The organism is Nonomuraea sp. NPDC048901, assembly GCF_040649695.1.
Taxonomy (GTDB): Bacteria; Actinomycetota; Actinomycetes; order Streptosporangiales; family Streptosporangiaceae; genus Nonomuraea.
The window spans coordinates 1-55,083 of record NZ_JBEZFW010000024.1 but is presented as its reverse complement, the minus strand read 5'-3'; the positions used below and the strand labels follow the sequence as shown (position 1 = coordinate 55,083).

Sequence of the window (55,083 nt, the reverse complement as noted above, 5' to 3'; positions counted from 1 at the left end):
CCGTTGGCCGCCTCGCCGACCACCTCGATGCCGTCCTCGTCGCTCAGGATGGACCGGAACCCGGCCCGTACGAGATTCTGGTCATCGGCGAGTACGGTGCGGATCATCGAACTCCGTTCAGCGGTAAGTGGGCGACGACCTGGAAGCCGCCATCAGGCCGGGGGCCCGCCTCCAGTGTGCCGCCCAGCGCGGTGGCGCGCTCCCGCATGCCTTGCAGCCCGAACCCGGTCCCGCCGGTGAACGTCGCGCCCGGTCCATCATCCTCCACGCGGATCACGATATTTCCGGACTCGTTGGTGACGGTCAGCCGGGCCGTATCGGCTCCCGAGTGCCGGGAGACGTTCGTCAGGGCCTCCCTGATGATGCGTGCCGCGGCCAGGTCCACCTCGGCCGGTACCTCGTCCAGCGGCCCCGACAGCTCGGTCCGCACGTCCAGCCCCGACGCCGCGACCAGCGCCTCCATCCGGGCCAGGCTGTCGGCGGGCGCGGTCGGCGCGCCCTCGTCCACCTGCCGCAACACGCCGAGCGTGGTACGCAGCTCGCGCAGCGTCTCCTTGCTGGCCTCCTTGATCGCCCGGAGCGCGGCCTCCGCGTCCTCCGGCCGCTTCTTCAGCCCGTGCAGCGCCGCCGCGGCCTGCACGTTGATCATCGAGATGTTGTGCCCCAGGAGGTCGTGCAGCTCCCTGGCGATGCGCAGCCGCTCCTCGCTCGCCCGCCGCCTGGCCTCCTCCTCCTTGCCGTGCAGGGCGTCGAGCACGCGCTGCTCGGCCTCCCGGAGATAGGCGCGCCGGTTGCGGGTGACGCCCCCACCGGCGACCGCGGCCACTACCCATCCGGTGATCAGGATGAACATACTGTCGTCCACATGCCTGGTCCCGCCGGTCTCGCCCAGGCCCATGGCCAGCATCGTGGTCGCGCCCGCGGCGATGGCGGCGATCAGGTGGCCCAGGTCGGCGGCGGTGTAGAGGACGACGAACGCCATGATCAGGATCGGCCCGTCGAGCCGGGCCAGGGGATAGTAGAGCGCGACGGCCGCCAGCACGACGATCAGCGCCACCACCGGGTAGCGGCGCCGCGCCAGCACCCCGGCACTGGCCACGAGCGGCAGCACGATGTCGAGCGCGTTCGGTGCCAGGGCGGGCTGAAAGAAGGAGGTGGCGACCGTACCTGCCAGTACGACGATGACCACCGCGACCGACACGATGGTGCTGGCCGACAACCTTCGCATGGGCCCATTCTGTACGGAGGACCGCTCGGGTGGCCAACCGCCCCGCAATGGGTAGAGCCGGAGCATGAGCGAACAAGACGACTTGCGGCACGTCGAAGAGGACCTGGCCAGGCTGCGCGCCGAGACCAAGGACCTGCGTGACCAGATCCGCGACATGGGCGCCACCGACCAGGTGGAGATCAGCGCGATGATCAGCATGGCGGACGAGCAGGAAGAGCTGATCGCGGAGCTGGAAGGCCGCCGAGACGACCTCCTCCGACGTCTCAAGGGCGCCAGTGGCTAGCGCAGGGGCGCGCCCACTTCGTGCAGATGCCGCAGGGCCTGCCCGTACGAGGTGATCAGTCCCGTCTCCAGGTAGCTGACCCCCAGGTCGGCGCAGTACTGCCGGACGATCGGCTGGGCCTTGCGCAGGTTCGGCGACGGCATGTTGGGGAACAGGTGGTGCTCGATCTGGTAGTTGAGCTGCCCGAGCGCCACGTCCACGAACACGCCGCCCTTGACGTTGCGCGAGGTCAGCACCTGCTTGCGGAGGTAGTCGAGCTTGTCCTCCTTGGTGAGGATCGGCATGCCCTTGTGGTTCGGCGCGAACGTGCTGCCCAGATAGACCCCGAACAGCCCCTGGTGCACCACCAGGAAGAGCAGCGCCATGCCGAACGGCAGCACGGCGAAGATCAGGCCGAAGTAGCAGGCGAAGTGCGCCAGCAGCAGCGCTCCCTCCATCCTGCGGTGCTTCGTCGTCGGCTGGAACACCGCCTTGACACTGGCGATGTGCAGATGCCACGCCTCCAGCGTGAGCAGCGGGAAGAACCAGTACGCCTGCCACTTGGCGATGAACCTCGGCAACCCCCGGCTCCGCTCCACCTGGTCGGTCGACCAGACGATCACGGCGGGCGAGACGTCGGGGTCCTCGTCCTCGTGGTTGGGGTTGGCGTGGTGGCGGTTGTGCTTGGTGTTCCACCAGCCCCAGCCCAGGCCGATGCCGAAGTCACCGATGATCAAGCCGAGGATGTCGCTCGCCCGGCGGGTCCTGAAGACCTGCCGGTGACCCAGGTCGTGGGCGACGAACCCGATCTGCGCGGAGGCCACGGCGAGCGCGACAGCCACCAGCAGCTGCCACCACGAGTCGCCGACCCACACGAACAGCGCCCATAGACCGACATAAGCGGCCAATACCAGGGTCAGTCGCACGGCGTAGTAGACCGGACGCCGGTCCAGCAGGCCGGCATCCTGGATTTGTCGGGCCAGTTTGGCGAAGTCACTACCACGGGTTTCGAGCGTGCCTGTATCGGCCACAGGTCTCCTTACTTAGAGGTGGAAGTTACCCCCACCCGGCGCATTCTCCGCGATAAGGAGAGATCACGGCTAGTGCTCCGCCATCGCGTCTGCTCACTAGGCTGCCCAGTATGGTCCATGCCGAGCCATGCTCGGCGCCATGAAAGCGGCTGACGGAGACTGTCACGGGGACGAGAGCGCGTACCTCTCCGGATCCGGGATCGCCGCACCCCTGACCAGGGCCTCCGCATAGCGCTCGGCGCCCAGCGCCGCCCGGCACCGCCCGGCCAGCGCGACCACGTACGGATCGGCCGACTCGGTGATCCCGCGCAGCACCCGGGCCGCCCCCAGCAGCTCGGCGGCCATCAGCGGGTCGCGGTGCTCGGCCACGCCTTCGAGCACGGTCGCGCGGGCCGTCCTGTCCTCGCAGGTGGCCATGAGCTCCAGCGCCCTGCGCGACGGCTCGGCCGGCTCGGCCACGCGGGCCAGCTCGACGTTCATGAACGCCCTGAACTGGGGAGGAGCGTCGACGTCCATGGCCAGGGCGCCGCGCACCAGCCGGGCGGCCGCGCCCGGATCGCCGGAGCGCCGGGCCAGCTCGGCTCTGGCGTGCGTCACCCGGGCGATGGTCAGCGCGTCCTCGGAGCGCAGCGCCGCCTGCCAGGCCCGCTCCAGGGTGGTGGCGGCGCCCGCGTGGTCGCCGGTGCGCATCATGAGCTGGCTGAGCCGCAGCAGGAACATCATCGGCCCGAGCGGCGCCCCCAGCCCGGCCAGCTCCGCCGCGATCGGCTCCGGCTCCTTGGCCAGGGTCAGCGCGCGGGCGAAGTCGCCTCGGTTCTCGGCGGCCAGCGACAGCCAGAAGTAGGCGGTCCACTGCCCCCAGCGGTCGCCGGTCCTGCGCAGTCCGTCGAGCGCCGGCTCCAGCAGGGACTCGGCGCCGTCGACCGCCCCGTACTCGAACCGGACGATGCCCGCCACCAGCAGCGCCGTCGACCTGGTCCACGTGTCGGGATGATCAAGAAGCCGCTGGGCGCTCGCCTCCGTGACGGCCACCACATCGGGCGGCGGACCCATGGCGACGCCCATCGCCCAGGAGTGCAGCGCCGCCGGATGCTCGGACTCCCGGACCGCCCGGCTCGGCTCGGCGCCCATGGCGGCCATCATGCACAGCCCATGGGCCAGCTCCCGCCCCTCGGGCGGGACGTCACCGACCCTGCGCAGCGCGGCGGTCGCGTTCGCGATGACCTCGTGGCGCCGCCCGCGCATGATCCACGGCCACAGCCTGGGCAGGATGACCCGGAGCGGGTCGTCGGAGTGCCGGAACGCCGCGTCCAGATTGCCCTGCTCGGCGTCGAGCACGGCCAGCCACTTGACCTGCTCACCCGTCCGCAGATGCGGCTCGGCGGCCTCGGCCAGCTCGGCGTAGTAGCGGGCATGCGCCTGCCTGAGCTCCAAGAGATCAGCAGTGGTGGTCTCCGTGACGTACTGCCTGATCGTCTCCAGCATCGTGTAGCGGTCACCGGAGAGCGCGATCAGCGACTTGTCGACCAGCGCGGACAGCAGATCGAGATCGCCGCCGCAGACCCGCCCGATCGCCTCGGCCGTCGCCCCGCCGGAGAACACCGACAGCCCCCGCAGCAGCTCCCGCTCCTCCCGCGACAGCAGGTTCCAGCTCCAGTCGATGACCGCGCGCAGCGTGCGGTGCCTGGGTTCGGAGGTACGGCTGCCGCGAAAGCCCAGCCGGTCGCCGAGCTGCTCGACCAGCATGGACACCGGCATCGTCCGCAGCCGGGCGGCGGCCAGCTCGATGGCCAGCGGGATGCCGTCGAGCTCGCGGCAGATCCGCGCGGCCTCGGCCGGGTCCGGGCTCAGGTCGGGCCGGGCGGCGGCGGCGCGGTCGCGGAGCAGCTCCACGGCGGGCTCCTCCGCCAGCGGGAGTACGGGATGCAGGGTCTCGCCGGGGATGTTCAGCGGCTCACGGCTGGTGGCGATGACCCGCAGCCCGGCCACCTCGCCCAGCAGCCACTGCGCCACGCGCGCGGCCTCGTCGATCAGGTGCTCGCAGTTGTCCAGCACGATCACCGGTGACGTGCCGCGCAGCGCCCTGACCAGGTCGGACGTCTTGAACACGGCCTCCAGCGCGGCCCGCACCCCGGCCGCCGGGGCCAGCTCGACCAGCCACACCCCGTCGGGCACGCGCAGCGTCGCGGCGGCCTCGACGGCCAGGCGCGTCTTCCCCGCCCCGCCGGGCCCCACGAGGGTGATCAGCCGGGCGCCCGTCAGTGCCCGGATGCGGGCGACGTCATCGCTGCGGCCGACGAGGAGTGCCCGGATACGGGCGACGTCGTCGCCGCGGCCGACGAAGCTGGTCAACCGGGCGGGCAGGTTGCTCCTGGGCTCCGGCTCCTCGTCACGCAGCGCCGCGAGGTGCGCCTCCCGCAGCTCGGCCCCCGGATCGACGCCCAGCTCGTCCGCCAGCCGCGCCCTGATCCGCTCGAAGACCTCCAGCGCCTGGCCCCGCCGTCCGTCCGCCACCATGGCCCGCATCAGCAGCGCGTGGAACGGCTCGCGCAGCCGATGCTCGGCGACCAGCTCCTCCAGCTCCGCCACGACATCGCCGCCCGCGGCCAGGTCCGCCGCGATCCGGCTCGCCAGCGCCGCCAGCCGCAGCTCCTCCAGCCGGGCGGCCGGGGCCAGCGCGAAGGGCAGGTCGATGCCGGCCAGCGCCGGACCGCGCCAGAGCGCCAGCGCCGCGTGCGCGTCGCCCGCGCGGGCCAGCCGCTCGAACGCCTGCGCGTCCACCTCATCGGCCGGTACGTCGAGCAGGTAGCCACTCGGATGGGAGGAGATCAGCCCGGGAGCCTCCCTGCGCGCCCTGGACACCAGCGACTGCAGCGCGGCCATGGGATGCTCGGGCGGCTCACCCGGCCACAGGTCGTCGATCAGCCGGTCGTTGGTCACCACCCGGCCGGGATCGAGCGCCAGGCGGATCAGCAGCGCCCGCACCCGCGCGCCGCCGATCGCGGCCCCCGCGATCTGGAGCGGCCCCAGGATCCCGATCCGCATCCACCCTCCAACAAAGGGCCGCTCAGCTCTTGGGGCTGGCGCTCTGGACGACCTCGAACGACCAGAGCTGCGATCCGGACGCGGCGGGCCCCTGGCCGTGGCCATGCCCCTGGGCGGCCCCGGCTTGCGCGTGCCCGCGCTGGAAGGCCTGACCCTGCTGCCACGTCTGGAAGTCGTCCTCGCTGCGCCAGCGGGTGTAGACCAGGTACTGGTCGGTGCCTTCGACCGGCCTGAGCAGCTCGAACCACTCGAACCCGTCGGCCGACTCCACCATGCCCGCCCGGTTGGAGAAGCGTCGCTCCAGCTCCTCCCGCATCTCCGCAGGCACGGTCAGGACGTTGATCTTCACGACTGACAACGGAACCCCTCTCCTCTCCTCCAACGCTAGCGTCAGCGCGCGACGCCTCGCGATCTGGGTGCGCGAAGCCGGCCGCGCACCGCGTGGAGGGCGCGCCGCACCTCACCCCGCTCCAGCAGCTTCGACAGCGCCGGCTCCTCCAAGGTACGGCGTTGGACTACGAGAACACCCTCGCCTTGAGCGACGGGAAGCGCTGGACCGTACGCAGGAACGCCTTGAAGCCCATCCTGGCGGCCCGGCTCTCGCCGATGAACTGCTCGGCCGCGCGGAGCGAGTCTCGCACGGCCGCGAAGCCGTACTCGCGCATCCGCTCCTCGTAGTCCGCGATGGCCTCGACCGTGTCGCGCCCGCCGGTCAGCGCCAGGCAGAGCAGGCGGGCGTCGCGCAGGGCGGTGTTGGCGCCGATGCCGCGCATCGGCGTCATGCTGTGGATGGCGTCGCCGAGCAGCGTGATGGTGGTGGCCGGCCACGGCTCGATCGGGATCGAGGTACGGATCGGCAGCAACGAGACCGTGTCGGGGTCGGCCAGGTCGATCAGCTTGTGCAGATCGGGATGCCAGGACTCGACCATCTCCGCCACCGTCCGCTTGAGCCGCGCGCCCGGCAGGTCGGCGACGTCGGCGGGGAAGCGGTCCTTAGCGGCGCCCACGGCCCAGAGGATGTAGCTGCCGGCGTTGTCCATCAGCGCGCCCTGCTGCTCGGTCGCCCCGATGGCGCCGACCGGCGCGGTGTCGCTCAGGTCGTGCGGCGCGCAGAACATGCCGAGGCCCTTGGGCGGGATGATGGTGTTCGGGCCCTCGACGAGCCGCCGCGAGATGAGCGCCCTGGTCTCGTCGGTGAGCGGGAACTTGCCCGCCACCGTGGTGATGCCGGTCTCGACGCGCTCGGCGTGCGGCAGATACTGCTTGCGCACCCGCGAGTTGCCGCCGTCGGCGGCGACCACGACGTCGGCCATGTCGCTGGAGCCGTCGGCGAAGAACAGCTCGACCCGCCCGTCGGGCAGCCGTTCGTAGCGCTCGTACGTCTTGCCGAACCGCACCACCTCCTCCAGCCCGGTCAGCAGCACCTGCCTGAGCGTGATGCGGCTCACGGAGTGGTGGTCGTCGGCCGGGTCGGCCGCGGGCGGGGTCTCGATCAGCGCGAGCGTGCCGAGCCGCTCGGTGAGGAAGCCGAAGTCCTGACCGCCCTGCCCGGTCGTGGCGAGGAACGCCTGCCAGAGCGCCGCCGGCAGGCAGTGGTGGAGGGCGCGGGCGCCGTTGGGGTCGATGTGAACCCGGTAGCCCTGCAGCCGGTCGGCCGGGGTGCGGTCCCGCTCGTAGACGGTGACGTGCTTTCCGGCCTTGAGGAGTCCCTGAGCGAGGCAGAGGCCGCCGACCCCGCCGCCGATGATCGCGATGTGCTCTGTCATGTCCATGACTATCAACCGCATGGATGATTCTGTCAACCATCCGGATGGATGATAGTGTTCCGGGCATGAGACGAGCGCCGGAGGAGAAGCAGCGCGACCCGGAGCGCACCAAGGCCCGCATCCTTCAGGCGGCGCTGGAGGAGTTCGCGGCCAAGGGGTTCGCCGGGGCGCGGGTCGGCGAGATCGCGGCCAGGGCCGGGGTCAACAAGCAGCTGATCTCTTACTACTTCGGCGGTAAGGAGGGGCTCTTCCGCGCGCTGAACACCCGCTGGCAGAGCGAGGAGAGCGTGTTCGCCGATCGCGGGTCGTCGCTGGGCCGGCTCATCGCGGGCTACGCGCGCGCCAATTCCAGCCGCCGCGACTTCGGCAAGTTGCTGGTCTGGCAGGGGCTCACCGACGACGCCCCGCCCGATCCCGCCTTCGCCGACGAGGTGCGCCGCGACCTGGAGCACCTGCGCGCCCGTCAGGAGGCGGGGGAGTTCCCCGCCGACCTGGACCCGGCCGCGGTGCTGGTGGCGCTGTTCGGGATGGCCGCGGCGGGCATCGTCTTCCCGCACCTCGTCCGGGCCGCCTGCGGGCTCGACCCGGGCTCACCCGAGTTCGGCGACTACTACGCCGAGCAGCTGGAGCGGCTCGCCGACTACCTGCGCGACGGTTAGGGGCAGCGGACGATCATCCCCGCGTACGAGAGGTTCCCGCCGAACCCGAACAGCAGCATCGGCGCCCCCTGCCGCACCTCACCCCGCTCCAGCAGCTTCGACAGCGCCAGCGGGACGCTCGCGGCCGAGGTGTTGCCCGATTCGACCACGTCACGGGCCACGATCGCGTTGACCGCCCCGAGCTTCTGCGCGATCGGCTCGATGATTCGTAGGTTCGCCTGGTGCAGCACCACGGCCGCCAGCTCCTCCGGCTTGACGCCGCCACGTTCACACGCGCGCCGGGCGATCTCCGGCAGCCGCGTGGTGGCCCAGCGGTAGACGGTCTGGCCGTCCTGGGCGAAGCGGGTCGGCGTGCCGCCGATGCGCACCGCGTTGCCCAGCTCGGGGGCCGAGCCCCAGACGACGGGCCCGATCTCCGGCTCCGCCGCCGCGCTGAGCACCGCCGCCCCGGCGCCGTCGCCGGTCAGTACGCATGTCGTACGGTCGGTCCAGTCCGTCACGGCCGTCATCTTGTCCACCCCCACGACCAGGGCGTGCGTGGCGGCCCCCGCCTTGATCGTGTGGTCGGCCATGGCCAGCGCGTGGGTGAAGCCGGAGCACGAGACGCCCAGGTCCATGACGGCCGCGTCCGGTACGCCGAGTTTGGCCGCGACGCGGGAGGCGATGTTCGGCGCCCGCTCGGTCTGGGTGCAGGTGGCCACGAGGACGAGGTCGATGTCGGCGGCGTCCAGCCCACTGCCGGCCAGCGCCTTGGCCGCCGCGTGCCCGGCCAGCTCGGTCACGCCTTCCTCCGGCCCGGCCATGTGCCTGGTACGGATCCCGACCCGCTTGGTGATCCACTCGTCGGAGGTGTCGACCATGGCGGCGAGGTCGTCGTTGGTCAGCACTTTGGCGGGCTGATAGTGGCCGGTGGCGACGAGTCTTGATCCAGTCATGGGCGGGACTATAGCAACCGACCGTTCGGACGCTAAACGGCGCCGAACGCTAAACTGCCTGGATGAGTCCACGGAGATCCGTGGCGGAGGCCCTCGGCACGCGCTCCGCCATCCTCGACCGCTCGGTCGCCATCGCCTCCCTCGAAGGGCTGGAAGGGCTGACCATCGGCCGCCTCGCGACCGAGCTCGGCATGAGCAAGTCCGGCGTTCTTGGTCATTTCGGCTCGAAAGAGGCGCTGCAGCTGGCGGTGCTGGAACGGGCCGGCGAGGTCTTCCGCGCGGAGGTCTGGGAGCCGGTCATCCGGGTCGAGCCGGGACTGCGCCGGCTGCGGGCGCTCTGCGAGGAGTGGATCTCCTACCTGGAGCGCGGCGTCTTCCCCGGAGGCTGCTTCTTCGTGGCTGCGGCCCACGAGTTCGACGGGCGCGTGGGGGCGGTGCGCGACGCGGTGGCGGCCCGGTTCGACGCCTGGCGGGGGCGGCTGCTCAAGGAGACGCGGCGGGCCGTGGCCGCCGGGGACCTGCCGGGCGGCACCGAGGTCGATCAGCTGGTGTTCGAGCTGCACGGCCTGGTCATGGCCCTGAATCACACCTTGCAGCTGCACGGCGACCGGCAGGCCGTCGTATGGGCGCGCCGGGCCGTACGGGCTCGCCTGGGCATGCCGTAAGGCGGCGCGCTTAGAACCGGCGCGCTTAGAACCGGCGCGCTTAGGGGGAATCCCGGAGCATCGCGACCCGGATCGTCCCGGCGGCGTGCAGGCTGGTCAGGAGCGTCCAGTCGTCCGCCGGGTCCAGCCATACCTGAAGCTCCTCGGGACCGCGCGGCCGGGGCAGTGACCCGGCCGGCTCGTAGAACGACGTGATCAGCACCAGCGGCACGGGGGCGGCCCACTCCTCCGGAGCCGGCGGCACGTGCCTGCCGCCGAGCAGCACGGCCCGCTCCTCAGGCGTGCACTCCTCCAGCGGCCCGGCCGCGGCCAGCTCCGCCTGCGCCCTGACCTGGGCGTCCAGCGCGATCCGCTCGCGCGCCTCGCGTCGCTCCTCCGGAGTGCCGAGCGCGTCGTAGCCGGGCCTGAGCGCGCCGACCAGCTCGTCCGGCTCGTCCGCGTACGCCCGCGAGCCGCCGCCAGAGAAGATCATCTCGTACCGGTACAACGAGCCGTCGACCTTGACCGGCATGGCGGGCGGCCGGTCCGCCGCCGAGGTGTTGCGGATGACGACCGCCGCGCGGTTCGCTTCACTCATCGCCACCAGGGCTCTTCCCTCTTCTCGTTCCATCGGGTGATCGCGAACAGGGCCGTGAGCTGCGCCTTGTCGGCCGCCCGGTGGTAGAGGTGGTCGGCCAGCTCCAGATAGGACGAGTAGTCCAGGCGCCTGCGGTGCTCAGTATGGTTGCCGGCGACGTCCTTGACGTCGTGGTTGAGCGGGAACTGGTCGTCGCCGAGCCGCAGCGCCAGGTCCACCGTTCCCAGCGCCACTTTGATCTGCGTCTGGATGACGCCGGGGTCCAACGAGCCGTCGGGGAGGCGGATCTCCGTGTGGTCTGTCCGGCCGCCCTCGACCGATTGCACGTTGACCGCGGAGCCGCGCTCGAGTTGCGAGCTCACCAGCTCGTCCAGTGTGACGTACCCAGCGGAGTCCCACATGTTGGGCCTACAGTAGACGAGCCCCCGGTGGCGGTCCTGCTCCGGGTTCGTCATCAGCCGCAGGAACGTGTCGAAGTAGTTTCTGTTCACCAGCCTCAGCAGCCGCTGGTAGAAGGCGGGGATGTGGTCGAACGCGGAAGTGTCCACGTGGATGTGGCCTCCCGTGCTCGGCGTCGCCACGCCGCCGTGCGACTTGATGATCTCGCACACGAGCTGGATGCTTGCCCACGTGCGCGGCGTGTCGTACAGCGGTGGTGAGACGAGCTCTCCGGCGACCGTTACGTCCTGTTCCAGCCGCCAGCCGTTGTCGCCCTCGTAGTAGCCGCCGTCGTGGCCGGTGTGGTAGGGGTGCGTCCACGGATCCGGAGTAAGCCCCGCGTCGTACAGGTCGCGGGCGATGGCCTGGTTGATCGCGTCCTGGTGCGGCTTGAGCGACTCGGGCAGGTCGTACTCTATCTCCCGGCCGAACTTGAACCCGGTCCCGGGCGCGGCCAGTCCGCCGGTGGCGTCCTCGGTCAGGTAGGGCACGACCGGCTCGCCGCGCTCCGCCCGCGCGAACGCCTCCGCGAGGTCGCGTTCGAACGCCTCGGGGTTCCACCGATAGGAGACCTCCGGCTCGCGGGGCCGGCTGTCCCAGGCGCGGGCGCGGGCCTCCAGCGCACGAGCGTGCTCCGCCTCCAGGTCGGAGACGCGGTCGCGAGCCCTCACCGTCGACGCGCCGGCGGCGGCGTCACGGGCGGCCGCCTGGCGGAGCTGGTCTGTGAGCGCCTCTTCAGCCAGGCGCGTCAAGGTCGGCCTGAAGCGGTACGGCACCTCCGCCGGCGCCCGGTAATAGGAGTTCAGCCGGTGGACGAGGTCGGCCCGGTCGGCGGCGCCGGCCGGATCCAGCCCGCGCTCCTCGGCCCCCCTGAACACGTGGGCCAGCTGGTGGACCGAGTGCCCCAGGCCGAGATCGCCCGCCAGCTTCCGCAGGGGATCGAGGACCCACGCCGGGGCGTCGCCCGGCGAGCCCACGATCCGGTCCATGCGCGCAAGTGCACGCGTTGCGGGCTCGCCGAGCCCGGTCGCGTACCGGTCGGACACCCGCAGCCTTGCCCAAGTGTCCGGGGTGGTGTCCATGTATCCCCGCAGCGCCGCCACCAGCGCCGCCCGGTCAGGAGCGCCTACCGGGTCGAAGCCGAGCCGCTGCGCGCGCTCGGCCACGTGGGCGAGGCGGCCTATCCGGTCGCCGAGGCCCAGTTCGCGCGACAGTCCGGGCAGCGGGTCCAGCGGGGGACGCGGCGCGCCGTCGCCGACGATGACGCGGTCCATCCGGCCCAGGAGCGCGGCCTTCGCCGGGTCCAGGCCCGCGGCGGGGAATCGCTCGTCCATGACACGCACGTCCCAGCCGTCCATGTCGCGTTCGCGGTACCGCGTGAGGCTCTTCACGAGCTCCGCGTGGGTCGCCGGCCGTTCCGGGAGGGCACCGTGCGTGTCCACCTCCACGAGCATCTCGGAGAACGTCCGGAGCGCGTGCGAGAATCCCGCCTCGGCCGCCAGGTTACGCAGCCGACCATCGGGCGCGACCGAGCGGAGCGCCCGGTCGGTACGGCTGATCGCCCGCGCGGCCGGGTCGCCGAGCCCGGCGATGGCGTGCTCGTCCGCGATCCGCAGCCCGTCCCACAGCTCGGAGTCGCTCTCCCGGGTCCGCTCCAACTCGCGCACTAGGTCGTGCCGCCCTGCCACACCCTGGACGTCCATGCCTCTCGCCTCGGCGTCCAGGAACAGGCGCCCTAAGTGATCAAGCGAGTAGAGCCCGAGGTCCAGGTCGAACGTGAGGCGGCGAAGCTGGTTGACCCTGATCTCGCGCGTGGTGCCGTTGGCGGAGCCGATCGCCAGGTCAATCCGGCCGAGCGTCCGCGCGAGCCCGAAGGAGGGGCGCACGGGCTCCCCTTCGGCGAGCCACAGGCCGGGAAAAAGCAGTGGGTCCGTCTTCCGGTACAGCTCCAGCCGATCGACCAGATCCAACCTGTTCGTCGCCCCGGCGGGATCGAATCCTTGCCGCTGCGCCTCGTCGAAGACGCGTACCAGCCCGTCGAAGGCGACAGGCATGCCCACGGTACGCGACAGCTTGTGGACCTGGCTGATCATTTCTCTCACGGTGGGGTTTTGCATGGTGGAGGTCACGGTGCGGGCCATCGTCCCCAAGGTATGCGCCCACGCCTCGTCCGGCACCGCGGTCTGCAGCCTGCCCGCGGTCTGCAGCCTGCCCGCGATGCGGCGGCCCAAGGAGGTCACGTCGGGATCCAGGGGCGGCGGGGGAGTGCCGTCCCGGTTGATGAGCTGGTCGATGCGGCCCCTGCCGGTGCCGTCGCCGTCCGCGAGGTGAGCTCCGGCGGGCGCGCCCTCGCGCGGTACGGGGGCTCCGTCCTGGGTGTGCGTCGTCGGGTTTGGAACCGTGTTCACCGGATCCCGGGCCTGGTCGAGGGCGGCCGGGCGGTCCGAGCCGGGCACGACGGCCCCGCCGTCGCCCTGCTGCGAGCCGACGGCGCGGTCGGCGACCTGCTGCGAGCCGGCGGCGCGGTCGGCGACCTGCTGTGAGTCCGCCTGGCGGGGGAGGCCGTCCTGCGCGTCTGGGCCCGGCAGTGGCGGGGTGGGCGGCACGTACGGCGTGCGGAGCGGGAGGTCGTGGAGGGGCTGCGGGTGCCCTGGCGTGGCGTTCGACGCGCCGGATACGTGGCCCAGCACGCCCGCCTGGCCGTGCGCCACCGCCGCGGGCGCCGCACGGCCGCCGAGCGCCGGGCGAGCGACCTGGCCGGTCAGCTGGGCGTCACCGGCCGGACGCGCGTCCGTCGGGCGGATCCGCTGCTCCGGCCCGCCCGGAGCCTGGGGCCTCTCACCGCTCAGCACCACCTGGGTCGGCTTGATGACCCGCCGCGGCTCGGACCCGTCCGAGGTTCTGACCCCTGCGGCCTCTCCGCCCAGGCCGCGCCCCTGACCGTGCGTCAGACTGTGCTCCGGACCGGTGGGGTGCCGGGCGGAGGACAGCTCCGTGCCGGAGGACAGGTCCGCGCCGGTGGACCGCCCGCCCGCGACCGGCTCGGCGCCGTGCATCAGTTCCGGCGCGTCGCCGGCCCTCGGCATGTAGTGGGTCCGGGCGCTCTGCGGGATGCCGATGCCTCCGGCCGTGCCCGCCACGAAGGAGTAGAACAGGTGCGCCGGGTCGAGCTGGTCGCTGAGGGCCAGCCCGGGTATCGATCCCACGGTGCCCGACACGCCGCCGGCCAGCGCCCGCCCGTAGACGCTCTGCCCGATGGCCGCGATCTGGTCGCGCACCCCCAGCTCGGCCCGCGACACGATGAACACCAGCTCCCGGGTGGCCAGGCGCGACAGCCCGAAGTCGACCCCGGTGAACACCAGGCCGGTCAGCGCCCCGTTGCCCAGGGACAGCAGCAACGACTCGAGGTCGAGCTTGTCCCGGTTGCCGAAGAGGAGCTGCGCCGCCTGCACGGCCAGGTCCAGGCCGCCCATCACCGCGGCGAAGCCCAGCATGTTCATCAGCAGCCGCCACTTGAGCGCCTGGATCGACATCCGGGTCATCAGCGTGCGCACCTGGATCAGCTTCAGCACCGACGGCCCGTACAGGTACACCCACACCAGCAGCCGGGCGATGGCCAGCGCGAGCAGCGCCAGCGCCGCGTACTGCATCCACTGGGTGTGCTCCATGTCCTCCGCGTGGTCGCGCAGCCGCCGGGCCTCCTGGCGGATGGCCTTCTCCACCCGCTTCAGCAGCGCGTCACCCTCCAGGTTCGCCAGCTGAGGCGCCGTCCGCCCGTCACCGGCGAGCAAGTTCAGGACCCGCTGGAAGGCGTCCTTGGCGGCGCCGTCCCATTCCGAGCCCTTCAGGTAGCGCAGCACCGGCTCGGCGTCCTCGACGCGGATGGCGGCCAGCTCGTCGGCCAGCGCCTCCAGCGCCTCGGCCTCCCGCACCAGCGCGTCCGGAACGGCCTCCGGGAACGCGCCGGCCGTCAGCGGCAACGCCAGATGCCTGACCAGCTCGGGGACCAACCCCAGATCCAGCCCCATCAGCCGGTTTCCCGGACCGTCACGCGCCCGGCCCGCGCCGGTCGGCGCCCGGCAGGAACGACTCGAAGCCCGTGCCCTCGCCGAACAGATCCTCGAACGGGACGTCCTCGGCGACCATCGGCCCGGCCAGGGTCCTGAGCTCCGCGGAGACCTTTTGAGTGGCGATGGCGGCCTGCTCGATGACGCATGCCGCCAGCTCGGTGGGCGTCAGCTCGCGGTACACGCGGGGATCGAAGTCGACGGCCCGCAGCTCACCCCGGGGCCCGACGGTGACGGTGACCATCCCGTCGTCGGACTGCGCGGAGCCCGTCAGGTCGCGCACCTTGCGGTGCATCTCCTTGACCTGTTCGGTTTGCCGATCGATGTCCTGGACGAGTTGTTGGAGTAAATCCCATGAATCACTCATCGTCGTATCAACCCCACGAAGCCATCAGGACGCTCGCATACTATCGATCAAGTCGGTGAGTCAGGGAGGGTGCGGCCGGATGGAACCCGACGGCGTCAGTTACAGCGCCAGCCGGATCAAAGGGCTGGCGGGGGCGATGGGCGACCTCGCGGACAGTCTGCGGGGTGTGGAAGACCGGTACGAGACGCACAAGGAGGCGGCCCGCAAGGCGCTCGGCGACGACGACTACGCGCGCGCGTACTGGCAGGCGAACGGGCAGCGGCTGGAAGCGATCGGTACCGCACTCAAGCTCCTCACCCAGGCCGCCCAGCGTGAGCAGGGGCGCCTCGGCAGCGCCTCCGCCACCTACCGCGCCACCGACGACGCCAACGGCTGAGCGTCCCCAGATCCCAGACGTTCCCGGAGCGGAGGCGGGCCGGACCGATGCCGGGACGGCACGCTTAAGAGGCCGCGCGTCCCCGCTGGGTGCGGCGTCGGTATGAGGTCGGTCCGGTCAGCTCGCCGAGAGCTCCTCGAAGAGCGTGAGCGCCGCCTGGCGTACGTCCTGTGGCGCGAGGCCGTCGAGCGTCTCCCTGGCCTGGATGACGTCGCGTGTGGTGGCCAGCGTGATGGCCACGGACGCGGCCGCCGCGCGGTCCAGCGAGCCCGCCGGCGCGGCGTCGGCCAGCTGCTGGGCGCTCGCGGCGAGGTCGAGGTTGTCTCTCAACGGGCCTCCTCGGGTGATTGCGGGTCGGCCCATTGCATCACCTGACAGGGTGATTCATCCACTTTTCTTGGAGCCGTTCCCGTTTCGTCGGTCGAGAGGTCGTGCATACGTCCCCGCTTACCCCGTCTGACCACACGTTACGCACCCGGTACCGCGAGGCCCGATTCGTAGGCGGTGATCACCGCCTGCACCCTGTCGCGCAGTCCGAGCTTGGCGAGCAGGTTGCTGACGTGCGTCTTCACGGTGTGCTCGCTGACCACCATGGCCTTGGCGATCTCCGCGTTCGACAATCCGCGCGCGATCAGCTGCAGCGTCTCGCGCTCTCTCGCGGTCAGTACGTCCAGCGCGTCGGCGGGCCTGGCGGCGGGCCGGGAGGCGAACTCGGAGATCAGCCTCCTGGTCACCGTCGGCGCCAGCAGCGACTCACCCTCCGCGACCACCCGTACGGCGTTGACCAGATCGTCCCGTCGCACATCCTTCAGCAGGAACCCGCTGGCCCCCGCCCGCAGCGCGTCATAGACATAGTCGTCGTGGTCGAACGTGGTGAGCATGAGCACCCGGCACCCGGTCTCCGCGCACACGATCTTGGCCGCCTCGATGCCGTCCATCCTGGGCATGCGGATGTCGAGCAGGAGCACGTCCGCGTCGTGTTCGCGGACCGCGGCGACGGCCTGGAGCCCGTCGCCCGCCTCGGCCACCACGTCGATGTCCGGCTGCGCGTCCAGGATCATCGCGAACCCGCCGCGGACCAGCTCCTGATCGTCGGCGACCACGACCCGGATGCTCGGGGCCGCGTCCTGGCCGGTCATGCCCGGGCCAGCGGAAGCCGTACCGACACATGGAAGCCCGGCCCGTCGGTGCGGGGATGGGCCGCGGCGCTGCCACCGCAGGCGGCGGCGCGCTCGCGGATGCCGATCAGCCCGTGCCCGCCAGAAGGCAGCCCGCGCCCGCTTGACGGCAACCCGTGCCCGTCGTCGGTGATATCGAGCATCAGGGTGTTGTCCTCCCAGGTGAGCCGGATGTCCGCGTGGTTCGCGCCGGCGTGCTTGACGATGTTGGTGAGTGCTTCCTGCGTGACCCGGTACGCGGCGACGGCGCAGTCGGGCGAGACGGGCCGTGGCGTGCCGGTCGAGGCGAACGCCACCCGCAACCCCGTGTGGGAGACCTGGTCCGCCAAGGCGGGCAGGTCGTCGATGGTGGGTTGTGGCGCGCGCGGCGCCTCCTCGTCCTTCAGCACGCCCAGCATCCGGCGCAGCTGCATCATCGCGTCCCGTCCCGCCGCGGCGATCGCGTCGAAGGCGGCCTCCGCCCGCGCCGGGTTGCTCCTGACCACCACGGGCCCCGCCTCGGCCTGGACGACCATGAGGCTGACCGCGTGGGCGAGGATGTCGTGCATGTCGCGGGCGATCCTGGCGCGCTCGCGCTCGGCCGCGCGTTCCGCTTCCATCTGTCGCTCCCTTTCCAGCCGTTCGGCCCGTTCCTCCAGCGCGGCGGCGTGGGCGCGGGAGGTGGCGGTGGCCCGGCCGATGGCGTACGCGGCGACGAACAGCACCGTCCCGCGCAGCGCGGTCTCCGACGAGCCGACCACGAGCAGGCCACCGGTGACGGTCATGGCGAGCACGAGAATCCGCTGCCAGGTGCCGGAGTAGGCGGCGACCGTGTAGAGCGCGACCATGCCGCCGTACCAGACGGGCTGGCGCGCGACGTGGTCGGCGAGGTCGTAGAGGGCGCCCGTGCACAGGCAGACGACCAGTACGGTGATCGGCGCCCGCCGCCGCCAGACCAGGGGCAACGACGCGGCGACCACCACCGCGTACCCCCACCAGTCCCAGGGCTCGCCGGTCCGCTCATCGCTGAACAGCAGGGGCCAGAGCTGGGCGATCAGGATCACCGCGGTGAGCGCGGCGTCCACCCAGAGGTGAGGGAGCCCCGCGATCCTTCGACGCACGATGTCGATAAGCGACAAGTCGGACACAGTGCCCCATCTTTCCGTATGCCGGCTCATGCTCCCCGTACGCCGGCTCTCACGCATGTACGGGAGCGTGCCTCGCCGTCGTCGTACGGCGGCCCATCAGCGGCAGGAACGAGACGAACAGCAGGATCGCGCCCACCGGGATGAGGTCCTTGTCGACCGCCGACAGCACGACCTCGCCCAGCACCGCGACCGGCACCCAGACCTTGACCAGCCGGTGCCCGGCGAGCAGGCCGGCGAAGGCGAGCTGGGCCACGTAGAACAGGATCGGGCCCGCGCTGTAGACGGCCAGGTTCACGCCCGGCACCGCCTTCACCTGCTCGAACATCGGGCTCATCGCGTCATGGTCGGCCGCCAGGAAGCCGACGATGATGTCGATCGCGAACTGGGCGGCCGCGCAGCCGATCCCGACGACGCCCGCGACCAGGGCCGTGGTGGCGAGGGCGGACCGCCCCAGCATCCTCCGCATTTCCCAAAATATCGGGATAAACAGTGTCAAAGCCCCGAGGAAGGCGAGGTGCCCGGCTGTCCAGGCCAAGCCGGGGCCTCGGACGCCGTCGAAACCGTCGACGATTCTGAGCAGACCGTAGGTCAGGACGAGCACGGGAGCGGCGATGAGCGCGGTGCGATTCTGCACGACTGGTTCTCCTTCAAGCTGCGGGATATGCAGCCCATCCTCGGAGTTCGCCGCTCAAAAGGGATCGCCGCGACGGGCGATCCTCGGTCTCCCTCTCAAGAGCGAGTCCCGTCGCCCAGGAGGGCGATCCGCCGACAATCACGGAGTGCTTGACAATTCTAATTGTCGGTGGAAGTGTCGGTCACACGCGCAAGGGACATCCACCGAGGAGACGGTCATGCCGCACGAGTTCGAGGTACGTCACGACATCGAGCTGGAAGCCTCACCCGAGGAGGTCTGGCAGGCGATCGCCGAAGGACCGGGCATCGACTCCTGGTTCATGGGCCACAGCGAGCTGGAGCCCCGCGAGGGCGGCAGGGGCACGCAGACCTTCGGCGGCGACTTCAGCATGGGCTCGACGGTCACCGTGTGGGAGCCCGGCAAACGGCTGGCCTACCGCGGCGACGAGAACCCCGAAGACGGCACGTTCATGGCGTTCGAATACCTCATCGAAGGCCGCGAGAGCGGCAGCACCGTGCTCCGCTTCGTGCACAGCGGCTTCCTCGGCGACGACTGGGAGTCCGAGTACGACGCGCTGAAGCTCGGCGACCTCCAATACCTGCGCAAGCTGGCCGCCTACCTCAAGCACTTCCGCGGCCGGATCTCGACGCACAACCTGATGCTCTGGGGCCCGCAGGCGTCGCACGACCAGGCGTGGGCCGCCTTCCAGAGCGTGCTCGGCCTGACCGGCGGCATCGCCGCGGGCGACCGGGTCACGATCGCGCCCGACGGGGTGGCGCCGCAGGAGGGCGTCGTCGAGTGGGTGACCGATCCGGGCACGTTCGTGGGCGTGCGTACGGACGACGGGCTCTACATGCTCATCCACGGCCAGGGCACGGTCGTGGTCGAGCACCACGCGTACGCCGAGATCGACGGGCAGGCGCTGGAGCAGTCCTGGCAGGGCTGGCTCCAGAAGGCATTCGCGTAGAAGGCTTGGCTGTCAGGCGGACATCGGTGTCCCGGCATCCGGGGCATCGCTGGGCCTGGCCGGCGCTTTGCGGGACCAGGCCGCGGGGTCGATGAGGTCGCCGGCGCTAATGGTCGGCCGGGCGGTCGCGGGAGTTGTTGATGCGTAGCGCCTCGGCGAGCTGGTCTTCCAAGATGATGATCCGGCAAGCGGCTTCCAGGGCGGTGCCCTGGTCGACCAGCTCGCGGGCTCTGGCCGCCAAGCGCAGCTGGTAGCGGGAGTAGCGGCGGTGGCCGCCGTTGGAGCGTTGCGGCTCGATCAGTTTGGCGGCGCCCAGGCTGCGCAGGAAAGCCGCGCTGACGCCCAGGATCTCCGCGGCCCGGCCCATGCTGTAGGCGGGGTAGTCGTCATCGTCGAGTTTGGCTTCAGCGCTGGCATCCACCGCCGCATCGGAGGGTGGCAGGGTGCGGGACTCGGCTTTGTCGCCGTAAGCGGCGCTTGACGCGAGCGTGGAAGTAGCGGCCGTGGTGCGGGGCTTGGGCTTGCTATCGGGCCCTGTGGCCAACTCTGTGGATGTTCGATCCATGTAACCTCCTGAACGCGGACGAGGGCCCCGGCGCCATGATGCGCCGGGGCCCGCAACTAGGTTGTTCAACACCATCTATCGGCCAAGAGGCCGAATTGCCGTTTCCGCAACAGCCGCCCGCTGAGGGCGGGGTGCGGGGATCGCGTAAGCGTGACCGTAGACCACCTTCCCGTCTGTGGAGCTGCGGTACCCGTGCGGCGAAAACACACCGGCGACGGGCGATCCTGATGGCGTTCAACACTCCCTTCGCTATCTGTGAACCTTTTACAACCCATGTCATGAGACGGCCTTCGACGGCCGCTCTGGCAGCGCGTCCACGTGTGGGGCCCCTTGCGACTTCTTGGCCCTGCACGTCCGACCTTCTGCCGGTTACTTCTCATTTCCAACTGCGGTGTTGCCGCGGCCCGTGTGGCCGTTTTGGCAGCGCGTCCACGTGTGGGGCCCCTTGCGACTTCTTGGCCCTGCACGTCCGACCTTCTGCCGATCACTCCTGCTATCCACGCTCGTCCGGGCGGCTCGTCGTGACGCTGGGTATCTCGTGCGCCGCCCTCGTGGATCCGTTCCTTGCGATGGGAGAAACACTAGCCACAACAACCACGAATGTCTACCGTGGCGACTATAGATTTTCGATCCCTGGCACAGCAGCATCTCCGGATGGCCTCTGGCCAGGAGTTCGCGGTCAGGAGGCCGCTTCGATGACGCCGTGGACGGCCCGGGAGACGCGCTCGGCCGCCGTGTCGGGATCGGGCCGTCCGGCGTCCAGCCACGCGATGACCCCTTCGATGGCCACCGCGAACACCAGCCGCGCCGCCCAGTCCGCCCACTTGGGATCGACGATCCTGGCGGCCAGATGATCGCGGGCGATCCGGACGGACTCGCGGGTGAAGTCGTCTATGAGGTCGCGGAACTCCGGCTCGCGGGCCGCATACCGGAACAGCAGCCGGAACCCGTCCGGGTCAGCGTCGGCCGCCCGCATGAGCGCTGGGATCGTCTGGTCGCTGTAGCCCGATTCCCCCACCCGCTCGCCGAGCCGCGAGCCCGCCCGGTCGAGCACCGCCCGATAGAGGTCGGTCTTCGACTCGAAGTGCCGGTAGAGGATCACCCGGCTGACGCCGGCCTCGGTGGCCACATCATCGAGTCCGGTGGCCGTGTAGCCGCCGACCGCGAAGGCCCGCGTCGCGGCGTCGAGGATCTGCTCCCGGCGCTCGGCCCGGGGCATCCGCCGGACGGTTTCCATGCGCGCGCTCCTCTTGTTTACTTTCGAGTCTACAAATACCGTTGTACACATGCCAGTAAACAAGCTTCCCTTCGAGCAGCCTGAGCTCCTCCGGCCGGCGCCCCTGCTGCGCGCGCTGCAGGCCGAGGGGCCGGTGCATCGCGTAAAGACGAGCACGGGCGACGACGCCTGGCTGGTGACCGGCTACGAGGACGTGCGCCGCCTGCTCGACGACGACCGGCTCGGCCGCTCGCACCCCCAACCCGAGACCGCCGCGCGCATCGGCGAGTCCGCGCTGTTCGGTGGCCCGATGGGCGACTTCGACACCGAGCACGAGGACCACACCAGGATGCGGGCGGTCTTCCAGCCGCACTTCTCGCCGAAGCGCATGCGGGCGTTCCGTCCGCGCGTGGAAGAGCTCACCGACCAGCTGCTCGACGAGCTGGAGCGGCAAGGTTCACCGGCCGATCTCCACCAGGCGCTGGCGCTGCCGCTGCCGATCCTGGTCATCTGCGAGCTGCTCGGCGTACCGTACGAGGATCGCGACCAGTTCCGCGCCTGGACGGAGGCGGCGGGCAACACCGCCGACAACGCCCGCTCAATGCAGGGTCTGATCGACCTGTACGAGTACGGCAAGAGCCTCGTCGAGCGCAAGCGACGCGAACCGGGCGACGACGTGATCTCTCGCATGATCGAGGTGCCCGACACGAACGACGACGAGATCGCGCGACGGGCCATGAACCTGCTGTTCGCCGGACACGAGACCACGGTCGTACAGATCGGCATGGGCGCGCTGTACCTGCTGGCGAACGCGGAGCAGTGGGACGCCCTGCTGGCCGGGCCCGAGCTGCTCACCGGGGCGATCGAGGAGATCCTCCGGGTGCCCATGGTGAACGGCACCGGCGGCATCCCCCGATACGCCCGCGTCGATCTGGAGATCGGCGAGGTCACGGTCCGGGCGGGCGAGCTGGTTCTGCTGCACATCGGCATGGCCAACCACGACGAGACGATGTTCGCGGACCCGGAGCGATTCGACATCACCCGGGAGGCGATGGCACACGTCTCGTTCGGCTACGGCGCGCGCTACTGCATCGGGGCGCCGCTGGCCCGGATCGAGCTGCAGGCGGTGTTCGCCCGGCTCATCCCGCGTTTTCCGGGGATGCGGCTGGCGGTGCCGGTCGAGGAGCTGCGCGTGCGCGCCGACTCGTTGACGGCAGGCCTGGTGTCACTGCCGGTGAAATGGTGACGTCGGCTCCGTGGCGCGGGGCCCTTCCGCCGGGAAAGGTCAGCCGGGGCGGGTCTTAGGAGGAGGGAATCCGTTCGAGCAGGCTCTGCATGTCGTCGGCGTGCTCCTCCTCCTTGGCCAGGAGCTCCTCGAACACTCGCCGGGTGGTGATGTCCTTGTCGCCCAGCCACTGGATGATCTCGGTATAGCTGGCCACCGCGATCCGCTCCGCGACCAGGTCTTCCTTGATCATGTCGATCAGTCCGCGGCTCTCGTCGTACTGGGAGTGGGCGCGGGAACTGAGCGTGTCGGGGTTGAAGTCGGGCGCGCCGCCGAGCTGTACGATCCTGGCCGCGAGTTTGTCGGCGTGCTCCTGCTCCTCGCCCGCGTGCTCCAGGAACTCCGCCGCCACCGACTCCGACTGCAGCCCGGACGCGGTGTAGTGGTGCCGCTTGTAGCGAAGCACGCACACCAGCTCGGTGGCCAGGGCCTCGTTGCAGACCTGGATGACGCGCTCCAGGTCGGCGCCGTAGGCGTCGGTGATCGGGCCCTTGTCGATCTCGGCGCGGGCGCGCTCGCGAATGGTCTTGATATCGGTCAGGAACTCAGCCATGGCGCCCATATGCCCACTCGATTGGCAAAGACGCGCTTTCGTCCGCAAAAGTGCGGTCAGCCCTCACCGTTGGCGAGCCGGGTGACGGTGTCGGCGACGCGCCGCTGCCTGGTCTCGGCCTTCTTGGCGCTCTCGACCTGCAGGACGTAGCGGAGTTTGCGGGAGTACGACAGCCCTTCGAAGAAGCGCTTGGCCTCGGGGGCGTCCTCCAGCGCTGCGGCCAGGTCGGCCGGCACCGCCACCTCTCGGGGCGCGGTGTCGAGCTCCAGCGTGACCTCCACTTCGTCACCCGCGGCCACCCCCGCGCCCTGCCGGTTCTCGGCGCTGATCGGCAGCATGTACCGGCCGCCCATGGAGGCGACCGTGCTGCGGTAGCCGTAGCCATTGATCGTGACGCTGACGGCGGGCCGCCTGCTTCCGCCGAGGCCCTCGACGACCTCGGCGGGGACCTCGATGCCCGTGGCGGTCTTGCCGCCCAGTTCGACGACGGCGCGGAATCTCATCGGAAGAACCCCTCCAGGACCGGTGCCAGGGCCGCGGCCTTGACGATGTGCGTCTGGCCGTCGAGCGTGTGGTGCTCGGCGTTGGGCAGCACGTCGGCCCAGGCCCGCATGCCGTTGCGCATCCACAGCGGGCTCTTACTGCCGCAGATCACCAGGGTCGGGATCTTGACCGAGGCCCAGGGAGCGGCGGGCAGCGGCTTGCCACGTTCGTAGTCGGCCACGAACGCGACGTCATAGAGCAGCGTGTGGACGATGGCCTTCATACCGGACCAGGCGGGCATGAAGCGCATCATGGCGACGACCGCGCCGGGCAGGTTGACGCCCTTGCGCATGAAGTAGGCGACCGCCTGGCCCCGGCGCCCGGTGGCCACCATCTCTTCGAGCTGCCGCACGTAGTCGTCCGGGATCGGCGGCCGGGTGTCGTCGACCACGAACGGCGCCTCGTAGACGGCCACCTTCGACACCGGCAGGCCACTCTCGACGGCCGCCATGGCCAGCGCCGCGCCCGACGAGATGCCGTACAGGAAGGCAGTGCCGCCCGCCTCCTCCACCAGCGCGGTCAGATCCTCGATCTCGCGCTCGGGGGAGAACGGCGCGGTGTCGCCACTGTCGCCGCGCCCTCGGCGGTCGTAGGTGTAGACGGTGAAGCTGCGAGCCAGCTCCTTGGCCAGGGCCGGGTTCGGGCCGGCCGCGCGGTGGCACATCGCGCCGTCGACGAGGATGACCGCCGGACCCTGGCCTATGCGGTCGTACGCGATCTGGGTGCCGTCTTTGGAAGTGACCTTGTCCATATCCGTCTCCTTGTCAGATGGTTGCAGCCTCCCACCGACAATTATTTTTGTCAAGGAACGACCAGGGGGCCCTCAGTGATCGGTACGGCCGGCTCGTTCGTAAGGTGGCAGCATGAGCATCGCCGATGATCCGGACCGCGCACCCGCCCGCTCTCACCTGTACGCCATGGGACTGTCGGAGGAGGAGATGCGCCGCCCCATGATCGGCATCGCCTCCACCTGGACCGGCACGATGCCCTGCAACCTCACCCAGCGCGAACTGGCCGCCCACGTCGCCACGGGGGTGCGCAGGGCGGGTGGCACGCCGATGGAGTTCAACACGATCGCCGTCTCCGACAACCTGACCATGGGCACCCCCGGCATGCGCGCCTCGCTGGTCAGCCGCGAGATCATCGCCGACTCGATCGAGCTGATGGGCCGGGCGCACGGGTTCGACGCGCTGGTGTGCATCGTGGGGTGCGACAAGACGGTACCGGCGGGCATCATGGCGCTGGCCCGCCTGGACGTACCCGCCCTCGTCCTCTACAGCGGCAGCATGATGCCCGGCCGCTGGCGCGACCGGGACGTCACCATCCAGGACATGTGGGAGGCGCTCGGCGAGCGCGCGGTCGGCCGGGTCGACCAGGCCGACGTGGACGACCTGGCCAAGTACGCGTGTCCGGGCCCCGGCACCTGCGCCGCCCAGTACACCGCCAACACCATGGCCTCCGTCGCCGACTTCCTCGGCCTGGCCCCGTTCGGCATCGGCGACATCCCGGCCGTGGCCGAGACGAAGAACGCCGCGGCCGAGCGCGTCGGCGAGCTCGTCATGGACGCGCTGGCCCGCGACGCCAGGCCCTCGCGCATCCTCACCGAGGACGCCCTGCACAACGCCATCGTCTCGGTGGCCGCCATGGGCGGCTCGACGAACGCCGTCCTGCACCTGCTCGCCATCGCCCGCGAGGCCGGGCTGCCGCTGCGCGTCGACGAGATCGGCGCCATCTGCCGCCAGGTCCCCATCATCACCAGGCTCATGCCCAGCGGCCCGCACACCGCCGCCGACCTGTGGCGCGCGGGCGGCACCTCGCTGGTGGCCCGGCGGCTGCTGGACGCGGGCCTGCTGCGCGCGGATGCCGCCCTGGTCGACGGCCGTACGTACGCCGACGTCGCCGCGGCGGCGACGGAGACGCCGGGGCAGCAGGTGGTCACGACCGTCGAGAACCCCGCCAAGGCACGCGGAGCGCTGGCCGTCCTGCGCGGCTCGCTCGCCCCTGACGGATGTGTGCTCAAGCTCAGCGGCAAGGCGGATTTCCGGCGCGAGGGCCCGGCCAGGGTGTTCGACGGCGAGGAGGCCTGTTTCGCGGCGATCCAGGAGGGGCGCATCCTGCCGGGCGACGTGATCGTCGTCCGCTACGAGGGCCCGGCCGGCGGGCCCGGCATGCGGGAGATGCTGTCGATCACGGGTGCGCTGGTGGGTACGGGACTGGGGGATTCGGTGGCGCTGGTCACCGACGGGCGGTTCAGCGGGGTCTCGCATGGCATGGTCATCGGGCACGTCGCACCCGAGGCGTACGTGGGCGGCCCGCTCGCGCTGGTGCGCGACGGCGACGTGGTCGTCATCGACAGCGCGGCGGGAACGCTGGACCTGAACGTGCCGGAGGAGGAGCTGGAGGTGCGGCGGGACGCTTGGGTACGGCCGGAGCGGCCGGTCGAGCGGGGCGTGCTGGCCAAGTACGCGGCGACCGTCGGCTCCGCCTCGGACGGTGCGGTGACCGTCTAGCCTGGGACGCCTTGTTCAGACGGAGCCCGGGTAGCCGGCGGCGAAGGCCCGCTTCAGGTAGTCCCACGCGGGGGAGCTGAGGATGCCTTTCGTGGCCGCCTCCGCTCCCTTGGTGTCGATCTTGGCGTAGAGGGCCGACAGAGCGCTCCTGTCGCCGTTCACCAGCCCGGCCATCGCCTCGGTCCAGCGTCGCGCCAGCTCCTGGACGGCGGGATCGGCCGGGTCGGTGCCGCGTTCGGCGAAGCCACCGGCCTCTGCGGCCAGGCCCGTGAGCCCGCGCAGCCGATGCGCGAACCCCTCCTCTCCGAGCTCTCGGTGCCGGGCCTCGAATCGGGCGAGCTGTTCGGGCGTGAAGTGGCGGGCCTGCATCATTGCCTCCATTGCCTCGATGAGCTGGTCGATCGACGGCTCCTGGGCCTCCCGCAGCGCCTGTGTGACGCCGAGCAACTGGCGACGCAGGGTGTGCTGGGCGGCGAGCCGACGTTCGACCAACTCGAGCTGATGCTGGATCGTCGCTTGCAGATCGGCGCCGTCCAGCGAGTCGGCGATCTCGGCGAGCGGCAGCCGCAGCTCCCTGAGCGCCAGGATCTGGTAGAGCCTGCGAACGTCGTCGCCGGTGTAGACGCGATGCCCCGCGGCCGACCGCTCGGCCGGGCATAACAGGCCAATCTGGTGAAAGTAGCGCAGGGTGCGTACGGTCACGCCCGTGGCAGCCGCGAGGTCGCCGATGTTCCAGCGTCGTGCGTTCACATCGACGACGGTAGGCGCTGACGTCGCGTCAGGCGCAATACCCCCGGGCTTGGCGGACCTTTCTGAAGAATGCCCGCACGTCGTCGACCGGCAGGTCAGGGGCCTCCATGGCGGCGACGTGGCCGCTCCGGTCGTACTTCGACCAGTGGATCACGTTGTGCTCGCGCTCGGCGAGGCAGATCCATGACGAGCGGGCACGGGGGTCTCCCTCACGTAATTGAATGGCCTCTTGTCAGTAACGGAAAGTAGTCATATGGTCGCGGAGGCCGTTCGTTACGAGGCGAGGAAGGCCCCCACATGGCAGGTAAGCACGAGGGCGAAAAGCCGTCATTGAGGCCGTTCGAGGTCCCTGAGAAGGAGAAGAGCACCAGCGACGGAGACGGTAGCGGCGGCAAGCATGAGGGAGACGGGAAGGGCAAGGGCAAGTGACGCCCGAGCTCGATGCCAGCGTCGAGGGCATGATCGCGGCGATCAGCAGAACTCGTGCCCCGATCAGGGGCACGATCATCGACGCGCTACACGCGGTGCCGCGGCACCTGTACGTGCCCCCGGTGGGAGTGGCCACGACGGACGCCGGCCCCGAGCTGATCGATCGGGGCAGCGATCCCGAGGCATGGTGGGCGGCCGTGTACGGCAGGGCCCCCATCGTGACGCAGCTCGACAAGGGCGCGACGGACATCCGCGAGGTGGAAGGGCTTTATACCTCGTCGAACTCGGCCCCGGGCACGGTGGTCGACCTGCTCACGCAGCTCGACCCCGACCCTGGGCACCGTGTACTCGAGGTGGGCACCGGCACCGGGTGGACGGCCGCGCTGTTGTCTCACCTGGTCGGCGACGCGTCGCGGGTGACGTCCATCGAGGTCGACCAGGCCGTCGCCGAGCAGGCGGCAAAGAACCTGGCCGCGGCCGGCGTGCACCCGCACCTGATCGTTGGTGACGGGGCGGAAGGCTGGGCCGAGGCAGCGCCGTACGACCGCGTGCACGTGACGTGCGCGGTGCACACGGTTCCGTACGCCTGGATCGCGCAGTGCCGCCCGGGCGCGGTCGTTGTCACGCCGTTCTCGACCGGGTTCGACACCGACCACTCGCTACGGCTCGTTGTTCTCCCGGACGGCAGCGCGATTGGGCGGTTCCCGGGCTACGCCTCGTACATGATGATGCGCTCGCAGGGCGCTACCAAGGGTGATCCGGACGACTGTAGCGGCCGGCGGTTCACCACCGCGGTGGACCCCCGCACGATCACGTACGCGCCGGCCGGCGCCAACCTGGTGATGTCGGCCCTCACCGGTCTCCGCATGCGCCTCGACGACGAGAAACGTTTGTTCCTCGTCGATCCCGGCAATGCCGGCCAGTGGGGCGCCGCCATCTATGAGCCCGACGGCGAGCATTGGGTGTACGAGCTCGGCGACCGCCATCTCTGGGAGGAGGTGACAGACGCGTACTTTCGGTGGGTGAGCTGGGGCGAGCCGGGCCTTGAGCGATTCGGCATGACCGTAACCCCCGAAGGGCAACAGCTTTGGCTCGACACACCCGAGGCCCCCATCGGCCCGCGTCGACGGCTTTGACGCAGGCTGGAGTCAGCGGACCTTTCGGAAGAATGCCCGCACGTCGTCGACCAGCAGGTCAGGGGCCTCCATGGCGGGGAAGTGGCCCCGGTCGTACTCCGGCCAGCGGGTCAGCCGTTAGATCGTCACGTCGGTGAGCATCTGGGCGAGGTCGACCGCGTCCTCGGGCAGGTCATGCGCGGGGTCGGTTCATTGGGCGTGAGCCGGTGAGGCTAGCGGCGGGACGGTAGGCTCGGTGTCACCGTATCCGGTCCCATGTGATTCCACAGGATCGACAGTGGCGAGAAGAAGATTCGATCCCCTGACGGGAGGTTCGTCGCACCGAGGTGCAGGACATACCCGGCACGGAACCTGTCGCCGAGCTTGTCTCTCAGCCAGCGCAGGTGCTTGGCGTCCTCGCTCTTGGGCGTGGCCGACGCCTTGACCTCGATGCCGACCACAGTGCCGTCGCGGCGTTCGAGGATGAAGTCGACTTCCCGCTTCTCCCTGTCCCGATAGTGCCGTACGGCGACATGTCGGCGGGCGAAGGTCGACAACTTGAGCAGCTCTGCGAAGACGAAGGTCTCGAGCAGTCCGCCGAGGGCTGGATGACCAGGGGCAAGGAGCGACTCCGCGTCCACGTCCATTAGGTGGGCGGCCAGTCCGCTGTCAGTCACATAGGTCTTGGGTGCGTGGGTCACCCGAGAGCTGAGGTTGTTGGACCATGCGGGCGCCGGAGCGACCAGGAACACGGTTTCCAGGTAGGCCAGATATGTACGCACGGTTGCGACGTCCAGCCCTAGACCTTCGGCGATATGAGCGAGGACGACCTGGCCGCCTGCTCGAGCCGCGACCAGGGCGATCAGATCGGGGATCGCCTGGGCCTTGTTGACATGGGCGAACTCGCGGATGTCGCGCGAGATCACGGTGTCCAGGTAGCCACGGAACCACGCCCGAATCGCCACTGGTGAGTTCAGACGCAGGACTTCCGGATAGCTGCCCTGGCTAATGAGGTGGATGTAGTCCTCGCGTGTCCATGCCGACTGGCGACTGGTGAAGGCCCCCGGGTCGATGAACGCCTGATCGCAGAATCTGCCCGCGTCGCCCACTCGCTCGCTGACCGCGAAGGGCCACAGGTCCACGAAGGCCACCCGACCCGCGAGCGACTCCGACAACGTGGGGATGCTGAGAAAGCGGGTCGACCCTGACAGCACGAACTGGCCTGGAGACCAGTCCTCGTCGACTACCTGCTTGATGGCCAGAATCAGGGGATCACCGGCTCGTTGAATCTCGTCGATGATCACCGGTTGGGGCCGTCTGCGTACGAAAGTGCGCGGATCGTCCTTGGCGATGGCGAGCTCTGAAGGATCGTCGAGGGTGGTGAACGTGGCTTCGCCGAACCGTCGGCAGGACTGGAGCAGCGTTGTCTTGCCGGACTGGCGCGGTCCGTTGATGATGACGATCCTGAGCTCTGCGAGAAGCTCCTTGAGAGAGTCGGCCGCGAGCCGAGGAAGAAGATCCATACCGCCCTCACCTGCAAATAGACAGCGCAGAGCCCGGTTTTCCCTGTTTCGCGGGCCGAGTTTTCCCTGTTTCGCGGACTCCATTTTCCCTGTTTCGCGGGCCGCGCGTACACAGGATCGCCGATCGACGGTCACCGATCGATCCTTCGCGAACGACCCGCTCCGTCAACGACGCCGCAGCTGACCGCCAAGTGGGATCAGGCACCCCAGGCTTACCGTGCCCGCACTACCAAGGTCGTGCTGCGGCGCGATCCGTTCAACAGAGATTGAGAGCCGCGGTGCGCGGATGTTCCGCGGCCTTCCTGCCCCGACAGACCGCGGCTCCAACAGGGCCCGGAGCTAGCGGACCTTTCGGAAGAATGCCCGCACGTCGTCGACCAGCAGGTCAGGGGCCTCCATGGCGGCGAAGTGGCCGCCCCGGTCGTACTCCGACCAGTGGATCACATTGTGCTCGCGCTCGGCGATCCGCCGGATCCCGCCGTCGCCGGGGAAGACCGCGACCCCGTGCGGGACCTCCGAGCGTTCGACCGGCGTTCCCCACTGTGCCGAGCCCTCCTTGTAGAGCCGGGCCGACGAGGCGGCGGTGCGGGTCAGCCAGTAGATCGTCACGTCGGTGAGCATCTGGTCCAGGTCGACCGCGTCCTCGGGCAGGTCGTGCGCGGGGTCGGTCCACTCCTTGAACTTCTCCACGATCCAGGCCAGCTGGGCGGCGGGGGAGTCGTGCAGGCCGAAGGCGACGGTCTGCGGCCGGGTGGCCTGGATCATCGCGTAGCCGGAGCGGTCGTTGTCGGCGTACTGCTGCATGCGGGCCAGCTCGGTCTCCGTGAGGTTCTCCATCTCGGCCGGGTCGAAGGTCGGGAAGCCGAGCGCGCCGTTGACGTGTACGCCGGCCACCCGGTCGGGGGCGAAGCGGCCGAGTTCGGGGGAGATGACCGAGCCGCTGTCGCCGCCCTGGGCGCCGTAGCGCTCGTAACCGAGACGGCTCATCAGCTCGGCCCACGCGCGGGCGACCCGGCTCAGGTCCCAGCCGGTCTCGCGGGTGGGGCCGGAGAAGGCGAAGCCGGGGATGGACGGGGCGACGACGTGGAAGGCGTCGGCGGGGTCGCCGCCGTGGCCGCGCGGGTCGGTGAGCGGGCCGATGATCTTCATGAACTCGACGATCGAGCCGGGCCAGCCGTGGGTGAGGACCAGCGGCAGCGCGTCCGGCTCGGGGGAGCGCACATGCAGGAAATGGACATTCTGGCCGTCGATCTCGGTGGTGAACTGCGGGTACTCGTTGAGCGCCGCCTCGTGCCTGCGCCAGTCGTATCCGGTGCGCCAGTACTCGGCCAGCCGGCGCACGTACGAGACCGGGATGCCGTACGACCAGCCGACGCCGGGCAGCTCGTCGGGCCAGAGGGTGCGCGCCAGCCGGTCGTGCAGGTCGTCGAGCGCGGACTGCGGGATATCGATGCGGAACGGACTGATCTCCGTGGTGAACGTCATGCAGTACACGCTAGGAACGAGCTAGGACAGGAGCAGTCCTAGGAGTGCGGCAATCTGGAGAACATGTTGGAGACATCGGCCCGGTTGCTCAGACTGCTCTCGCTTCTCCAGACCCACCGGGAGCGGTCGGGCGTGGAGTTGGCCGAGCGGCTCGGCGTGACCGTGCGTACCGTCCGCCGTGACGTCGGGCGGCTGCGCGAGCTCGGCTATCCCGTGCACACCACCCCCGGCGCGCCCGGTTACCGGCTCGGCGCGGGTACGGACCTGCCGCCGCTGCTGTTGGACGACGAGGAGGCGGTGGCGGTCGCGGTGGGGCTGCGGACGGCGGCCGGGGGCTCGGTGTCAGGAATCGAGGAGACCTCCGTGCGGGCGCTGGCCAAGCTGGAGCGGGTGCTGCCGTCCCGGCTCCGGCATCACGTACACGCGCTGCAGTCGATGACCGTGCCGATGGGGCGGGCGGGTTCGGTGGTGGACCCGGCGGCCCTTACCGCGATCGCCGCCGCCTGCCGTGACCACGAGACGCTGCGGTTCGACTACCGGGCGCACGACGGGCAGGAGAGCGTTCGCGCCGCCGAGCCCTGTCGGCTCGTCCATTCGGGGCGGCACTGGTACCTGCTGGGGTGGGACACCGACCGGGCCGACTGGCGTACCTACCGGATCGACCGTCTGAGCCTGCGGACGCCGAACGGGCCGCGGTACGTCCCCCGCGACCCGCCCGACTCCGACGTGGCGGCCTACATGTCCCGGTCGATCTCCAGTGCGCCCTATCGGTACCAGGGCCGATTCAAGATGTACGCGCCGGCCGAGGTCGTCGCCGCGCACATGCCGGCCACGACGGGGACGATCGAGCCGATCGACGAGCGCTCTTGCATGCTGTCCAGCGGGGCGAACCACCTCGACGAACTCGCCGTCTGGGTCGCGCTCATGGACATCGACTTCGAGGTGCACGCGCCGCCCGAACTCGTCGACCGCGTCCGCGCCCTCTCCACCCGCCTCGCCACCGCCGCCGGCTCATCCCCTCTCGGGCCAGCCTGACAGCCTGACGGCCTGCTTGAGGAAGACGACGCCGTCGATCAGGTCGAGCTGGGCCGGGTCCAGCGGGAAATAGGCGAAATCTTGGGACACGCGCTGGATGGGCTTCGTGACGGCCTCGGCCAACTGGCGGGCGTCGATGAGCGAGTGGTCCCAGGGGAGCCCGGACAGGATGCCCTCGACGGTGTCCGGGGACGGGGTGTCCTCGCCGACCGTGCCGAAGGCCGAGGCCAGGAAGGCGTACTGGTCGCCCAGCTGCGTCCCGGTGATCGCCCCCGCGCTCCACCACTCCAGCGTCTGGTCGCCGAACGACATGAAGCTCTTGTGCCGCTGCAGGTGGAGGTTGGCGGAGAAGACCAGGGCCGGGCCGTGCTCGGCGATGGCCCGCAGGTTGTCGGCCATCATCGCGTCCCGCAGGGCCGACAGCCGGGTCCACCGCGCCGGGGACGCGTCGGCCATCCAGTAATGGAAGCGGAGCAGGCCGACGGCGGTGCGCCCGTACAGCTCCGCCAGCTCCCTGTCCTCCGCGCTCAGCCCCGGCGCCTGCGTGTCGAGCAGCGCCACCAGGTCGTCGGCGATCAGCCGCAACCGCTGGGCGTCGGCGGACTGGCCGATCGACAGGGACGGATCCATGGCCGTGGCCTCGTTCGACCACCGGTCGTCCGGGCCCAGCAGCGTGTCGAGGGTTTCCCTGGTCACTACGGCGCCGGGGAGCGGGCCGTCGAGGAGGTCATAGAGGCCGGTGAGTGCCTGGCGCGGGCTCGCCGCCCAATACTCCAGCGGGCCGTCGAAGCCGAAGAACCGGAGCTTTTCGTCGTGCTCCTCGTTGTATGTACGCATCCAGCGTACGAGCTCGCGGTTGGCCGGGGACGTGCCGAAGTTGTGGCTGAAGCCGCGCTCCATGACGTCGTCGAGCGTGCCCGTGCCCGTCGTGATGTAGTCGTTCACCACGAGGCCCATGAGGCAGTCGCTCTCGATGGCGAATGACCGGTAGCCCTCGTGCTCGACCAGATGCCGGAAGATCTCGTTGCGCGCCTCGCCCAACTCCTGCACGAAGTGCCGGGCCTCACCCAGACCGAGCAGCAGGGGCTTGGCGGGCAGCGTCCGGAGGAACGCCGAGATGCTCGCGCCGTCAAGCGGACGGGCGGTGTCCTTGATATCCATTCCTTAAACGGTATCGTTAAACTTTCGGTGTAAACTTTGCCCCGCAAATACCCCCTTCCACCGCGATGAGCCTTCAATCGGTGATGCATCTATGAGGCCAGTGGATCTGGCGCGCGAGCACGGCCTGTCCACCCAGGCGATCAGAAACTACGAGGACGCCGGCATCCTGCCCGCCGCCGAACGCACCGCCCACGGCTATCGCACCTATACGCCGCTGCACGCGCAAGCCCTACGCGCGTTCCTCGCCCTCGTGCCGGGCCACGGCCACCACACGGCCACGTCGATCATGCAGGCGGTCAACCGGGGTGCCACCGAGGACGCGCTGCGGCTCATCGACGAGAGCCACGGCCAGCTCCTCGACGACCGCCGCACCCTCCAGGCCGTCGAAGCCGCGCTCCGCGACCTGGCGCCGGTGCCGCAGGAGCGCGGCGACACGTTCATCGGCCCCCTGGCGGGCAGGCTCGGCATCCGCCCCGCCACTCTGCGCAAATGGGAGAACGCCGGGCTGATCCAGCCGCGCCGCGATCCGCAGACGGGTTACCGGATCTACAGCGCGGCCGACGTACGGGATGTCCGGCTGGCCCACCAGCTCAGGCGGGGCGGCTACCTGCTGGAGCAGATCGCCCCGCTGATCGCTCAGGTCCGCTCCGCCGGCGGCGTCGCCCCGCTGGAGTCGACCCTGCGCGACTGGCAGGCCCGCCTGTCCGCCCGGGGCCGCGCGATGCTCAAGGGCGCCGCCGACCTGGACGCGTACCTCCGCGCCCGCTGAGGTCGAGGTCATGGGTTGTTGGCGAGCACACAGGCGACGGGCGGATCGAGCTCAAGGGTCTCGACCCGGAGCTGGGTGAAGCCGGCCTGGGTGAGCAGGCCCTGGAGCTCTTGAGCGGCCCGGACCGTGGTGTCCCGGGTGGCACCGGGGCAGCGAGGCTGGCTGACGAGCGCGATGCGCCCTCCGGGCCGGAGCAGGCCGCGCAGCTCGCGAAGCCGCGCCACCGGGTCGGGCCAGAACCCCAGGGAATTGACGGCGAGGATGGCATCGAGCGGATCGCCGAAGCTCGGCAACCGCTCCACGGAGGCGCACGTGAGGTGCACGCGGCGGGCGCGGACGGCGGCGGCGTTGTGGCGGGTGGCCCGCCGGACCATGGCCTGCGAGTGGTCGACGCCGAAGACATGGCCCTGGGTGGCGCGGCCGGCGAACTCGGCGATGGCGACGCCGGGACCGAAACCGATCTCGAGCACCCGGTCGGTTGGCTGGACGTCCAGCAACCGCACCGCCCAGATATTGCGCTGCCGGTTGGAGGGGCGATGCGCGAACATCCAGCCGTTCGCCCACCCGACGATGCCCCGGGGGCGCTGGGCCTGACCCACCAAGTATTTGATCACGCGTTGCTTGAGAGATGTCCCTGTTGTCCGCATGATCGCCAGTCAACGGCTTCAAGTACGCTTGAAGTCAACATGGACGAGCAGCTGACGATCGGCGAGCTGGCTCACCGCACCGGTGTGGCCACCTCCGCGCTGCGCTACTGGGAGGACCTCGGCCTGCTACCGGCACCGGCCCGGGTCTCCGGCCAACGGCGTTATCCACCATCGGCGGTCAACCTGGTCGGTGTGGTGTTGCTGCTGCGAGGTGTCGGTTTCACGTTGCGGGAGGTCAAGGCGTTCGTCGCGGCTCGCTCGCCGGACGGCGACGGTTGGCGGGAGCTGTACGAACGCAAGCTCACCGAGCTGGATCAACGGATCGCCCAGGCTCAGGTGGCCCGCACGGCCATCGCCCATGGGTTGGCCTGCCCGCACGAGAACATCTTCGAGTGCGCCAACTTCACCAGCGGGGTCACGGCGCTCCTGGCGGGACATTCTGTCGAAGAGGCGCATTCGCAGATTCACCCTGGTACGTCAGGCGCCCGTAATGCTGAGCAGTGAGAACCGCTGATTGATGACGCGAGCCTTCCCACGAGACGGTGGTATGACGGCGAGATAGCTGCTCACACTATTGCGCTTGAGCCGCTTCTTGAAGGTCTTGCCGTGGCTCAGAGCAGCGGTTTCGCGATCAGGAAAGCTCGCCGTAAACGTGCTCCCGGACCGGGCGATGAAGCTGTCTCCCTGCAGGGCCCCGTACCAGATGAGGGCCCCGCCGGCAGAGGTCTTGAGCGCGAAGATTTCCGGTACGAGTTCCGGCTGGTAGCGCACATTCCACTGGCCGCCCAACCCTTTCCGCTCAGCCAGCACGAAATCGGCGACCTCGGTGGTGAACTTGCCCGGAGCGATCGTCTGCCGGGCACGCGGGTCGGCGCCCGCGGTGGCGATCATGCGTACATGCGACTGGGCCGCCTGCCGGGGCGAGAGCGCCAGAGTTCCGCGCTCGTCCGCTGGTAGCGCGGTGGCGAGTCCGTCGCGGTCCTTGGCTATGGCCGGCACCTTCATCGTCGAGTCCGTGAAGGAGGACGCGACCACGCGCCACCCCTGGGCCGTCTTCTGGAAGATGGCCTGCGTCCAGGACTTGTTCCCTTTCCGCGTGAATTCGGCCAGGAACCACGGCGCATTAGCGCCGCCGCTCCTGGGAATGGTGAAACGCGTCTTGCGTATCTCCATCGGATTAGTGCTGTGGTTGCCGATCATGCCGTTCAGGCGCTCGTCCGCCTTGGTCTGCTGTAGGGAGAGCCCCGCCTCCGCGGCCTCCCACCCTTTCCCCTGAAGTACGGCCTGGTCGGCCAGCTTCTCGTACCGGCCGAGAATGCCCTTGGCCTCAGCCGGGGTGACCACGCCTTGCTGGGCTGGAGTCGCGCGTGCCTGGCGTCCGCCGACTGCCCATGGGGGTTGCTGAGCGGATCCGCTCCCGCAGGCGGCGACACCAGAAAGGACTAAAATTGCAAGAACGGGAGCTGAATGGCGAATGTTCATCGCTGTCTCCGGATGTCGATTGCCACGATGTACGTGGCGCATATCGACCCGGGTTCAGACAATTGCCAGACATTCTCGTTATAGATCGCGCTGAATTTTCAGCTGATGCGGGTCACCGCCCCTTGCCGGGGAAGGAGCACTGCTCAGCTCTTCCCAGGATCTTCTTGACGTACCCCCAGAAATTGGCGTTGTCGAGGACGCAAGCCTGGTCGACGCTCATGGACACACCGGGCAGTTCACTCGCGGCCTTGGCCACGGCCGAAAGGTCGGCACCCGCCCTGATCCGGGCACGGAAGGACTCGGGCATGTCGGTGAGGGCTGTCGACTTCAGGAGCAGGGGTCTGTCCTTGTACGCCTGACGGAAGCTGTCCCAGGCCTGCTGTTGGTCCTCAAAGCCGACGGTTTCCACGTCCGGCAGGGCCTCCAGCGCCAGCTGGAGATTCTTCCGTTCTGTCGTGGTGATCTCGCCGCCCGCGCAACTCGAGCTGTCGTTGCAGAGGAAGACCGCGACCTCGGGCCCTCCAGATGACACCGTGCTGCTCTGTGACATAGCGACGATGCTTTCCTGCGGTTCCAGCGAGGGGGCGGTGAGCTCTACTGCGGCGAAGGCTGCCACTGCGACGGTCAGAGTGACGGCGGCGACTCTGATCATGCCCTTCCTGGAGCCGCGGCTGGGCCGTGGGGCGGGGAATGGACGTTGGTCGTCGCGGACGATCTCCGCGCGAGCCGTCATGGCGTCGCGGAGTCGCTCTTCAATGCTGCTCATGCGTTGTCTCCCAACTCGTGAAGGAGCCTGGCCCGGGCTCGGGCGGTCATGGACCTGACGGTGCTCTGCCTGACGCGCATGGCCTCGGCGATCTCGGCGTCGGACAGGTCGAGGTAGAAGCGCAGCACCAGGGCCTCTCGCTGGCGGCGCGGCAGGCGGGCCAGCGCGAGCAGCACCTCCCGCCGCGACTCCCCGATCAGCGCGGCGGTCTCCGCCGAGTCGGCCAGGCCCGCGACCGGCTCGACCCGTCGCAGCGCGAGCGCCCGGCGGCGAAGGACCGATCGGGAACCATTGAGCACGCACGTCCTGACATAAGCGATCGTCGTGACTCCCGGCCGCCACCTGCCATGAAGCCGGGCGAACACGTCCTGCACCACGTCTTCGGCCGTCTCCTGGTCGCCGAGAAGCAGCACCGCGAGCCGGACAAGACCGAGCCGATGCTGGCGATAGAAGGCGACCAGCTCAGCGTCAGGGGATGCGGCCGGCGGAGCGGACACCTTCGATGCCGGCTCCCCCAGCCGCAAGATTTCGCTGTCCATGGTCTATGAACGCGCACCTCTAGGATCCGCTGCTTCTCGGCGTCGGAAATAATCCGGACGACGCGATGGCCGTCTCCGTTTCCGATGATCCTGGGCAGGCCCGCGCCAAGTCTGTACATCCCGGGCCCGTCGATCGGCTGATCGGCTGGGCGTCCAAGGACACTGCTGGCATGGACGGGCGTGAGGCGAGTGCGGCGGCGGAGCGGGCGGAGTTCGGGGGTGCCGTGTACGGCTCGCTGCTGGCGGCTTCCGTGGTCGCCGGCTCCGCCGCGGAGGGCGGACCGCCGTCCCCGCCGGAGCTCGTGACGCTCCTGGTGTGTACGGGGGTGGTGTTCTGGATCACCCATGTCTACGTCCAGGTCGTGAGCTCCGGATACCCCGCCAAGCCCCTCACCTGGGCGAACCTGCGCACGGTCGCCAGGCGTGAATGGCCGCTGGCCCAAGCCTCGTTCCCGCCGTCGATCGCCGCGGCCATGGCCTCGGGGCTGGGCATGTCCAACGCGGTCGCGGCTTGGGCGGCGCTGTGTGTCGCGGTGGCGAGCCAGGTCACCTGGGCTGTGACGGCCGCGGTCAAGATCGGCTCTTCCAGAAGGGTCGTCGTCATCTCCGGAATCGCCAACCTCGCCCTCGGCCTGGCCATCGTCGCGCTCAAGACCGTAGTGGCGGGCCACTGACGCCAGGACAGGCTCGCCGGGGAACGTGACCAAAGACTGTAGGTCGTACATCGATGGATGTACGACCGTTTTCGCCTGGTGGGACGAGATCGGCGGGGTTTCGCGCGGCGAGCCTTGAAGCATGACGAGACGGATAGACGCACTGGACGTGTTACGTGGTGTGGCGATCATGGGCACGCTCGGGACGAACATTTGGATCTTCACCAATCCCGGCGGCCCGGCGGAGCTGATGGGACTTGGCGGCGACATCGGCGTGGCGGAGTCGTTCCTGCGGTTCCTGTCCAACGGGAAGTTCCTCGGCCTGCTGACCCTGCTGTTCGGCATCGGCCTCGAACTGCAGTACCGCAGCGCGGTACGCAAAGGGCGAACCTGGCCGGGCAGGTACCTCTGGCGCGCGGCCCTGCTGTTGGCCGAGGGCGCGCTGCACTACATCCTGATCTTCGAGTTCGACGTGCTGATGGGCTACGCGATCACCTCCATGATCGTCGCGTACCTGATCGGCAGGAGCGATCGCACGGTGCGGATCTGGATGATCACCGCGGGCACTGTGCTCGTCTCTCTGGTGGGCCTTCTGACGATGGGCTTGCTGGCCTCGGGCGACGATGCCTTCACCAGCACCGCCACCACCCTCTACAGCCAGGGCGGCTGGAGCGACCAGGTCGCCTCTCGCCTCCAGCAGTTCGCCTTCTACCGTTCGGAACTGGTCTTCATCATCCCCCTGGGCGTGGTGCTGTTCCTGCTCGGCTCACGGCTGCTGCGCGCCGGCGTCTTCGATGAACGCGGTGCGGGCCTGCGCAGGAAGCTGACCGTCATCGGACTCGGGGTCGCCGCGCCGCTGAACCTGCTCACCTCCTTCGCGGGGCCCGCCTGGTTCGCCGTCGACCGCTACATCCTGGCGCCGCTGGTCGCCCTGGGCCTGCTGGGGCTGATCAGCTCGATCCTCCTCGGCATGAGCGGCTCGCCCGGCTTGGTCCGCAGGGCCGTCTCGAACGTCGGACGTACGGCGCTGTCCTGCTACGTCTTCCAGAACCTGGCCGCCAGCGCGCTCTGCTACGGCTGGGGCCTGGGCTTGGCCGCCGAGCTTGATTGGCTGCGCCCCTGGTGGGTGCCCGTGGCGTGGGCTGGGATCTGCCTGCTGTTCGTCATGCTGGCCGCGCTGTGGCTGCGCCGGTTCCAGCGCGGGCCGCTTGAGCTGGCCTGGCAGTGGGCTTACCAGGCGCCTTGGGCGGGGATCAGCTCGACAAGCCGTGGGACTTGACCCACTCGGTGGCGACCTCGTCCGGGTCCTTGTGGTCGTTGTCCACGAGCGAGTCGAGCTTGCTCAGCTCCTCGGTGGTCAGTGCGGTGTTCAGCTTGGCCAGAGCGGTTTTGACCGTGTCGGTGGCCTTGTCGGTGCGGATCAGCGGGACGATGCGCTGGGCCGGGATGAGGTGCTTCGGGTCGGCCAGTACGACCCAGCCGTTCTTCGCGATGTCCACGTCGGTGCTGAAGAGGTTCCCCAGTTGGACGTCGCCGCTCTTCAAGGCTCCCTTGACCAGCGGTCCGCTGGCGTCGAGGGACTTGAACTCCTTGAACTCGACACCGTAGACCTCCTTGAGCCCGACCACGCCGACCTGGCGGGTCTTGTCCTCCGGGGGTCCGCCGAAGACCAGCTTGCCGTTGTGCTTGGCCAGGTCGGCGAGGGTGCTGAGGCCGTACTTGGCCGCGGTCTCCTTGGTGACGGTGAAGACGTCCGCGTCCTCGGCGGCCGCGGGCGGCAGGACCGTCAGTCCTTTCGGCAGCTTGGCGGTGAGCGCCTGCTGCAGGGCGTCGGAGTCGCTCGCGGTGGCCTTGGGGTCGAAGTGCAGCAGGAGGTTGCCCTGGTATTCGGGCAGCAGGTCGATGTCGCCGTTCTGCAGCGCGGGCACGACGATCTCCCGCGAGCCGAGGTTGGGCTTGACCGTCGTCTTCACGCCCGCGGCTTCGAGGACGTCGGCGTAGAGGTAGCCGAGGATCTGGTTCTCGGAGAAGTTGGCCGTACCGATCACGACCGTGGAGTCCCCAGACGCCGCGGCGGGCGGCGGCGTGTTCAGGCTGGTCGTGCCTCCGCCGCAGGCGGCGAGCACGGGGAGTACGGCGAGCGCGAGCGCGCCCGCGACCAAGTTCCGGCGATTCATGAAGTCTCCATCAGAGCGATGATCAAGTAAGGCGGTGGCGGAAGAGAACGCGGTGGATTCCGGCGAGGATGAGGTCCACGGCCACGGCGAGGACCGCGACGAGGACGGCGCCGCCCAGGACCTGGGTGAGGTCGCGCTGGGCGAGGCCGTCGAAGATGTACCGGCCGAGACCGCCGAAACTGACATAGGCCGCGATGGTCGCGGTCGCGATGACCTGTACGGTCGCCAGCCGCAGCCCTGTCATGATCAGCGGAGCGGCGAGGGGGATCTCCACCCGCCACAAGGACTGAAGCCCGGTCATCCCCATTCCGCGGGCGGCGTCTTTGGTGTCCGCCTCGACCGCGGCCATGCCCGCGTAAGTGTTGGTCACGATCGCCGGGATGGCCAGTGCGACCAGGGAGATGTACACGGGGGTCATGCTCAGGCCGCTGACCAGGAAGACCAGGGTGACGATGCCCACGGTCGGGAGGGCACGACCGAAGCCCGACAGGTTGATGGCGAGGAACGCGCCCCGCCCGGTGTGGCCGATGAACAACCCGATGGGCAGGGCGATCAGCGCGGCGACGAGAGTGGAGAGCAGGGAGTACTCCACGTGCTCGAACAGCCGCTGGGCGATGCCCTCCGGACCGGCCCACTGGCCGGCGGAGGTCAGCCAGGCGGCCAGCTGGGCGAGGAGATCCATCATGCGCGCGCTCCCTTGCGGATCCAGGGGGTGCAGAGCCATTGCACAACGACGAGCACCGCGTCGGCGGCCAGCGCGAGCAGCAGCGTGAGGACCACTCCGGCGAGCACGGGGGTGGGGAAACTGCGCTGGAAGCCATCGGTGAACAGCTGGCCGATGCCGCCGTACCCGATGTAGCTGGCCACGCTGACCAGGGAGATGGTCATGACGCTGGCCACCCTGACCCCGGCCATGATCACCGGTAGGGCGAGCGGGAACTCGACTTTCACCAGCGTGCCCAGACTGCCCCTGCCCATGGCGAGGGAGGCCTCCCGGACCTTGGCGGGCACGCTGTCGAGCCCTTCGACGGTGTTACGGAGCAGGACGACCAGGGTGTACACGGTCAGCCCGGCGATCGCGGTCGTCCTGGTCAGTCCCGTAATAGGCAGCAGCAGGACGAACAGGGCCAGCGACGGGACCGTGAACATGATGTTGGAGATGCCGAGCAGCAGCCCGCGGAGCGGACGGACCCGGTGGGCGACCACGGCGAGCGGCAGCGCGATCAGCAGGCCGAGCAGCACGGCCGGGACCGCCGTCGCCAGGTGGTCCAGCGTGAGCGACAGCAGGTCGTCGGTGTGTGTGGTGAGCCAGCCCCATTCGATGGTCATGCGAGGCTCCGCTGATGGGCGTGCACGACGTCGTCTCGGGAAGCCCCGACCAGCACGCCCGCCGCGTCCACCCGTACCGCCATCCCGGTGGGAGAGGAGACGGTCTCGTTGAGCGCCGAGAGCAGCGAGTCGGAATCGGTCAGGCCGCGTACCGGGGTGAGGGTCGCCTGCCCGATCGAATCGGACCCGTCGAGCGCGTGGACGTCCAGCCAGCCCGCGGGTTTGCCATCGGGGGAGACCGCGAGCAGCCAGCGCCCTGTCGCCTCCGCGCGCGCCTGTGCTGCCGTGTCAGTGGTACGTACCGCCGCGATCGGCTCGTACGGCACATCCTGCAGCGAGATGAGAGAGAGCAGCTTCAGCCCGCGTTCCGCGCCGAGGAACCCGGCGACGAAGTCGTCGGCCGGTCGGGCGAGCAGTTCGGCAGGTGGGGCGAACTGGACCATGTGCCCGCCGGTGCGGAAGATCGCGATGCGGTCGCCGAGCCGGACGGCTTCGTCGATGTCGTGGGTGACGAAGACGATGGTCTTACGTAGCTCGGCCTGCAGCCGGATCAGCTCGTCCTGGAGCAGGGTCCGGACCACCGGGTCGACCGCCCCGAACGGCTCGTCCATGAGCAGGACGGGCGGGTCGGCGGCCAGCGCGCGGGCGACGCCCACGCGCTGTTGCTGGCCGCCGGAGAGCTGATGGGGATAGCGTTTGCCGGACTCGGCGGCCAGGCCGACGACCTCGAGAAGCTCGGCGGCCCTGGCGCGGGCCTTGCGCCGGCCCCAGCCGAGCAGCGTCGGCACGGTGGCGATGTTGTCCAGGACCGTACGGTGCGGGAACAGGCCCGCCTGCTGGATGACGTACCCGATGCCGCGCCGCAACTGAGCCGCGGGCAGCTCCCGTACGTCGCGCCCGCCCAGGCTGACCGTGCCAGAGGTGGGATCGACCAGCCGGTTGATCATCCGGAGCGTGGTGGTCTTGCCGCAGCCGGAGGAGCCGACGAGCACCGTGATGCCCCCTTCGAGGAACTCCACGGAGAGGTCGTCCACGGCTGTCGTGCCGTTGGCGAACCTCTTTGTGACTGACTCGAATCGGATCATGGGCACCACCCTTGCCGGTATGCATGTATTCATGCAGACTCATGCACGAATGAAGATGTGTCAATAGTCGGTTTTGTGCAGGTGAAAGGGAGTTGAACGCCGTGGCGTCTCGAATCGTAGGCGTGGCCGTCCCACAGATCGAGCTCGACGGACATGGTCTCGACAGTGAGACGGTCGCGCTGCTCTCCGACGGCGTGGCCTGCGTGGAGGTGCCCCTGTCCGCCTACGACAAGGTCGAACGGTCGTGGCACAGGGCGGGCGACCTCGTCGCCACCGGGCGCGTCTATGGGCGCAGCACCGGCGTCGGCGCCAACCGCACCCTGGATGTCGATCCCGCCGACTTCGACCTGCACGGCCTGCGCCTGCTGCGCAGCCACGCGGGCGGGATAGGGGCACTGCTGCCAGCGAGGCAGGTCCGGGCGATGATGATCGTCCGGCTCAACCAGCTCCTGCTGGGAAACGCCGGTCTCCGTCCCGAGGTGGTACGCGGGCTCGCCGTGGCGCTCAAGGCCGGAGTGCACCCACCGGTGAACGAGTACGGCGCGGTCGGCACCGGTGATCTGGCCGCGCTGTCCCAGCTCGGATTGGCCCTCGCCGGAGAGCACCCCTGGCACGGCGGTCCCACCCCGCCACCTCCAATCAGCCTCGAAACCGGCGACGCACTGGCCCTGATCAGCAGCAACGCCCTCACCCTGGGACAGGCGGCGCTGGCCCGCCACAGCCTGGACCGCCTGCTCAGAGCCGCCCATGTGGTGGCCGCGCTCTCCCTGCTGGCCGTCGACGGCTCACTGGAGGCTTTCGCCGAGCCGGTGCACGCCGCGCGCCCGCATCCGGGCAACATCCGGGTCGCCGCCGAGGTCCGCCGGCTCGTCGGCGCGCCGGATCGGCCCGCGCCACCGACCGGCCGCATCCAGGACCCGTACGCCTTCCGCTGCTTCCCTCAGATCCACGGGCCGGCCTTGGAAGCCTCCGACGCGCTGGAACGGGTGCTGGCCATCGAGCTCAACGCGGGCGCGGAGAACCCCCTGATCAGCGCGGACGGCCCGGACGGCGGGCCGGCCTCGTACCATCACGGGGGTTTCTTCTCGGCTCACGTGGCGCTCGCGCTGGACCAGCTGTCTCTCGCGCTCCTGCCGACGGCGCGGTTGTCCGCGGCGCGGCTGGCGGCCCTGAACGAGCCGGGCATCACGGGGCTGCGGCCGTTCCTCGCCGGTGGGGCGTCGGCCGGCTCCGGGGTGCTCATCCTCGAATACAGCGCGAACGCCGCCCTCGCCGAGCTGCGGAACGCGGCGACTCCGGCCTCGTCCGGGCATGCCGTACTGTCACGGAGCGTGGAGGAGGCCGCGAGCTTCGCCTCGCAGGCCGCCCGCCAGGTCCTGCGGGCCGTCGAGACGTACCGGCTGGTGCTCGGCTGCGAGCTCGTCGCCGCCGTCCGCGCTCTGCGCCAGCTTGACCCGAACGGCGTGCGGCAGGCGGCCTGGGAGGACCGGTCCTTGCCGGTAGGTCGCGCGTACGCGCTGGTGGACGACAATCTTGACCTATCGATGGAGGACCGGCCGCTCACGGCGGACGTCTCGGCGGCTGCCGGTCTCCTCGACGCACTGGCTGATCTGTAGACCCCTGGAGAGTCATGAACACGGACGATGTCGCGCCGGAGGCCCGCTTGCTGCGGCTGTTCGAGGGGCATCGGCTGACCCCCGCCCAGCGGCGGATCGCGCATTGCCTGGTGCAGCACGCCGGGCAGGCGGCCTTCCTGTCCAGCGTGGAGATCGCCGAGCTGGCGGGGGTGAGCCAGCCGTCGGTGACCCGGTTCGCGATGACCCTCGGGTACGACGGCTACCCCGCGCTGCGCAAGCAGATCCGCGAGCTCGGTCTGCCCGACTCGGCGGGCCGGGGCGAGACGGGCGAAGGCACGCCCCTGAGCGAGACCCAGCGGGCGGTACGCACCGAGATCGCCAACCTTCAGCATCTGGCCGACTCGCTGTCGGACATGACGGCGATCGTCAAGGCCGCCCGGCTGCTGGCGCCCTCCCGGCCGCTGCTCGTGCTCGGCCTGCGCGCGGCCGCGGCGCAGGCCGCGGGCTGGGCCTACTTCGCCGCCAAGGTCCACCCCGACGTACGCCTGCTCAACGAGGGCGGTTCCATGCTCGCCGACCGCATCGAACAGGCGGCCGACGCCGGGGCGAGCGCTTTGCTCTGCTTCGCCCTGCCCCGCCACCCCGCCGAGCTGACGGAGGCTCTGTCGGCGGCCAAGAAGGTGGGGCTGAGCGTGGTGACCATCGCCGACAACGCCTTCGCGCCCTCGGCCGACCTCGCCGACGTGCTGCTGCCCGTGCCGGTCGGCACGGAACTGGTCTTCGATACGGCATGCGCGCCCATGATGCTCGGCCGGGTCCTGCTGGAGACCATGGTCGACGAGATCCCGGGCGCGCAGGCCCGCCTGGAGGCGTTCGAGCAATCGGCGGCATCGCGCGGCTTGTTCACGGATTAGCTATTGACTGAATCTATTCATTCTAGATAGATATGAATGAATAGATGCTCAGAGGGGGAGGTCAGGAACATGGACCAGATCAGCGGTCCGCGCCCGGTTCGGGCTCCGCGTGGCACGACGCTCAACACCCAGGGGTGGCAACAGGAGGCTGCCCTGCGGATGCTCATGAATAACCTCGACCCCGAGGTCGCCGAGCATCCCGACAAGCTCGTCGTGTACGGCGGCACCGGCAAGGCGGCCCGTGACTGGCGCTCCTACGACGCGATCGTCCGCACGCTCGGCACATTGAAGGCCGACGAGACGCTGCTGGTGCAGTCGGGCCGCCCGGTGGGCGTGATGAGCACGCACGAATGGGCGCCGCGGGTCCTCATCGCCAACTCCAACCTGGTCGGCGACTGGGCCACGTGGCCGGAGTTCCGGCGGCTGGAGCAGCTCGGGCTGACCATGTACGGGCAGATGACGGCCGGTTCCTGGATCTACATCGGCACCCAGGGGATCCTCCAGGGCACGTACGAGACGTTCTCGGCTGTGGCCGCGAAGAAGTTCGGCGGCTCGCTGGCCGGGACGATCACTCTGACCGCCGGGCTGGGCGGCATGGGCGGCGCCCAGCCGCTGGCCGTCACCATGAACGGTGGGGTGGCCATCTGCGTCGACTGTGACCCGCGTTCTGTGGACCGGCGTATCGAGCACCGGTACCTCGATGTCAAGGCTTCGTCGCTGGATGAGGCGCTGCGGCTGGCCTACGAGGCGCGGGACGCGCGTCGGCCGCTGTCCATCGGGGTGGTCGCGAACGCGGCGGAGGCTGTGCCGGAGCTGCTGGCGCGTGGCGCAGAGATCGACATCGTCACGGACCAGACGTCGGCTCACGATCCGCTGATGTACCTCCCGATCGGCGTGGCGTTCGAGGACATGGCCGCCGAGGCGGACAAGGACCCGGTGGGGTTCACCGAGCGCGCCCGGCACTCGATGGCCCGGCACGTGGAGGCGATGGTCGGCTTCCAGGACGCCGGGGCCGAGGTGTTCGACTACGGCAACTCGATCCGGGGTGAGGCCCAGTTGGCCGGGTATGGTCGCGCGTTTGATTTTCCCGGCTTCGTCCCCGCCTACATCCGGCCGCTGTTCAGCGAGGGCAAGGGCCCGTTCCGCTGGGCGGCGCTGTCGGGCGACGCCCAGGACATCGCCAAGACGGACCAGGCGATCCTGGACCTGTTCCCGGAGAACGAGTCGCTGGCCCGGTGGATCCGGCTGGCGGGGGAGCGGGTTCACTTCCAGGGCCTGCCCGCGCGTATCTGCTGGCTTGGGTACGGCGAGCGGGACAAGGCCGGTGACCGGTTCAACGACATGGTGGCCCGTGGTGAGATCTCCGCTCCGCTGGCCATCGGCCGTGACCACCTCGACTGCGGCAGCGTCGCCTCGCCGTACCGGGAGACCGAGGCCATGCTCGACGGCTCCGACGCCATCGCCGACTGGCCGCTGCTGAACGCCATGGTGAATGTGGCTTCCGGTGCGTCTTGGGTGTCCATCCACCACGGTGGGGGCGTTGGCATCGGCCGGTCCATTCACGCTGGGCAGGTCACGGTTGCCGACGGCACCGCTCTGGCTGGGGAGAAGATCCGTCGGGTGCTCACCAACGATCCGGGTATGGGCGTTATTCGGCATGTCGACGCCGGCTACGACCGGGCCAACGAGGTCGCTCAGGAGCGCGGTGTGCGGATCCCGATGCGTGAGGGCGACTCGGCGTGATCGATCAGGTCGAGGAAAATTTTCGGGGGATGTGGCGGGAGCTCCTGCCGGTCGGCCGATATGACGCGACCGGCGGGTATCGCCGCCATGCCTGGACTGCGGCCGACGGCGAGTGCCGGGCCTGGTTCAGGGAGCAGGCTCTCAAAAGGGGGTTGACGTACGAGGTCGACAGGAACGGCAACCAGTGGGCTTGGTACGGCGATCCTGCGGCGGGGGACGCCATCGTCACGGGCTCCCATCTGGACTCGGTGCCTGATGGGGGTGCGTATGACGGGCCGCTTGGTGTGGTGTCGGCTTTTGCGGCCCTGGACGCGCTTCGGGATCGGGGCGTGCTGCCGGATCGGGGTGTGCTGCCGGATCGGGGCACCGCTGGTGGGCGCCCGTTCGCGATCGTCAACTTCGGCGACGAGGAGGGTGCCAGGTTCGGTGTGGCCTGCGTCGGGTCCCGGTTGATGGCGGGGGTCCTGGACCCGGATCACGCTCGGGCTCTCAGAGACCAGGACGGCGTCCTGCTTGGCGACGCGATGGAGCGCGGGGGGCACGATCCCGCCATGATCGGCCGCGATGACGAGCGGCTCGCGCGCATCGCCGCGTACGTCGAACTCCACGTCGAGCAGGGCAGGAATCTGGGAGACGCGCCGGTCGGCGTCGCGTCGGCGATCTGGCCGCATGGCCGCTGGCGCTTCGACTTCCACGGAGAGGCCAACCACGCGGGCACCACCCGCCTGGAGGACCGCCGCGACCCGATGCTGGCCTACGCCGCCACGGTCCTGAACGCCCGCGAGCAGGCCAGGTTGGCTGGTGCGCTCGCCACCTTCGGGAAGATCTCCGTCGAGCCCAACGGCACCAACGCCATCGCCTCCCGGGTGACGGCCTGGCTGGACTCGCGTGCCGCCGACTCCGCCACTCTCGACAGGCTGGTGAAAGAGATCATTCAGCAGTCGGAGGCGGAGGTCACGCGCGAATCGTATACGCCGGTGGTCGCCTTCGACCGGCCGCTCAGGGACCGGCTGGCCGGGCGGCTTGGCGGGGTTCCCGTCTTGCCGACCGGGGCGGGGCATGACGCGGGCATTCTCGCCTCTGCCATTCCCACGGCCATGCTTTTCGTACGGAACCCGACCGGGGTCTCGCACTCTCCGGCGGAACACGCTGAGGAGGTCGACTGCCTCGCTGGCGTGGCCGCTTTGGTCGCCGTCCTGGAGGATCTGCTGTGAACGGCCGATTCTGGGCAAGGTACGCGTGGACGGGCGCGCTGGGATCCGGCGCGCTGGGATCCGTTGGGTTGGAGCCCGGTGCGATGGAGTCCGATGCGTTGAAGTCGGGCGTGCTGGAGTCCGGCGTCCTCATTGACGTTTCGGCGGGCCGTATCGTCTCCCTTCAAGCGGGCAGCGCTCCTCCCGGCGACGCCGTCGTCCTGGACGGTCTGGTCATCCCCGGGCTGGCCAACGCCCATTCGCACGCCTTCCATCGGGCGTTGCGCGGGGCCACGCAGCTCGGCGGCGGCACCTTCTGGACCTGGCGCGAGACCATGTACCGGGTCGCGGCGCGCCTCACCCCCGACGAGTACCTGGAGCTGGCGCGGGCGGTCTATGCCGAGATGGCCCTCGCGGGGATCACCTGCGTCGGCGAGTTCCACTACCTTCATCACGCTCCCGGAGGCGTCGCCTACGACGACCCGAACGCGATGGGAGAGGCGCTCATCGAGGCGGCCGCCCAGGCCGGCATCCGGATCACCCTGCTCGACACCTGCTACCTCTCGTCGGGGTTCGGCGCGCCACCGGACGAGACCCAGCTCAGATTCAGCGACGGCTCAGGGGAGGCGTGGGCCGAGCGGGTCAGCGGGTTGAAGGAGCGCGATCACGCCCGCATCGGCGTGGCCGTCCACTCGGTCCGAGCCGTTCCCGCCGACCAGCTCGAGGTGGTCGGCGCCTGGGCGGCGCAGCGGAACGCCCCGATCCATGCGCATGTGTCCGAGCAGCCCGCCGAGAATGAGGGCTGCCTGGCGGCGTACGGCGTCACGCCCACGCGCCTGCTCGCCGACCACGGGCTGCTCGGGCCGCGTACCACCGCTGTGCACGCCACACACCTGACCCCGCAGGACATCGCGCTGCTCGGTGGCTCCACGACCACAGTGTGCATGTGCCCCACGACCGAACGCGATCTCGCCGACGGCATTGGACCCGCTCGCGAAGTGCAGACCGCGGGCTCGCCGTTGTCGCTCGGCAGCGACAGCCAGGCCGTCATCGACCTGTTCGAGGAGGCTCGGGCCATGGAGCTGAACGAGCGGTTGCGTACGCGTCGCCGCGGCCACTGGACGGCGGACGCGCTCCTGCGGGCCGCCACCGCCGACGGCTACGCGTCCCTGGGCTGGCCGGAGGCGGGCAGGCTGGAGGTGGGCGCGCTCGCCGACCTCGTCACGATCTCCCTCGACTCGGTCCGGACCGCGTCGTCCCTCGGCTCCGTCCGGACCGCGTCTCTCGACTCCGTCCGGGCCCCAGGCCCGCCGCACGGTATGGAGACCGCCGTCTTCGCGGCCACCTCCGCCGACGTCAGCGACGTCGTCGCGGGCGGCCGAGTGATCGTACGGCGCGGCGTCCACCAGCTCGTTCCCGACGTCGCGGGCGCGCTGCGGCAGGCTCTCGCGCGGTTGGCAGCATGAGCGGGCACGTTGCGGCGGGCTCCCGCGCGGTTGGCGGTATGAGCGGGCACGTCGTGGCGGGCTCTCGCGCGGTTGGCGGCATGACTCGCACGGCTGCAGAAGGCTCGCACACGGTTGGCGGCACGATGGAGAGCCTCCTGATCACCGGGATCTCCACGCTGGTCACCAACGACCCGGTGCTGGGAGCGGGCCCGCTCGGGCTCATCACAGACGCCGCCGTCGTCGTCTCTGGCGAGGAGATCGCCTGGGTGGGGCCGGCCTCGCGGGCTCCGGCGGCGGATCGGATGTACGACGCCGGCGGCCGGGCCCTGCTCCCCGGTTTCGTCGACTCCCATGCCCACCTGGTCTTCGCGGGGGACCGAACGGCCGAGTTCGACGCACGGATGCGCGGCCTGCCCTACACCGCAGGCGGCATCCGTACGACGGTGGCGGCCACCCGCGCGGCGAGTGACGCGGAGCTGTCGGCGGGAGTGGGCCGCCTGGTGGGCGAGGCACTGCGGCAGGGCACCACGGTCATCGAATGCAAATCAGGCTACGGCCTCACCGTCGAGGACGAGGCACGCCTGCTGCGCATCGCCGCGGAGCACACAGACGAGGTGACCTACCTCGGCGCACACGTCGTACCGGCCGAGCAAGACCCCGATGCATACGTGGAGCTGGTGACGGGGGCAATGCTGGACGCCTGCGCTCCCCACGCCCGCTGGGTGGACGTCTTCTGCGAGCGAGGCGCGTTCGACGGCGACCAGGCGCGGGCCGTACTGGAGAGCGGCATCAAGCGCGGCCTCGTGCCCAGAATCCATGCCAACCAGCTCACCCATGGACCAGGCGTCCAACTCGCCGTCGAGCTGAACGCCGCCTCCGCCGACCACTGCACCCACCTCACCGACGCGGATGTGGACGCCCTGGCCTCCGGGACCACGGTCGCTACCCTGCTGCCGGGGGCGGAGTTCTCCACGAGAGCCCCTTACCCGGATGCCCGCCGCCTCCTGGACGCGGGGGTGTCGGTGGCGCTGTCGACCGACTGCAATCCCGGTTCCAGCTTCACCACCAGCATGCCGTTCTGTGTGGCCCTGGCGGTTCGGGAGATGGGCATGACTCCTGACGAGGCGGTCTGGGCGGCGACGCTGGGTGGGGCACGGGCGCTGCGGCGGGACGACGTGGGGCGGATAGTCGTGGGCGCACGCGCCGACCTGGTGCTGCTGGACGCTCCCTCTCACGTTCACCTGGCCTATCGACCCGGGGTCCCGCTCATCTCCGCTGTCTGGCAGCGCGGCATTGGCCCAGCTCAACTGCCTTGACGAATTGACAGGTTTCCCGCCGGAGCTCGTGACTCCGGGCGGTAGCCCCTTCTGGTTCGTGTTTGGCTATCGTCACGGCGTCAGTAGCAGCATCGTCGTGGCGGTCCTGGAGAGTATTGCCAGGAGCACGGGAGCCGCGGCGTGTGAGCGGTGGCGCCGATGGGCGAAGTCGCAGGCGCGCGCGTGATATCCGATCGCGCCGATCAGCAGCAGCGTAAGACCGGCCGCCGCCGCTACGGCGATCGGCCTCCACAGGAGGCCGGTCACCAGCCCCAGGGCACCGGCGATCTCCAGGACGCCGATGGTCCGGGTCATCGCTGAGCCGACGCCGAGTCGCACCAGGTTGGCGGTCACTTGCGGGGGCACTACCTCGGGCGCGATTGACCGAACACGCGCGGATGTCTGCCCGCTTGAGTGCTGACTGGACTCCCAATGCGCAAGGCCGCTCGGCGGTACGCGCATCCCCTGGAAACTGTCGCCAAGCATCCGGCGAGGGTCATCATCCGATGTGCAGTTGTGGCCCGGAGCAAGGACCTAAGCCTCGGGCCACACGAGCATATGGTCAGTGGTTCGGGTCGACCTTAGAGAAGGCGGTCACGTGGCGGAGCCGCTCCCCTCGGGCCGTCTGGCAGATGCAGCTTCGGCGGCTCGTTCTCGGTCGCGAAGGGCTGCACTTTTTGGGGGCAGATCTGGGCGAAGTCGCAGCCGCTGCACTTCTTCGCGGAAGGTCGCTGGGGGAAATCGCTGTGGACGATGCGGTCCACCGCCCACTCCACGTTGGCGACTGCCGCGTCGATTGCGTCGGGATCGACGGGGACTTGAACGCGCTGGCCATCCTTGAGGAGGTGAACGGCGCCGGTGCGCGCGTTCGCGCCGTGGACCAGCTCGGCTCCTCGCGCATACAGCTGCACCTGAAGAGCGAGGTCCTCCCATTCGAGATTGGGGTTGCTCGTCGGTTCCGGGCCTCCCTCCATGGTCTTGAAGTCGATCACGAACGCTTCCTGGATATTCTCGGCATCGTCGAGCCTGAGAAGCAGGTCGATGGCTCCAGAGATGACGGCTCCCTTTACGGGGATCTCGAACGGAAGCTCGATCTGTCGCTTGTGTTCGAAATCCTTCGCATACTCGTTGGCGTAGTCGGAGACGATGTTCGAGGCCTTCTGTCGCGCCCGCTCGTAGGCACCTGGACGGTTGACCGGGTCGGAGCTGGGCGCCACGTGCTTGAGGTGGAACAGCTCTTCGGCGATCGTTCGAGCCTCGTCCGGAGTCGGGGCGTTGCCGTTGTGGACTTGGTGCAACTTGCCCACGGCAGCATGTACGGCCCGACCGAATCCGAATAGCTCGGGGATGGGCGGCGAGAAGCCATTTACCACGCTCAGCCTGTAGGCGTGGGGACAGCGCATGAAAATGCGGATTTGCGAGTAACTCGTCGGAAGGACGGACTCGTCACCCCGCCGGCGGGGCGTAGACGGGGGTGGTGCCACGGGCGGTGGCGCACCCGGATCCAAGAGGTCCCGACGGATCTCCGCATGAGTGAGCCGCGCAGCGTAGGGTGAGACTTTCGCGAGTCGTTTTCCGCCGGGCAGCTGCGCCGCCCCCGTGACGTACAGGTAGCGCTCGGCGCGAGTGATCGCGGTGTAGAAGAGGCGAGCCTGATCGGGACTGCTGGTCTGATACGAGCCGTTGTCGAGTGCCTGCTGGATGAGGGGTGCGGGAATCCACCCGTCGTAGCTGCGGCGCTTTCGGGGGAAGCGTTGGGCCTCCACGTCGACCACTAGGACAACAGGAAACTCCAGGCCCTTTGCCCGGTGTACCGTCGACACGGTGACTGCGTCCGGTCTACTCATGATCTGGTTGTCCGTCTCGTAGCCGTCGCCAGCCACGTTTCCCAGGAAATTGAGCAGCTCGCCGAACCTCGTTTTGCCGTCCATGGAGACGTACACCGTCTCCACATCCTGGAGAATACGGCTGAAGGTACCCAGGTCCGCCATAACCCCGTCGTCGAAGCCGCTGTCGGCAACGTTGAGCCCCTGAAGGAGGTCGTGCAAGAGCTGCTGGGGGAAGAGCCGCTGCCGGGAAAGACCCGGTCCGACCGGGGCGTGAATGCGCCGACCCCAGTCGGCGAACACGTGCCGAACACGGCCGAGATCGGCGAAAGGGAAGGCAGGCAGCAGTTCCGATTGGAAGAGCTGGTCGACCTCATTGCGATCGGGGGAACGTTCCCGGAGCAGTTGGAAGGCGCTGTGCACCGCAGCCGCCTGGGCACGGTCAAACAGTTGACCCCCTGCGTTCAGGGCGTAGACGATGCCGCGCGCCTCCAGGGCTCGGACGTAAGCGGTGTGACGCTTGGTCCTGTCGTTCTCGGGCTGTCCAGTCGACTGCATGAGGATCGCGAAGTCCGCGGGGGTGAGTCCTCGCACGGTTCCGTCGGGTTCCTCGTACTCCGCGCCGAGCAGTTCCTGGATGCGGTCGGCGACGAATTCGGCTTCTGTGTGCCGATCGGGGAACTGCTGAACAGCGAATTCTCGGGGGCTGCGATCGAGGTAGGCCTTCAAGACCTTCGGCAGGCGCCCGGCGCCCAGTTCCTGGGCGGCGAAGTCACCGGCCGCCTCCACGATCGCAGAGGTGGACCGGAAGTTGGTGAGCAGCTTGTGTACCGACGCGCGCGGGTAGCGCTTGTCGAACTCCAGGATGTTGGTGACATCAGCCCCACGCCAGCCGTAGATCGCCTGGTCGTCGTCTCCGACGGCGAACAGCGTCTCGGAGTTCTGGTGCATTAGGCCGATGAGGCGCTCCTGGACCACGTTTACGTCCTGGTACTCGTCCACTAGGACATGCCGCAGCGGGGTCAGGGCCTGGACGGCATCTGGGTCGTTCGCTTCGAGCGCTTCGACGACCAACCTCTGCATCAAGGAGAAGTCGATGAAGCGGTCCTGCTCCATGTGTGACCGAAGCCGTTCCAACGCGGTCCCGAGGTCCGGGCGCTCGGCGGCCACCTCCGCAGGGTCCAACAGCTCGTCGTTCATCATCTGCCAGGCGCCGCCGAGCTTCTTGATGGCCTCGAAGTAGCCGCGCCGCTTGCCCTCTTTTGTGGGGTAGGCATCGCGTAAGGCATTGATCCCCAATTTCGGATAGCGCGAGATCAGATAGAGCTGGAACTGCATCTCGTCCAAGACGTCGAACTGCCGATACCCCGCGTCCATGTCGCCCAGCACCCGTCGGCACCAGGCGTGGATGGTTCCGATGTACATTCCGCCGACTATGAGCGGATCCATTCCGCACTGCTCGAGAGCTGCGGCTACCCGGACCTTGATCTGTTCGCCCGCCTTCTCCGTGAAGGTGAAGGCGACGATCGACTCAGGAGCCGCCCCAGAGGCGATCTGGTGTGCTACCCGGCCAGCCAGCGTCCGTGATTTACCCGATCCCGCACCCGCGAGTGCCAGTACTTCTCTCTCCGGCGCCACCGCCGCCGCATACTGCTCCGGCGTCAGCCACCCCTTCAGTGCTTCCCCCCCAGCAACCATGTGGCATTCCTCCCTCGATGCACCTGCTGTTGTTGTCTCGTCACAGAGTGCCAGGCGCGTATGACAATTCGCAGAGGGATGCACCAAGCTCGTTGACTGGCCGAAGCGCGTTTTCCCGGTTGTGTGCCAAGCGTGGGCCGAGAAAGTTGGCAAAGGTGCTTCCTGTCATCTATGGGGCATTTGTGGGCCAGTGCGGCAGGTGAACAAAGATCAGCTGAGTAGTCGCTGGTCAGGCGCCCTGCGAGGGTGAAATGTTTACCCTCGCAGGAGTCGGGGGGCGTAGGCCTGAATTCTGCAGGAGGCTCATTCTTGTCCAGCGGTTTCGACGGCTGACCAGTGAACCTTTTTCATCCCCAGGCGGCAGGGGTGCTGGTCACAGCATGATCGCGAGCTTGGTGTTCGCCTGACGACGTAAGAAACCCCTGGTAG

53 protein-coding genes (1 of these 53 only partly in view) are annotated in these 55,083 nt (G+C 69.4%); 20 read left to right on the top strand and 33 right to left on the bottom strand.

The genetic code is table 11. From position 1 onward, the window contains the following. A protein-coding gene (locus tag AB0C30_RS50140) for a response regulator transcription factor (RefSeq protein ID WP_357957787.1) crosses the window boundary here: on the bottom strand, positions 1 to 107 show its 5' end (the start). It extends 562 nt beyond the left edge of the window; only the first 107 of its 669 coding nucleotides appear in the window; the start codon lies at positions 105 to 107; its stop codon lies off the left edge, out of view. Next, positions 104 to 1,228: a sensor histidine kinase gene (locus AB0C30_RS50135; protein WP_357957785.1), complete on the bottom strand. Its 1,125-nt coding sequence runs from the start codon at positions 1,226 to 1,228 to the stop codon at positions 104 to 106. Before AB0C30_RS50135 ends, AB0C30_RS50140 begins: the two co-directional genes overlap by 4 nt. A gap of 64 nt (positions 1,229 to 1,292) precedes the next feature. Between AB0C30_RS50135 and AB0C30_RS50130 the strand changes: the two genes are divergently transcribed. Next, entirely contained in the window at positions 1,293 to 1,511 is a 219-nt protein-coding gene (locus AB0C30_RS50130; protein WP_357957783.1) for a hypothetical protein, read from the top strand. Here the strand turns inward: AB0C30_RS50130 and AB0C30_RS50125 are convergent. The 4 genes from AB0C30_RS50125 to AB0C30_RS50110 form a co-directional block, all read right to left on the bottom strand. Further along, entirely contained in the window at positions 1,508 to 2,521 is a 1,014-nt protein-coding gene (locus AB0C30_RS50125; protein WP_357957781.1) for an acyl-CoA desaturase, read from the bottom strand. The two genes, AB0C30_RS50130 and AB0C30_RS50125, sit on opposite strands and share 4 nt — an antisense overlap. 162 nt (positions 2,522 to 2,683) lie before the next feature. After that, positions 2,684 to 5,566, bottom strand: coding sequence for a BTAD domain-containing putative transcriptional regulator (locus AB0C30_RS50120; RefSeq protein ID WP_357957779.1), 2,883 nt, complete (start codon positions 5,564 to 5,566; stop codon positions 2,684 to 2,686). Between the two features lie 22 nt (positions 5,567 to 5,588). Then, positions 5,589 to 5,924, bottom strand: coding sequence for an antibiotic biosynthesis monooxygenase (locus AB0C30_RS50115; RefSeq protein WP_357651355.1), 336 nt, complete (start codon positions 5,922 to 5,924; stop codon positions 5,589 to 5,591). A 157-nt stretch (positions 5,925 to 6,081) separates the two neighbouring features. Further along, positions 6,082 to 7,332, bottom strand: a complete 1,251-nt coding sequence (locus AB0C30_RS50110; protein WP_357957777.1) for an NAD(P)/FAD-dependent oxidoreductase — start codon at positions 7,330 to 7,332, stop codon at positions 6,082 to 6,084. Positions 7,333 to 7,397: 65 nt separating this feature from the next. Here AB0C30_RS50110 and AB0C30_RS50105 point away from each other — a divergent pair, with 65 nt between their 5' ends. Beyond that, positions 7,398 to 7,991 (top strand): TetR family transcriptional regulator, encoded by a 594-nt coding sequence (locus AB0C30_RS50105; protein ID WP_357957775.1) that lies wholly within the window; start codon positions 7,398 to 7,400, stop codon positions 7,989 to 7,991. Here AB0C30_RS50105 and AB0C30_RS50100 read toward each other — a convergent pair. Then, entirely contained in the window at positions 7,988 to 8,926 is a 939-nt protein-coding gene (locus tag AB0C30_RS50100; protein ID WP_357957773.1) for a beta-ketoacyl-ACP synthase III, read from the bottom strand. The two genes, AB0C30_RS50105 and AB0C30_RS50100, sit on opposite strands and share 4 nt — an antisense overlap. A gap of 62 nt (positions 8,927 to 8,988) precedes the next feature. Here AB0C30_RS50100 and AB0C30_RS50095 point away from each other — a divergent pair, with 62 nt between their 5' ends. Beyond that, positions 8,989 to 9,591 (top strand): TetR/AcrR family transcriptional regulator, encoded by a 603-nt coding sequence (locus AB0C30_RS50095; RefSeq protein ID WP_357957771.1) that lies wholly within the window; start codon positions 8,989 to 8,991, stop codon positions 9,589 to 9,591. A 40-nt stretch (positions 9,592 to 9,631) separates the two neighbouring features. Here AB0C30_RS50095 and AB0C30_RS50090 read toward each other — a convergent pair whose 3' ends face one another. The 3 genes from AB0C30_RS50090 to AB0C30_RS50080 are packed head-to-tail and all read right to left on the bottom strand — an operon-like array spanning position 9,632 to position 15,040. Beyond that, positions 9,632 to 10,168 carry a hypothetical protein gene (locus AB0C30_RS50090; RefSeq protein WP_357957769.1) on the bottom strand — a complete coding sequence of 179 codons (537 nt, stop codon included), beginning with the start codon at positions 10,166 to 10,168 and terminating at the stop codon, positions 9,632 to 9,634. Continuing rightward, positions 10,165 to 14,634, bottom strand: coding sequence for a hypothetical protein (locus AB0C30_RS50085; protein WP_357957767.1), 4,470 nt, complete (start codon positions 14,632 to 14,634; stop codon positions 10,165 to 10,167). Before AB0C30_RS50085 ends, AB0C30_RS50090 begins: the two co-directional genes overlap by 4 nt. Before the next feature lie 19 nt (positions 14,635 to 14,653). Next, positions 14,654 to 15,040, bottom strand: a complete 387-nt coding sequence (locus AB0C30_RS50080) for a YbaB/EbfC family nucleoid-associated protein (protein WP_357957765.1) — start codon at positions 15,038 to 15,040, stop codon at positions 14,654 to 14,656. A gap of 79 nt (positions 15,041 to 15,119) precedes the next feature. Here AB0C30_RS50080 and AB0C30_RS50075 point away from each other — a divergent pair, with 79 nt between their 5' ends. Beyond that, positions 15,120 to 15,416, top strand: coding sequence for a hypothetical protein (locus AB0C30_RS50075; RefSeq protein ID WP_357957763.1), 297 nt, complete (start codon positions 15,120 to 15,122; stop codon positions 15,414 to 15,416). Positions 15,417 to 15,533: 117 nt separating this feature from the next. Here AB0C30_RS50075 and AB0C30_RS50070 read toward each other — a convergent pair whose 3' ends face one another. The 4 genes from AB0C30_RS50070 to AB0C30_RS50055 form a co-directional block, all read right to left on the bottom strand. After that, positions 15,534 to 15,746 carry a hypothetical protein gene (locus AB0C30_RS50070; protein ID WP_357957761.1) on the bottom strand — a complete coding sequence of 71 codons (213 nt, stop codon included), beginning with the start codon at positions 15,744 to 15,746 and terminating at the stop codon, positions 15,534 to 15,536. Positions 15,747 to 15,883: 137 nt separating this feature from the next. Beyond that, a complete protein-coding gene (locus AB0C30_RS50065; protein WP_357957760.1) occupies positions 15,884 to 16,555 on the bottom strand; it encodes a response regulator transcription factor in 672 nt (223 codons plus the stop codon). Next, entirely contained in the window at positions 16,552 to 17,694 is a 1,143-nt protein-coding gene (locus AB0C30_RS50060) for a histidine kinase (protein WP_357957758.1), read from the bottom strand. The genes AB0C30_RS50065 and AB0C30_RS50060 overlap by 4 nt, the downstream gene beginning before the upstream one ends. Before the next feature lie 76 nt (positions 17,695 to 17,770). Further along, a complete protein-coding gene (locus tag AB0C30_RS50055; RefSeq protein WP_357957756.1) occupies positions 17,771 to 18,355 on the bottom strand; it encodes a hypothetical protein in 585 nt (194 codons plus the stop codon). Positions 18,356 to 18,572: 217 nt separating this feature from the next. Between AB0C30_RS50055 and AB0C30_RS50050 the strand changes: the two genes are divergently transcribed. Beyond that, positions 18,573 to 19,322 (top strand): SRPBCC domain-containing protein, encoded by a 750-nt coding sequence (locus AB0C30_RS50050; protein WP_357957754.1) that lies wholly within the window; start codon positions 18,573 to 18,575, stop codon positions 19,320 to 19,322. 106 nt (positions 19,323 to 19,428) lie between these two features. Here the strand turns inward: AB0C30_RS50050 and AB0C30_RS50045 are convergent, their stop codons facing one another. Next, positions 19,429 to 19,689: a MerR family transcriptional regulator gene (locus AB0C30_RS50045; RefSeq protein ID WP_357957980.1), complete on the bottom strand. Its 261-nt coding sequence runs from the start codon at positions 19,687 to 19,689 to the stop codon at positions 19,429 to 19,431. Between the two features lie 877 nt (positions 19,690 to 20,566). After that, positions 20,567 to 21,124, bottom strand: coding sequence for a TetR family transcriptional regulator (locus AB0C30_RS50040; protein ID WP_357957752.1), 558 nt, complete (start codon positions 21,122 to 21,124; stop codon positions 20,567 to 20,569). Positions 21,125 to 21,173: 49 nt separating this feature from the next. Here AB0C30_RS50040 and AB0C30_RS50035 point away from each other — a divergent pair, with 49 nt between their 5' ends. Continuing rightward, positions 21,174 to 22,349 (top strand): cytochrome P450, encoded by a 1,176-nt coding sequence (locus tag AB0C30_RS50035; RefSeq protein WP_357957750.1) that lies wholly within the window; start codon positions 21,174 to 21,176, stop codon positions 22,347 to 22,349. A 55-nt stretch (positions 22,350 to 22,404) separates the two neighbouring features. On the opposite strand, the gene AB0C30_RS50030 is transcribed toward AB0C30_RS50035, so the two are convergent. The 3 genes from AB0C30_RS50030 to AB0C30_RS50020 are packed head-to-tail and all read right to left on the bottom strand — an operon-like array spanning position 22,405 to position 24,235. After that, the gene (locus tag AB0C30_RS50030; protein WP_357957748.1) at positions 22,405 to 22,941 is read right to left on the bottom strand and encodes a ferritin-like domain-containing protein; all 537 of its coding nucleotides are present in this window, start codon (positions 22,939 to 22,941) and stop codon (positions 22,405 to 22,407) included. 56 nt (positions 22,942 to 22,997) lie between these two features. Then, positions 22,998 to 23,444, bottom strand: coding sequence for a YdeI/OmpD-associated family protein (locus AB0C30_RS50025; RefSeq protein ID WP_357957746.1), 447 nt, complete (start codon positions 23,442 to 23,444; stop codon positions 22,998 to 23,000). Further along, positions 23,441 to 24,235: an alpha/beta hydrolase gene (locus tag AB0C30_RS50020; protein ID WP_357957744.1), complete on the bottom strand. Its 795-nt coding sequence runs from the start codon at positions 24,233 to 24,235 to the stop codon at positions 23,441 to 23,443. Before AB0C30_RS50020 ends, AB0C30_RS50025 begins: the two co-directional genes overlap by 4 nt. Before the next feature lie 112 nt (positions 24,236 to 24,347). Between AB0C30_RS50020 and ilvD the strand changes: the two genes are divergently transcribed. Continuing rightward, the gene (gene ilvD / locus AB0C30_RS50015) at positions 24,348 to 25,994 is read left to right on the top strand and encodes a dihydroxy-acid dehydratase (RefSeq protein WP_357957741.1); all 1,647 of its coding nucleotides are present in this window, start codon (positions 24,348 to 24,350) and stop codon (positions 25,992 to 25,994) included. A 15-nt stretch (positions 25,995 to 26,009) separates the two neighbouring features. Here ilvD and AB0C30_RS50010 read toward each other — a convergent pair whose 3' ends face one another. Next, on the bottom strand, positions 26,010 to 26,744 hold the full coding sequence (locus AB0C30_RS50010) for a MerR family transcriptional regulator (protein WP_357957739.1): 735 nt from the start codon (positions 26,742 to 26,744) through the stop codon (positions 26,010 to 26,012). Positions 26,745 to 27,041: 297 nt separating this feature from the next. Between AB0C30_RS50010 and AB0C30_RS50005 the strand changes: the two genes are divergently transcribed. Beyond that, complete coding sequence (locus tag AB0C30_RS50005; RefSeq protein ID WP_357957737.1) at positions 27,042 to 27,173, top strand: hypothetical protein; 132 nt, start codon at positions 27,042 to 27,044, stop codon at positions 27,171 to 27,173. Next, positions 27,170 to 28,309: a methyltransferase domain-containing protein gene (locus AB0C30_RS50000; RefSeq protein WP_357957735.1), complete on the top strand. Its 1,140-nt coding sequence runs from the start codon at positions 27,170 to 27,172 to the stop codon at positions 28,307 to 28,309. Before AB0C30_RS50005 ends, AB0C30_RS50000 begins: the two co-directional genes overlap by 4 nt. A gap of 212 nt (positions 28,310 to 28,521) precedes the next feature. Here the strand turns inward: AB0C30_RS50000 and AB0C30_RS49995 are convergent, their stop codons facing one another. After that, positions 28,522 to 29,946 (bottom strand): ATP-binding protein, encoded by a 1,425-nt coding sequence (locus AB0C30_RS49995; protein ID WP_357957733.1) that lies wholly within the window; start codon positions 29,944 to 29,946, stop codon positions 28,522 to 28,524. A 204-nt stretch (positions 29,947 to 30,150) separates the two neighbouring features. Further along, on the bottom strand, positions 30,151 to 31,296 hold the full coding sequence (locus AB0C30_RS49990) for an epoxide hydrolase family protein (protein WP_357957731.1): 1,146 nt from the start codon (positions 31,294 to 31,296) through the stop codon (positions 30,151 to 30,153). A 63-nt stretch (positions 31,297 to 31,359) separates the two neighbouring features. On the opposite strand from AB0C30_RS49990, the gene AB0C30_RS49985 reads away from it, so the two are divergent. After that, the gene (locus tag AB0C30_RS49985) at positions 31,360 to 32,331 is read left to right on the top strand and encodes a WYL domain-containing protein (RefSeq protein WP_357957729.1); all 972 of its coding nucleotides are present in this window, start codon (positions 31,360 to 31,362) and stop codon (positions 32,329 to 32,331) included. On the opposite strand, the gene AB0C30_RS49980 is transcribed toward AB0C30_RS49985, so the two are convergent. Further along, positions 32,308 to 33,492 (bottom strand): erythromycin esterase family protein, encoded by a 1,185-nt coding sequence (locus tag AB0C30_RS49980; RefSeq protein WP_357957727.1) that lies wholly within the window; start codon positions 33,490 to 33,492, stop codon positions 32,308 to 32,310. The genes AB0C30_RS49985 and AB0C30_RS49980 overlap by 24 nt on opposite strands. A gap of 91 nt (positions 33,493 to 33,583) precedes the next feature. On the opposite strand from AB0C30_RS49980, the gene AB0C30_RS49975 reads away from it, so the two are divergent. Then, positions 33,584 to 34,261 (top strand): TioE family transcriptional regulator, encoded by a 678-nt coding sequence (locus AB0C30_RS49975; RefSeq protein WP_357957725.1) that lies wholly within the window; start codon positions 33,584 to 33,586, stop codon positions 34,259 to 34,261. 8 nt (positions 34,262 to 34,269) lie between these two features. Here the strand turns inward: AB0C30_RS49975 and AB0C30_RS49970 are convergent, their stop codons facing one another. Continuing rightward, a complete protein-coding gene (locus AB0C30_RS49970) occupies positions 34,270 to 34,875 on the bottom strand; it encodes a class I SAM-dependent methyltransferase (protein ID WP_357957723.1) in 606 nt (201 codons plus the stop codon). A 72-nt stretch (positions 34,876 to 34,947) separates the two neighbouring features. Between AB0C30_RS49970 and AB0C30_RS49965 the strand changes: the two genes are divergently transcribed. Further along, on the top strand, positions 34,948 to 35,412 hold the full coding sequence (locus AB0C30_RS49965) for a MerR family transcriptional regulator (protein WP_357957721.1): 465 nt from the start codon (positions 34,948 to 34,950) through the stop codon (positions 35,410 to 35,412). Here the strand turns inward: AB0C30_RS49965 and AB0C30_RS49960 are convergent. The 3 genes from AB0C30_RS49960 to AB0C30_RS49950 all read right to left on the bottom strand — a co-directional run bounded on the left by AB0C30_RS49960 (position 35,386) and on the right by AB0C30_RS49950 (position 37,695). Further along, a complete protein-coding gene (locus tag AB0C30_RS49960; protein ID WP_357957719.1) occupies positions 35,386 to 36,252 on the bottom strand; it encodes a hypothetical protein in 867 nt (288 codons plus the stop codon). The two genes, AB0C30_RS49965 and AB0C30_RS49960, sit on opposite strands and share 27 nt — an antisense overlap. Before the next feature lie 250 nt (positions 36,253 to 36,502). Further along, entirely contained in the window at positions 36,503 to 37,156 is a 654-nt protein-coding gene (locus tag AB0C30_RS49955; RefSeq protein ID WP_357957717.1) for a permease-like cell division protein FtsX, read from the bottom strand. After that, the gene (locus AB0C30_RS49950) at positions 37,153 to 37,695 is read right to left on the bottom strand and encodes a sigma-70 family RNA polymerase sigma factor (protein ID WP_357957715.1); all 543 of its coding nucleotides are present in this window, start codon (positions 37,693 to 37,695) and stop codon (positions 37,153 to 37,155) included. Before AB0C30_RS49950 ends, AB0C30_RS49955 begins: the two co-directional genes overlap by 4 nt. 170 nt (positions 37,696 to 37,865) lie before the next feature. Between AB0C30_RS49950 and AB0C30_RS49945 the strand changes: the two genes are divergently transcribed. Further along, the gene (locus AB0C30_RS49945) at positions 37,866 to 38,369 is read left to right on the top strand and encodes a hypothetical protein (protein WP_357957713.1); all 504 of its coding nucleotides are present in this window, start codon (positions 37,866 to 37,868) and stop codon (positions 38,367 to 38,369) included. Positions 38,370 to 38,490: 121 nt separating this feature from the next. After that, positions 38,491 to 39,627: a DUF418 domain-containing protein gene (locus AB0C30_RS49940; protein ID WP_357957711.1), complete on the top strand. Its 1,137-nt coding sequence runs from the start codon at positions 38,491 to 38,493 to the stop codon at positions 39,625 to 39,627. On the opposite strand, the gene AB0C30_RS49935 is transcribed toward AB0C30_RS49940, so the two are convergent. The 4 genes from AB0C30_RS49935 to AB0C30_RS49920 are packed head-to-tail and all read right to left on the bottom strand — an operon-like array spanning position 39,602 to position 42,939. Further along, entirely contained in the window at positions 39,602 to 40,525 is a 924-nt protein-coding gene (locus AB0C30_RS49935; RefSeq protein ID WP_357957709.1) for an ABC transporter substrate-binding protein, read from the bottom strand. The two genes, AB0C30_RS49940 and AB0C30_RS49935, sit on opposite strands and share 26 nt — an antisense overlap. 22 nt (positions 40,526 to 40,547) lie before the next feature. Then, positions 40,548 to 41,210, bottom strand: a complete 663-nt coding sequence (locus AB0C30_RS49930) for an ABC transporter permease (protein WP_357957707.1) — start codon at positions 41,208 to 41,210, stop codon at positions 40,548 to 40,550. Beyond that, complete coding sequence (locus tag AB0C30_RS49925) at positions 41,207 to 41,854, bottom strand: ABC transporter permease (protein ID WP_357957705.1); 648 nt, start codon at positions 41,852 to 41,854, stop codon at positions 41,207 to 41,209. Before AB0C30_RS49925 ends, AB0C30_RS49930 begins: the two co-directional genes overlap by 4 nt. Beyond that, positions 41,851 to 42,939 (bottom strand): ATP-binding cassette domain-containing protein, encoded by a 1,089-nt coding sequence (locus tag AB0C30_RS49920; RefSeq protein ID WP_357957703.1) that lies wholly within the window; start codon positions 42,937 to 42,939, stop codon positions 41,851 to 41,853. Before AB0C30_RS49920 ends, AB0C30_RS49925 begins: the two co-directional genes overlap by 4 nt. Before the next feature lie 122 nt (positions 42,940 to 43,061). Between AB0C30_RS49920 and AB0C30_RS49915 the strand changes: the two genes are divergently transcribed. The 6 genes from AB0C30_RS49915 to hutI all read left to right on the top strand — a co-directional run bounded on the left by AB0C30_RS49915 (position 43,062) and on the right by hutI (position 51,130). Next, on the top strand, positions 43,062 to 44,555 hold the full coding sequence (locus AB0C30_RS49915) for an aromatic amino acid ammonia-lyase (RefSeq protein ID WP_357957701.1): 1,494 nt from the start codon (positions 43,062 to 43,064) through the stop codon (positions 44,553 to 44,555). Positions 44,556 to 44,569: 14 nt separating this feature from the next. Beyond that, positions 44,570 to 45,430, top strand: a complete 861-nt coding sequence (locus AB0C30_RS49910; protein ID WP_357957699.1) for a MurR/RpiR family transcriptional regulator — start codon at positions 44,570 to 44,572, stop codon at positions 45,428 to 45,430. Between the two features lie 69 nt (positions 45,431 to 45,499). Next, complete coding sequence (gene hutU, locus AB0C30_RS49905) at positions 45,500 to 47,173, top strand: urocanate hydratase (protein WP_357957697.1); 1,674 nt, start codon at positions 45,500 to 45,502, stop codon at positions 47,171 to 47,173. Beyond that, positions 47,173 to 48,387: an allantoate amidohydrolase gene (locus tag AB0C30_RS49900; RefSeq protein WP_357957979.1), complete on the top strand. Its 1,215-nt coding sequence runs from the start codon at positions 47,173 to 47,175 to the stop codon at positions 48,385 to 48,387. The genes hutU and AB0C30_RS49900 overlap by 1 nt, the downstream gene beginning before the upstream one ends. A gap of 83 nt (positions 48,388 to 48,470) precedes the next feature. Next, positions 48,471 to 49,832 (top strand): formimidoylglutamate deiminase, encoded by a 1,362-nt coding sequence (locus AB0C30_RS49895; protein WP_357957695.1) that lies wholly within the window; start codon positions 48,471 to 48,473, stop codon positions 49,830 to 49,832. 125 nt (positions 49,833 to 49,957) lie between these two features. Beyond that, a complete protein-coding gene (hutI, locus tag AB0C30_RS49890) occupies positions 49,958 to 51,130 on the top strand; it encodes an imidazolonepropionase (protein WP_357957693.1) in 1,173 nt (390 codons plus the stop codon). A 72-nt stretch (positions 51,131 to 51,202) separates the two neighbouring features. Here the strand turns inward: hutI and AB0C30_RS49885 are convergent, their stop codons facing one another. Together AB0C30_RS49885 and AB0C30_RS49880 are read right to left on the bottom strand one after the other, a co-directional pair. Continuing rightward, positions 51,203 to 51,484 carry a DoxX family protein gene (locus AB0C30_RS49885; RefSeq protein ID WP_357957691.1) on the bottom strand — a complete coding sequence of 94 codons (282 nt, stop codon included), beginning with the start codon at positions 51,482 to 51,484 and terminating at the stop codon, positions 51,203 to 51,205. A 227-nt stretch (positions 51,485 to 51,711) separates the two neighbouring features. Beyond that, positions 51,712 to 54,654: an ATP-dependent DNA helicase gene (locus tag AB0C30_RS49880; RefSeq protein WP_357957689.1), complete on the bottom strand. Its 2,943-nt coding sequence runs from the start codon at positions 54,652 to 54,654 to the stop codon at positions 51,712 to 51,714. Positions 54,655 to 55,083 lie beyond the last annotated feature (429 nt).

Coding starts and splice junctions, on each gene's coding strand:
- AB0C30_RS50135 (WP_357957785.1), bottom strand. CDS start 1,228: ATGCGAAGGTTGTCGGCCAGCACCATCGTGTCGGTCGCGGTGGTCATC.
- AB0C30_RS50130 (WP_357957783.1), top strand. CDS start 1,293: ATGAGCGAACAAGACGACTTGCGGCACGTCGAAGAGGACCTGGCCAGG.
- AB0C30_RS50120 (WP_357957779.1), bottom strand. CDS start 5,566: ATGCGGATCGGGATCCTGGGGCCGCTCCAGATCGCGGGGGCCGCGATC.
- AB0C30_RS50110 (WP_357957777.1), bottom strand. CDS start 7,332: ATGACAGAGCACATCGCGATCATCGGCGGCGGGGTCGGCGGCCTCTGC.
- AB0C30_RS50105 (WP_357957775.1), top strand. CDS start 7,398: ATGAGACGAGCGCCGGAGGAGAAGCAGCGCGACCCGGAGCGCACCAAG.
- AB0C30_RS50100 (WP_357957773.1), bottom strand. CDS start 8,926: ATGACTGGATCAAGACTCGTCGCCACCGGCCACTATCAGCCCGCCAAA.
- AB0C30_RS50095 (WP_357957771.1), top strand. CDS start 8,989: ATGAGTCCACGGAGATCCGTGGCGGAGGCCCTCGGCACGCGCTCCGCC.
- AB0C30_RS50090 (WP_357957769.1), bottom strand. CDS start 10,168: ATGAGTGAAGCGAACCGCGCGGCGGTCGTCATCCGCAACACCTCGGCG.
- AB0C30_RS50085 (WP_357957767.1), bottom strand. CDS start 14,634: ATGGGGCTGGATCTGGGGTTGGTCCCCGAGCTGGTCAGGCATCTGGCG.
- AB0C30_RS50080 (WP_357957765.1), bottom strand. CDS start 15,040: ATGAGTGATTCATGGGATTTACTCCAACAACTCGTCCAGGACATCGAT.
- AB0C30_RS50075 (WP_357957763.1), top strand. CDS start 15,120: ATGGAACCCGACGGCGTCAGTTACAGCGCCAGCCGGATCAAAGGGCTG.
- AB0C30_RS50065 (WP_357957760.1), bottom strand. CDS start 16,555: ATGACCGGCCAGGACGCGGCCCCGAGCATCCGGGTCGTGGTCGCCGAC.
- AB0C30_RS50050 (WP_357957754.1), top strand. CDS start 18,573: ATGCCGCACGAGTTCGAGGTACGTCACGACATCGAGCTGGAAGCCTCA.
- AB0C30_RS50045 (WP_357957980.1), bottom strand. CDS start 19,689: ATGGGCCGGGCCGCGGAGATCCTGGGCGTCAGCGCGGCTTTCCTGCGC.
- AB0C30_RS50040 (WP_357957752.1), bottom strand. CDS start 21,124: ATGGAAACCGTCCGGCGGATGCCCCGGGCCGAGCGCCGGGAGCAGATC.
- AB0C30_RS50035 (WP_357957750.1), top strand. CDS start 21,174: ATGCCAGTAAACAAGCTTCCCTTCGAGCAGCCTGAGCTCCTCCGGCCG.
- AB0C30_RS50030 (WP_357957748.1), bottom strand. CDS start 22,941: ATGGCTGAGTTCCTGACCGATATCAAGACCATTCGCGAGCGCGCCCGC.
- AB0C30_RS50025 (WP_357957746.1), bottom strand. CDS start 23,444: ATGAGATTCCGCGCCGTCGTCGAACTGGGCGGCAAGACCGCCACGGGC.
- AB0C30_RS50020 (WP_357957744.1), bottom strand. CDS start 24,235: ATGGACAAGGTCACTTCCAAAGACGGCACCCAGATCGCGTACGACCGC.
- ilvD (WP_357957741.1), top strand. CDS start 24,348: ATGAGCATCGCCGATGATCCGGACCGCGCACCCGCCCGCTCTCACCTG.
- AB0C30_RS50005 (WP_357957737.1), top strand. CDS start 27,042: ATGGCAGGTAAGCACGAGGGCGAAAAGCCGTCATTGAGGCCGTTCGAG.
- AB0C30_RS49990 (WP_357957731.1), bottom strand. CDS start 31,296: ATGACGTTCACCACGGAGATCAGTCCGTTCCGCATCGATATCCCGCAG.
- AB0C30_RS49985 (WP_357957729.1), top strand. CDS start 31,360: ATGTTGGAGACATCGGCCCGGTTGCTCAGACTGCTCTCGCTTCTCCAG.
- AB0C30_RS49980 (WP_357957727.1), bottom strand. CDS start 33,492: ATGGATATCAAGGACACCGCCCGTCCGCTTGACGGCGCGAGCATCTCG.
- AB0C30_RS49975 (WP_357957725.1), top strand. CDS start 33,584: ATGAGGCCAGTGGATCTGGCGCGCGAGCACGGCCTGTCCACCCAGGCG.
- AB0C30_RS49965 (WP_357957721.1), top strand. CDS start 34,948: ATGGACGAGCAGCTGACGATCGGCGAGCTGGCTCACCGCACCGGTGTG.
- AB0C30_RS49955 (WP_357957717.1), bottom strand. CDS start 37,156: ATGAGCAGCATTGAAGAGCGACTCCGCGACGCCATGACGGCTCGCGCG.
- AB0C30_RS49950 (WP_357957715.1), bottom strand. CDS start 37,695: ATGGACAGCGAAATCTTGCGGCTGGGGGAGCCGGCATCGAAGGTGTCC.
- AB0C30_RS49945 (WP_357957713.1), top strand. CDS start 37,866: ATGGACGGGCGTGAGGCGAGTGCGGCGGCGGAGCGGGCGGAGTTCGGG.
- AB0C30_RS49940 (WP_357957711.1), top strand. CDS start 38,491: ATGACGAGACGGATAGACGCACTGGACGTGTTACGTGGTGTGGCGATC.
- AB0C30_RS49935 (WP_357957709.1), bottom strand. CDS start 40,525: ATGAATCGCCGGAACTTGGTCGCGGGCGCGCTCGCGCTCGCCGTACTC.
- AB0C30_RS49930 (WP_357957707.1), bottom strand. CDS start 41,210: ATGATGGATCTCCTCGCCCAGCTGGCCGCCTGGCTGACCTCCGCCGGC.
- AB0C30_RS49925 (WP_357957705.1), bottom strand. CDS start 41,854: ATGACCATCGAATGGGGCTGGCTCACCACACACACCGACGACCTGCTG.
- AB0C30_RS49920 (WP_357957703.1), bottom strand. CDS start 42,939: ATGATCCGATTCGAGTCAGTCACAAAGAGGTTCGCCAACGGCACGACA.
- AB0C30_RS49910 (WP_357957699.1), top strand. CDS start 44,570: ATGAACACGGACGATGTCGCGCCGGAGGCCCGCTTGCTGCGGCTGTTC.
- hutU (WP_357957697.1), top strand. CDS start 45,500: ATGGACCAGATCAGCGGTCCGCGCCCGGTTCGGGCTCCGCGTGGCACG.
- AB0C30_RS49895 (WP_357957695.1), top strand. CDS start 48,471: ATGGAGTCCGATGCGTTGAAGTCGGGCGTGCTGGAGTCCGGCGTCCTC.
- hutI (WP_357957693.1), top strand. CDS start 49,958: ATGGAGAGCCTCCTGATCACCGGGATCTCCACGCTGGTCACCAACGAC.
- AB0C30_RS49880 (WP_357957689.1), bottom strand. CDS start 54,654: ATGGTTGCTGGGGGGGAAGCACTGAAGGGGTGGCTGACGCCGGAGCAG.